A 57,671-nucleotide genomic window follows, 5' to 3' on the forward strand; every position below is an offset into this window, starting at 1 on the left:
AGAACCTGCAACAGGCGGTGGGCAAGATCGTCAAGCGCATCGTCATGACCCAGCAGACCCTGCGCGAAGGACTTTCATTCTGGGGAATGGATTTGGTTCAGAGTTCTGGGTTCACGGTTCCAGGTTCAGCTAACTCAGAACTCAAAACTCAGAACTCTGAACTAGAAGCCGCAAAGACTTTTTTTGAAAGTCTTCAGGCTTATACTTCGCCGGGCAAGCTGAAAAACTTCCGCTATAGCGCTCCCGAAGTGCTGGCCCACGAAAAGGCCGTGAAGGCGCTGGATGAACTGGACGCCCTGCGCGAGTTCATCATGGATCACAGCCCGACGGCGTCCTGGCTAGCGACGGCTGAAGCCGTCGCGGTTACTGGTTCAGGGTTACTTGTTCCAGGTTATGAAGACTGGGCACAACAAGTGAAGGATGAGCGAACCCGAATCCACAACCTGCTTTCCCAACCAGTAACCAGTAACCAGAAACTGGTAACCATCAGCTCCGAAGTCGGCGAAAAGCTCAAAAAGCTCAAGCGCGACTACATCAACCAATATATTGCGCTCCACGCGCGCGCCCGGCTGGGCGTGAACGACGACAAGCGCAAGGCTGGCCTGCTCAATGACCAGCGCCTGCAAACCCTGCTCAAGCTGGCTGGCATCGACCTGATGCCCCGGCAGCAGCTCACCGATTACCAGAACCGTCTGGCCGGGCTGAAGAGCTGCTTCGCGTTGACCGAGCAAAATCTCGACGCCTCGCCCATCTGCCCGCATTGCCAATTTCGGCCTGCGGCTGAAATTGGGGTTTCTGGTTCTGGGTTACTGGTTGCTGGTTCGCAGCAGCTTGATCAGATGGATGAGCAATTGGACAAGATCATCGAGCAGTGGACCAAGACTCTGTTGAATAACCTCGATGATCCGATGACCCAGGCGAATGTAAACGAGCTGCTGCACGAGGACGACAAGCAGATCGTTAAGGCATTCATGGATTCAAAGGAATTGCCAGACCCGGTGGATGGCAATTTTGTCCAGACCTTGAAAACCATCCTTGCCGGTTTACAGAAAGTTCCGGTCAAGAAGGCTGATTTACTGAAGATAGTCTCCGACCTTGGCCCATCCACGCCGGATGAGATCAAGCAAGCGGTCAGCGACTACGTGGACGGTCTGACCAAAGGCAAGGACCCGAGCAAAGTCCGCATCGTGTTGGAGTAACCGCCATGAGTGCATTTCAGCGATTCGAGGACATTGAAGCCTGGCAAAAGGCCCGCGAACTGACCAAGGCGATTTACGCTCTGTCAAACGACGGCCAGTTTGCCCGAGACTTCGGCCTACGCGATCAGATTCGCCGGGCCTCGGTTTCGATCATGTCAAACATCGCTGAAGGCTTCGGCAGGGGCGGCAACAAGGAATTCATCCAGTTCCTTTCAACCGCCAAAGGCTCAGCATCCGAAGTGCAAGCCCAGCTCTACGTCGCCCTCGATGCTACTCACATCAACCAAGAACAATTTCAAAGCATCTATGCCCTGGCTCAGTCCACAGGAAACATGATCGGCGGCCTGATCCGCTATCTGGCCAAGTCCGAAAACAAAGGAATCAAGTATGAAACAAGATGAAATGCCCGGACTGGATTTTGAACCAGTAACCAGCAACAAGGAACCAGTAACCTGCTTAGGCATGACCTTCGAGAACGACGAGGCCCGCCGCGCTCACTTTACCGAGGAGCTGCGCAAGAAGCTGCAGGACCCGGAGTTCCGCAAGATCGAAGGCTTTCCCATCGGCAGCGACGAGGACATCCTGAACCTAAGCGATCCGCCGTACTACACCGCCTGTCCGAACCCGTGGATTGCGGATTTCATCGCCGAGTGGGAGGCGCAGAAGCCGGAACAGCCCGAAGGCTACCACTACCACCGTGAACCCTTTGCCTCTGATGTAAGCGAGGGCAAGAACGACCCGATTTACAACGCGCACTCCTACCATACCAAGGTGCCGCACAAGGCCATCATGCGCTACATCCTCCATTACACGCAGCCGGGGGATATCGTGTTTGACGGCTTTTGCGGAACTGGCATGACGGGGGTGGCTGCGCAGATGTGTGGCGACCGCGAAGTGGTCATGTCTCTTGGGTACCAGGTGAAGCCGGACGGGACCATTTTGCAGGAAGAGACTGATGAAGATGGTAAAAAGGTTTGGCGGCCGTTTTCAAAGCTGGGTATCCGCAGAGCGATTCTCAATGATCTCTCACCGGCAGCGACATTTATCTCATACAACTACAACACGCCTGTAAATCCCACTTCTTTCGAACGAGAAGCCTATCGAATATTAAAAGAGGTCGAAAAAGCATGCGGATGGATGTATGAGACAAAGCATTCGGATGGACGAACTGGAACGATAAACTACACCGTTTGGTCCGATGTTTTTGTCTGTAATGAATGTGCTGGTGAAGTCGTTTTTTGGGACGAAGCCGTCGATGAGGAAAATGGCAAGGTTCATGACAGCTTTCCCTGTCCCCATTGTAATGCAGAGTTGACTAAGAGACGTCTCGAGCGTGCCTGGGCAAACAAGTTCGACGTTGCCATTGGAGAAACGATCAAGCAGGCCAAGCAGGTTCCTGTGAAGATCAATTACTCTGTCGCAGGTGTATCAGGTCGTTTTGAAAAAAAACCAGACGAGAGCGATCTTGCTCTAATAGCTAAAATTGAGGGTGAGGATATACCGTACTGGCATCCATCCTCGCGTATGATCGAGGGCCGCGAAACGCGACGAAATGACCCTATCGGCATTACGCATGTTCATCATTTCTACACAAAACGCAATTTGCGTGTACTCGCAACGCTCCGCCATATACTTTCCACATCGGATATGGAAAGTCAGTTGCTTTGCCTCGTGGGCGACCAACTCCCGCGAGCAAGCAAAATGCACAAAATAGCAGTCAGCCGCTTAAATACTAATCTATCCAAAACGGCTGGCGTCCTTGCCGGTACTCTTTATATACCTTCAAACCAGATTGAGTACTGCCTGATCGCAATGATCGGGTACAGGATCAAAGATGTTTCCTCATACTTGAGTAAAAGAGACAGAAAAACCAGGCAGATTGTTTTTACGTCCTCCTCAGAGAAGATGCTCATGCCAGACAATTCGCTGGATTATTTCTTCTTTGATCCCCCGTTTGGGGCGAACATCAATTATTCCGAGCTGAATTCACTCTGGGAGGTTTGGCTAAAGGTATTAACAAACAACAAGCCAGAGGCTGTTGAAAATAGCTCACAAGGAAAGAGTTTGGATGAGTACCGCCAGTTGATGGCAGGTTGTTTCGAGGAAGCATATCGCCTGTTGAAACCGGGACGGTGGTTTACCGTCGAATTCTCTAATACCAATGCATCAGTATGGAACAGCATCCAAACTGCTCTTACTGAGGTTGGTTTCATCGTAGCTAATGTGTCGGCACTCGACAAGAAGCAGGGCAGCTTCAAGGCCGTAACCACACCTACAGCCGTCAAACAGGACCTCGTTATCTCAGCCTACAAACCCAATGGCGGCTTTGAAGAACGTTTTCAGAAAGAGGCGCAAACCGAAGAAGGCGTGTGGGATTTTGTACGCACACACTTGAAGTATTTGCCGGTCACCAAGCAACAGGGAGCCTTGCTGCAGTTCGTCCCGGAACGTGATCCGCGCATCCTGTTCGACCAGATGGTGGCCTACTACGTTCGCAAGGGCTACCCCGTGCCGATCTCCAGCCAGGAGTTCCAGATCGGGCTTTCGCAGCGTTTCATCGAGCGCGACGGAATGTTTTTCCTGCCGGATCAGGTGGCCGAATACGACCGCAAGAAGATGACCTCCGGTGCCCCACAGCAGCTATCGATGTTCGTCTCCGACGAGGCCTCCGCCATCCAATGGCTCCGTCAGCTTATCAAGGAAAAGCCGCAGACCTTCTCCGACATCAACCCGCAGTTCATGCAGCAACTCGGTGGCTGGAGCAAGAACGAGGCCCAACTCGACCTGCGCGAACTGCTGAACCAGAACTTCCTTTGCTACGACGGCAAAGGCAAAATTCCATCCCAAATCGTTTCGTGGATGCGCCGCAGCTCAGAACTCCGGCCTCTTATCGAAGCCGAATTCAAAGCGCAAGGCATTGAACTTGCCGAAAACCTTGAACTAGAAACCAGTAACCAGGAACTCAGAACCCGCGCGCAAGCGCGCTGGTACGTGCCCGATCCCAACAAGGCAGGCGACCTGGAGAAACTGCGCGAGAAGGCACTGCTCAAGGAGTTCGAGGAATACAAAGAGGTCAAAAAGAAACTCAAGGTCTTCCGCCTGGAAGCTGTCCGCGCCGGTTTCAAGAAAGCCTGGCAGGAGCGTGACTACGCCGTCATCGTCGCCGTGGCCGACAAGATCCCCAACAACGTCCTTGAAGAAGATCCCAAGCTGCTCATGTGGTACGACCAGGCGATAACACGGATGGGAGGGGAATGAAATGACAGACAAGTGGAATTTCCCGGGAAGCAAATGGTGGAAGTTTGATTTCCACACACATACTCCTATCTCTGATGATTATGGCCGTGGTGATGAATCCTTCAAGAGCGTCGAGTTGGAAGAATGGCTCCAAAAAGCCATGGAATCCGGCCTCGATTGTGTGGTGGTAACCGACCACAACTCGGGGAAATGGATTGATGTATTGAAGGCCAAGAACAAAGAGCTTCGAGACCGTGACACAAAGCCCGACTGGTACAGAGAGCTGGCCATATTCCCGGGGGTTGAGATCACGGTTGCCAACAGCAGCAGCCGGGTTCATCTGCTCGCGGTTTTTGACCCGAGTTGCGACAGTCAAAAGGTGACCGGCGTTCTGGGGGCATGCGGAATCACATCTGGCTACGGTGATCCGAATATATCCACATCAACCGGCTTTGTGGATACCGTGAAACACATCATCGAAGCAGGCGGAGTTGCTCTACCGGCCCATATCGATGGTAAACAGGGATTGCTTGAAGGTATTGTCTCGTTATCGCCTGAACTCGAAAAAAGCCTGAAAGCTGTTTCGGCCGCAGAGTTTTGCGATCTTCACAAATTCGACAACGGGGAACCAACCTTAAAGAAGGCGGTTGACCGTCTTGCAAAAGTGGCTGGTTCCGATGCCCATAAACCAGACGACATCGGAAGGCATTTCAGTTGGCTCAAGATGAGCCGTCCTTCTATTGAGGGTCTGCGACTGGCATTACTCGATCATGAGTTCTGTGTAAAAAACCAATCTGAAAATCCTAATCACCTGCCTGATATCTTCCTGTCGAAGCTGATTATCAAGGCCATGCGCCACTGCGGCCGCATCAGTGGTCAACCATTCGTCACCCAGTTGCACCCGCATTTCAATTCAGTCATCGGCGGACGAGGAACCGGAAAATCCACCATCCTCGAGTCGATCCGTATCGTTTCTCGTCGTGATCAGAATCTGGCGACCGAAGCCCCCAGGGTAAAAGATGAGCTGGATAAGTTCATGAAGCTGTCGCAGAACAAAGGCGTCATGCTGAATGACACGGAAATCCTGATGGAGATTCACCGGCGTGGCAAGAATTATCAACTGCGCTGGAGATTTGACGGCCAGGGCGCGGTGTTGGAGGAAGAAGCCAACAGTGCTTGGCAAGAAATCGAAGCCGGTGATCTTAGAGAGCGGTTTCCGATTAGCATTTTCAGCCAAAAACAGATCAACGAACTCGCATCGAATCCGCGAGGGCTCTTGGAAGTCGTTGACCGTTCTCCAGAGGTGGATCGGGCGGAATGGAAATCTCGCTGGGAAAGCGTCAAGAGTCAGTTCCTTCAATTGAGGGAACGAAGAAGAGAGCTATTACGGCAACTGGCTGGCGAACAGCAAATTCGTGCAAAGCTGGGGGACGTTGAGAACGACCTAAAGCAATATGAAGAAAAAGGTCATGGGGAGGTACTGAAACAGTATCAGAAGCGCAGCCAACAAAAGAACGGCCTTCCCGACGACCAGGTTTTTGATGACCTTTCGTCTGGCATAAGAGAGCTGGCATCCAACGCCGGGCTGTCCGACTTTCCTGCACATTTATTCGACGAGCAGGATGAAACCACTACCGAGATCAAGACGATTCACGAACAAACAGCTCAAGAGCTAAAAAAGGTCGGTGAAACGCTTAGCAAGCTCGCCGATAGCGTTGATGCACTAAAGGCCCAAAGGGTAAAAGACATTTCCTCAAGCAAATGGCACCAGGCGGTACAGGCAAGCATCGCCGCGTATGAAGGGCTGGTCAAAGAGTATGAGGAAAAGAAGAGCCAATTGAGTATTTCCCTTTACGGGGAATGGGTACAACAGCGTAATCAACTGCAGCAGCAATTGAAAAAGCTGGATTCCGTCCGCAAGGAAACTGAGTCGGCGGAAAAGCAGATTGAGGAATCCCTCGCCAAGCTTCAGGAATTACGCGTCGAGTTGCTCGAAAAAAGGAGAAGTTTTCTTAACAAAGTCATAGGGGCCAGCGCTTTTGTGCGCATGGAGTTGGTTCAGTATGGTGATGTGAGTACATTGGAAGACGAATACCGCTCCTTGCTCAATCTTGAAGATGGAAAGTTTATAAGTTCGGTATGTGATCGAGAAAACAAACAGGGCCTTCTCTGGGCCTTCAATAAATGGGAAGAAGCTAAAACACCTGAATTTGATTTGCCGCAGCTCATCTCGCAGATCAAAGCCAGAACACTTGATATCGCCAGAGGGCAAGTTTCCGGTAATCATGGTGCGTTTGATAATCGCTTGAAGAAGTTACTGGAAACACAACCGGCTATTTTCGATCAGCTCGATGCATGGTGGCCCGAAGATATGCTGCGGGTCAAGTATTCCAAAGACCCGTCTTCTGGCAAATTTGATGACCTAGAAAAAGGGTCTGCCGGGCAGAAAGCAGCAGCGATTCTTGCCTTCTTACTGAGCCATGGCAACGAGCCACTGATTATCGACCAACCAGAAGATGATTTGGATAATGCGCTGATCTATGACCTTATCGTCAAACAGATCCATGAGAACAAGAATAGACGTCAGCTTATCATCGTGACTCACAATGCCAACATCGTCGTAAACGGAGACTCCGAACTAGTCCACGTCCTGAAATATGACGGGGGTCAGGTACAAATCGACCAACAAGGCGGTCTTGAAGAATCAAGCATCCGGGAGTCGATCTGCACCATTATGGAAGGTGGCCGTCAGGCGTTTGTGAAGCGTTACAATCGCATAGCGTTGGAGGTTTAGGAATGTTTGAAACCACAGACGAGCTGTTAAAGCAAATCCGGTTAGGCGAGGATTCTTCTCTTGAGTTGAAGGACCTGAGATACAAGGGGAATCAAGTTAATGACCCGCACCGCAACAGCATGGCCGATGAGCTGGCTGCGATGGCGAATACAGCAAATGGAGTTTTTGTATTAGGGGTTGATGATAAGTCGAGAACGGTTGTCGGCATCCCTGAGGACAAACTGGACGTGGTTGAGACTTGGGTGCGCGGCATATGCAACGACCTCATCACTCCTCAGCTTTTTTGCCGGATTCGAAAGATCCCAGTCGTTACCGAAGACGGTGTGGAACGGGTTATTGTCAGAGTCGACGTCCCCAAGAGTCTTTATGTCCATCAAAGCCCCAGCGGTTATTACCATAGGATCGGCAGTTCAAAACGACAGATGACACCCGATGTTTTAGCCAGACTTTTTCAACAACGAAGTCAGGCCAGGATCATCCGTTTTGATGAGCAGTCGGTCACTACTGCGCCCCGGGATTGTCTCGAAAAAGCTTTATGGGGAAAATTTAAAACGCCACTGTCTCCAGATAGTGATGATGAGTTTTTGATTAAACTCAAACTGCTAACACAGGACGATGATGGCAAGATATGTCCCAGCGTCAGCGGGATATTGATGGCTTGCAGACAACCCCAGGAATTTCTCACCAATGCATTCATTCAGGCTGTTGTATATCGGGGAACCGAGCGGAATGCAGCCTACCAGCTAGACGCGAGAGATATTGTTGGGCCTTTGGATGTTCAAATCATAGAGGCCTACAAGTTCGTTGAAAAAAACATGAAGGTTTACGCGGTCAAGGAACCCGCAAGACGAGACATTCCACAGTTCGCAATGCAAGCGGTATTTGAAGCATTGGTAAATGCTGTCGCCCATAGGGACTATTCAATTCAAGGCTCTAAGGTTCGATTACATATGTTCTCGGATCGCCTCGAAATTTTTTCTCCCGGCGCGATTCCTAATACGATGACTATTGAGAGCCTTCCTCTTCGTCAGGCAGCTCGTAACGAACTGCTCACCAGTTTGCTCGCTCGCTGTCCTATGCCGTTTGCAGACTTCCCTGGTGACCGCAGGTTTCTTATGGACAAGCGGGGCGAAGGAGTGCCCATCATCCTCTCCGAAAGCGAAAAGATATCAGGACGGCTTCCGGAATATCGCTTGATTGATGACACCGAACTTTTATTGACCATATTTGCGACACAGCCGCCTCAGGGAGAAGTCTAATTTGACAATGGAGTCACCATGGCAATACAGCACCGTTCATAACAGCGCCTGCAAGGTCATCGAAGAACAGACCTTGTGGGGGCAGACGGTGTGCCGTGTCTGGTTGCCGAACCAGGACGCGGTGGTGCGCGTGCCCCGCTCCGCCTTGCGGCCGCTGAGTGCCGACCTGCAGCCGGAGATCGAGGCCGGGCGCATTGCCTATGTGGCCGCCGCAGCCAAGGTGGCCGAGGTGCTCGAAGGTTCCACCAGCGCCACCGAGGGCCATGTATTGCTGGCTCCCATGGAGTCCAACGTCATTCCGCTGCCGCACCAGATCCACGCCTTGTCTCGGGCCATCTCCGGTGACCGCGTGCGCTACCTGCTGGCCGACGAGGTGGGTCTCGGCAAGACAATCGAGGCCGGGCTGGTCATGCGCGAACTCAAGCTGCGCGGACTGGTGCGGCGGACATTGGTCGTCTCGCCGAAGGGAATCGCTACCCAGTGGGTGGCGGAAATGCAGACCCACTTCAACGAGCAGTTCCAGCTCGTGCTGGGCGACGACATCGGCACATTGCAACGCCTGGCTCCAGGGGCGGATCACCGGAGCTCAGCCTGGTCGATGTTTGATCAGGTCATCGTCTCCCTGGATTCGGTCAAACCCATGGACAAGCGGCGCGGCTGGACCGCCGAGCGCGTCGCCGAATACAACCGCAGCCGGTTCGAGGATCTGATGACCGCCGGTTGGGATCTGGTGATCGTGGACGAAGCGCATCGGCTGGGCGGCAGTACCGACCAGGTCGCCCGCTACAAGCTCGGCAAGGGGCTAGCGGAAGCCGCGCCCTATGTGCTGCTCCTTTCGGCTACACCCCACCAGGGGAAGACCGATGCCTTCCATCGGCTGATGAACCTGCTGGATGACGATGCCTTTCCGGATATGGACAGCGTCTCCCGCGACCGGGTGGCTCCGTATGTCATCCGTACCGAGAAGCGCAAGGCCATTGATGCCGACGGCAAGCCGCTCTTCAAGCCCCGGCGGACGCAGATGGCCCCGGTGGCCTGGGAGAGCCGTCACCAACTGCAGCAGCTTCTCTACGAGGCGGTGACCGACTATGTGCGCGAGGGCTACAACCAGGCCCTGCGCGAGAAGAAGCGCCACATCGGCTTTCTGATGATCCTGATGCAGCGCCTGGTGGTTTCCAGCACCCGGGCGATCCGCACCACGCTGGAGCGTCGGCTTGCGGCACTCAAGGATGGTGAGCAACAAGCCAGCCTGCGCCTGGCGGTACTGGAAAACGGCGCGGAGGGATCGGAAAGCCCAGACGATGAAATGGCAGAGCTCTACGACATGGACGGCCAGGAGCTGCTCGATGAGCTGCTGAAATCACACGTGTCGGCTCTGCAGAGCGAAGGCAGTCATGTGGAGACCCTGCTCGATGCGGCGGTTCGCTGCGAACAGGCTGGACCGGACGCCAAGGCCGAGGCGTTGATCGAGTGGATCTACGAGCTGCAGGCCGAGGAAAACGAGCCGGACCTGAAGGTGTTGATCTTCACCGAGTTCGTACCCACCCAACAGATGCTGAAGGAGTTTCTGGAAGCCCGGGGCATCTCGGTCGTCACCCTGAACGGCTCCATGGATATGGAGGAACGCAAGCAGGCCCAGGATGCCTTCCGCAAATCGCACCGCGTGCTGGTTTCCACCGACGCGGGCGGTGAAGGTCTGAACCTGCAGTTCGCCCATGTCATCATCAACTACGACATCCCCTGGAACCCGATGCGACTGGAACAGCGCATCGGTCGTGTGGACCGTATCGGTCAGCCCAAAACCGTACAGGCGATCAATTTCGTTTTTGAAGATTCGGTCGAGTTCCGCGTGCGCGAAGTGCTGGAGCAGAAACTCTCGGTGATCTTCGAAGAGTTCGGCATCGACAAGACCGGTGACGTGCTCGACTCCGCCCAGGCCGGTGAGTTGTTCGAGGATGTGTTCGCCTCGGCCATCCTTAATCCTGACGGTATCGAGACCTCCGTCGAGCACACGGTAGCCAGGATTCGGGATGAGATTCAGCAGGTGCGCGAGTCCTCCGCCATCTATGGCATCTCCGAAGAGCCGGATGTGCAAACCGCTGAGCGTCTGCGCTCGCATCCACTGCCCCACTGGGTGGAACGGATGACGGTCGGTTACCTCAATTCCCATGGCGGTATGGCCAGTCGCAAGCGCTCTTGGTGGGATCTGAATTGGCCGGACGGTCAGGAACACCGCAAAGCCGTATTCAATGCCCGGGAAGCGGACCGTCTGACCGACGCGACCCTGCTCAATCTTGAAAACAGCCGTGTCCGTGGGCTGGCCCTGAACCTGCCGCAGATCGCGGCTGGCCAGCCATTGCCTTGCGTAAGCGTGAGCGGTCTGCCAGCCAGCATCTCCGGTCTCTGGGGACTCTTTGAGATCCGCCTTCAGGCCGGAATGCACCAGAAGACACAGCGCCTCCGCATCCCCATGGTGCGGCGTGGCTATGTCAGTGTGTTCGTGAGCGAGGAAGGCAAACTGTTTCTGCCCACGGCCCGGCATATCTGGGATGCGCTGCAGACAGCGGAAGCCCAGGTGCAGACCACCCTCGGCCAGGATGAATCCATTACCGCCCATGAGAGCTTGCAGATTGCTGCCGAACAGGCCGGACAGGAGCTGTTCGACGCCCTGCAGCAGGCGCACCTCGCCTCTGTGGCTCGTGAGGAGGAACGTGGAGTCGTCTCTTTTGTCTCGCGCCGCAAGGCCATCGAACGGGTTGGACTGCCGGAGGTACGGCAATTCAGACTGTCCCGTTGCGATGCGGACGAAGCCGAGTGGCGGCATGAACTGCAATCGGCAAGGCAGATCGTGCCGGAAATCAGGCCGCTGCTGATGCTGCGGATCATCAAGGGAGGCGCTCAATGAGTAGTTGGCGAGACGCCATCCTGAACGACTTTGTACCCAACGTCAGCAAACTGACCCTGGTCGCAGACCCGGATTGCCTGCTTACCGAGGAAAAGCTGGCCTTGGAACTTCGCGGGCGCGGCTTCGACCTGATCGAGTTCAGTGACCCAGTCGAATTCAGATACGCCTATGAGTCTAAGTACCGTTCGATCTGGGACCGGGGTGAACACACCGATCTGGTGGTGGTCCTTCGCTTGCAGGATGCGGAGCTGGAATCGTTGCCTTACGACCTGCTCCAGGCGGGCCGCAAACTTTCGTTCAATCTGGGGGATCTGTTCCCAACGCTCAGCTATCCGGTCATCGAGAAGCTCGACCGAAGCCTGCTGGACGCACTTTTTGAGGCTCAACGCAAGTCGCCGCCGGATCGCATGGGCGATAACGCCACCAAGGATTTCATCCTTCGCCATGTGTTCGGCATCGCCGCTGAGCTGATTGCCAGCGAGGTGGAACTGCTTCGCGCCTTGCTGCGCCTGCACTATGGGAAGCTACAGATTCCACTGATGCTGGCCGAGCGGCTTATCCAGGTTCTCAAGGGGCATGATGGCTTCAAGGCCTGGCCGCTCTCTGAAATTGTTCCGGACGATGAAGCCTTCTTCGCCTTTTTGCAGGAACGCTGGCCGCTCTTTCTTTCCAGGCTTGGCAGCGCCAATCAGGTACGGGAGGATTCGTCGGAATACGGCCTCAAGTATCCCGGCCCCGACCATTTGCCGTTCGACCACCAGGACATCAAGGTTTATATCGACAACCTGTTCCTGGAGGGGAAACTCACACCCGTCGAGGTCACAGATGTTGAAGTGGATGCCAGATCTTGGGTTCGAAGCGGTATCGCCACATCCGGCTTGGATGATGACGAGCTGCGGATCTCCCGCCTCTTTGGCCTTGTCGAGAAGGAGCTGCCCACTGCGGAAGCGCGTTACTCGGACTGGACCACCTTTGCATTGAAATGGGCCGAAGTGTCTTCCCTGGTTCATTGCGGCAACAGCTCCGAGCATCAGACCCGGCTCAGGGAAATCGGCGATGCATTAAACACGACCTTTGCCGGTTGGCTGGCCGACCACTATGCCAGCTTAATCAACCTGCCGCCGACCCATCCGGCTATGCTCCACCACGTGCCGCGCCGCCTGGCCAGGGATATCGAGGATTCCCGCAATAGCCGTGCCGCGCTGATCGTGGTTGATGGTCTGGCCCTGGATCAGTGGGTGACCATCCGCCAGCTTCTGCAAAAGCAGGATGCCAATCTGGTCATGCGCGAATCCGCGACCTTCGCCTGGATTCCGACGCTTACCTCAGTATCGAGACAATCGATCTTCTCGGGCAAGCCGCCGCTCTATTTCCCGTCATCCATCAACTCGACCAATAGCGAAGAAAAACTTTGGAAGCAATTTTGGGAGGGGCATGGCCTGTCCCGCTTGGATGTCGCCTACCAGCGCGGCCTAGGCGACGGCAATGCATCCAGCGTTCTCGACTCCGTAATTCATCCCGGCAAGACAAAGGTGGTGGGGCTGGTCGTGGACAAGGTCGACAAGATCATGCACGGCATGCAACTTGGCTCGGCCGGAATGCACAACCAGATCAAGCAGTGGTGCCATGCCGGATTTCTTTCCGCGCTGGTCGGCCAACTGCTGAATTACGGCTATGAGGTCTGGTTGACGGCCGATCACGGCAACATTCAATGCGAGGGCAAAGGCCGTCCATCTGAGGGTGTAATTGCCGAAACTCGCGGCGAGCGGGTTCGTGTCTATCCCACGCCGGAACTCCGCGCTCAGGTGGCTGGGGCCTTCCCGTTTGCCCACGAGTGGCAGCCGGTCGGATTGCCAGCAGATTATTTTCCCCTGGTGGCGGGTGGCCGCGACGCATTCGTGAACCCGGGAGATGCCATCGTAGGTCACGGCGGTGTAGCCATCGAAGAAGTCATCGTGCCCCTTGTGAAGTTTGAAAGGAGAACACGGTGATGGGTAAACGACATGAAGCCATCGGCATCAAGCAGGCGATCCGTTTCGAGTGGATGCAGAAAGCAGCCAATCTGCTGCTGGCGGGGCTCGACGCCAAAACCATCCGTCAAGAGCTGCATGAATTTCTCGCGGACAAAAAAGGCAACGGCTCAGAGGGCGAGCGAAGCGATCAGACCCGGACCTTTGTCGTCAACAACCTGATGAAGATCTGGGTCTCTCCTGACCCCGAGCTGATGCCATTCCGGGATGCCTCGCTGGCGTTTCTGCGGAAAAACCCGTCCATGGCCCTGGCGGTCCACTGGGGGATGATCTCGGCGGTCTATCCGTTCTGGTTCAATGTGGCCCGGCAAACCGGCCGTCTGCTGGCCTTGCAGGATCAGGTGACCCAGACGCAGATCATCAACCGCCTCAAGGAACACTATGGCGACCGGCAGACTGTGAGCCGCTACGCGAGATTTGTCATCCGTTCCTTTGTCGCCTGGGGAGCCCTGAAGGATTCTGAGGCCAAAGGCTGCTATGAGAAAGCCGCGCAGGTAGAGATTGCCGAGCCAAACCTGGCCATCCTGATGTTCGAATCCGCACTCCTGGCCACCCCGGAGGCCAAGGGCACATTGGGGCTGCTACTGAACAACCCGGCATTCTTCCCATTCCAGCTCCCCGTGATGACCGGTGACTTTGTATCCCAGCGTAGCGACCGGATCGACGTGGTTCGCTATGGGCTGGACGATGAGCTGTTGAAGTTGAAAGCATAGCGACACATGTTATGAAAAATTCCGGGACTACTACAGCTACGGCGTTTATGTGGCGAAAAATGTGTGAGCCGTGACGCCACCGGAGGGGGATTGCTTGCCCGAGATGCTCAATTCGACTCCCATTTTGGGAGCCGAACCGGCGTCCGAAAAACGGATTCGAAGTTGTTGTGGCTCGGCGTCAAGTATCCGGTTTTACTGCAAACCCGTCACCCTCGTCCGGTGCCGGGAAATCAGGGGAGAAAATCGTTTCTCTGGTCGGGTTGTTGGGAAGTGATTGTGCGAGATGACTTCGGCGTTTTTATCAAGGAGTTTTCGGAGAAGCAGAGAAAACGCAGGTCCGACAGTGACCTCGAAAGGGAAGCGGGGTTGAAACGGTACTTCCCGACCCCGGAGAATGCCCCTTCCAGTAAACGGCCCGAAACCCTTTGATACTAGGGGCTTTCCGTCAACCGAAAAATCGGAGCCGTGGTTGTAAATTTTTTCCGCTTTTAGGTTCGAGGCAGGCAGGATGAAGCGAGAACTCCAAGGCAGATATGTGACCATATCGACGGTGGGTGAGAAGGCCCAAGCATTCGTGCCTGCGCCGCTGCCGCCTCGTCCGCCCATTAACTGGACGCCGGAGCTGCGCAGCAAATTCGACCAGGCGCTGCTGGCACTCGGGAGATTGTTTGACAGCAGCAGCGCGAAATTCCATAAAACCAGCAATCTGAAAATGCGCACAGCCTCATCCCCCTAATCTGGGATATCAACTCCCCGGATCAGGGTTAAGAGCAGCCCCTTACTCCTGAATAGGCTCCTTCATCCGATAGCTTTTTCCCTCAATCACAATCGTCGTTGCGTTGGATTTTATCTTCGTTAACGCGACCCCAAGTTTTGCTTATTTCCGCCAAAAGCTGCTTAAACTGACTGGAACAATGGCCATCGACAGGGTTTGACAGGCTCACCCAGTGAGCCGCTGCCGCAACCAAGCTGCCATATCTTGTAGCTCTTCAGTTGAGACACTATGGGCCATCGGATAGCTATACCAGTCAATAGCATACCCTCGCTCACTCAAGAGCTGATAGCTGTCGCGCCCCACCTGAGCCGGAATCACCGGATCGTACTCACCGTGAGCCATCAAGAGAGGCAGCGGATCACTCGCCATCGCCGCAGCGGTAAACTGCTGCTGCAGCGGCAGATAGGTCGATAGCGCCACCACTCCACCCAAGCGCCTGCCGTAATGGAGCGCCGTATGGAGCACCACCGCCCCCCCCTGCGAAAAACCGGCTAGGATAATCCGCTCAGGCGCAATCCCCTGCTCAATTTGGGTTTCAATCCAAGCCGTTAGCGCCTCTGCGGAGGCGACAATCCCCTCCCTATCCTGCTGCGCGGTCAGATCAAAATCGTAGATATCGTACCATGCCGGCATCACCATCCCGCCATTGACAGTGACCGGCCGCGCTGGCGCGTGAGGAAAGATAAACCGTACCGCGAGATCTTCCAGCCCCAACTGCGGCACGATCGGTTCAAAATCGTGGCCATCGGCCCCCAAACCGTGGAGCCAAATGATAGTTGCCGTGGCCGTCACCGCTGGCTCAACCACGATTGCAGGAAGTAGCGCCCCCCCGCTCACCACGATAACTCCACCGCTTCACCCGCCTGTTCAGAGGCGCAGCGATTTAGCAGCAGCCGTAGCGGCTCGGCACCACTATCACAGAGCCACTGCTGTAGCTCAGCCTCAAAATCGAAGTGGTAGCCGCCCGAGCGAGCCGCAAGCCACAACTGCCGGGTCGGTAGCTGTCGGTTAATAATGATCTGCGAGCCGTTATCAAAAGTGAGGGTTAATATCCCGCTACTATTCTCATAGTCGATATCGATCTCACACTCATCTAACGCCTCTTCTATCTGCAGCAGCGTCGCATCGATCTGCTGATTAAATTCACTCTCTGTCATCTGTTAATTGCTCTTCCAATGTCGGATTAACGCCCTCGAACGATAATGGGTTCAAAACCGTTCTCCTGCAACAGTCGCTTGGCTCGATCCAGTTTGCGCCGCTCATCAAAAGGGCCAACTCGAATACGGTGCCAAGTCCCCTTTTCGGTAGAGACCTCCTCCACCTGTGGCTGAAAATTGAGCAACAGCAGATTAACCGCCGCCGCTTCGGCATCCTCTCGTTGTTTAAATGAGGCGACCTGCAACAGATAGTTGCTGACATGGCGCTTCTTATCGACCTCCCGCCGTAACTCCTGTTCGGGAATAATCACCTCCCGCTCTGGGAGTACATGGTAGAAGTCATATTGCAGCGCTTTGACAGGTTCGGGTTCAGGCTTCGGTTCGGGCGGTTTTTTCTCTGGTGCCGGCTGCGTCGGTTTCGGTTGTGGTAACGACAGCGGCGCAGAGCCCTCCCCTCGGCTCTCACTCTCTTGTGGTACGATTTGCGGCGGCTTCGCTTTGGTTACCGGTGGCGACTCGGATTGACCGCTAATATAGGTCAAAAAGGTAGCAAACCCGCCAATCAGTAACCCCCCTAACAGCCACAACCACCCCGGTAACTGCCGGCTCTGGGGTCGATTTCGGGTCGCACTCGCACTACTGACCGCCGGCGGACGACGACGCGGTGGTGGTTTGGTGGTCGCGCTCTGCTTGTTGCGCCGTGCTGCGGTCGCTTTCGCGGCATAATCTTTACGAGTGGCCACAACTATGTCTCTGCCCACACTCTCGACGCAACACTCACCCGTTTGGCTCGTCGTTTTGATCTCAAAATGGTTGCTCCTCAGGTCGAATAGGGGGTTATCGGGAGCGCTATTCTAAAGAGGTTACCTCTTAGGCTCAACTCTCGTGTTAGCGCTCACTCAACGCTCGCTGCTCCATGCGGTGTAGCGGTTTAAGTAGATAGTTGAGCAGACTCTTCTTGCCGGTCAAGATATCGACCTCCACCACCATCCCCGGAATAATCGGCAGCGATTCGTGACGATGGCGGATATAGTCGGTTGCGGTGCGTAACAGCACCCGATAGTAGGCCACCCCCTCGGCATCGACTAGACTATCGGCGCTAATGTGTTCAACTTGCGCCGACAGGCCGCCATAAATCGAAAAGTCGTAGGCGGTAAAGCGGACTATCGCCTGCTGCCCCGGATAGAGAAAGGCGATATCGGCAGGCATCACTGCCGCTTCAATTAACAGCCCATCCTCTTGGGGAACCACCTCAATCAGCGGCTGGGCCGCCTCCACCACCCCCCCAACCGTATTGATATGGATCTGCTTCACGACCCCCTGCACCGGCGAGCGTAGCGCCGTCTGTTGCAGCCGCTGCTGTAGTACCGGCATCGTCTCTTGCAGCTGCTCTAACCTTGCAGAGCTCTCGGCCAGTTCGCCTAGCACCGTGCGCTGGTAGCGCCGCTGCTGCTCCTCAATTCGTGCATCGCTCTCGCTCAGCGCCGCACTCACCCGTTTTTCGGCCACTCCCATCGCCTCCAGACTCCCTTTGAGATCGTTAACCTCTCGCTGTAGCCTCAGTAGCTCTATCTCCGACATCACCCCCTGCTTGACTAGCGGGGCGGTAATAGTGAGCTCTCGGTTAGCGAGCTGGTAGCTAGTTCGAGTCTGCTGCTGCTTAATTTTTAACTCATCGAGCTCCTCCAACCGCTGCTGTCGCTGACGCTGCAAAATCGAGAGCGACGCCTGCTGCTCCTGTAGCCGAGCGGTAAAGAGCTGCATCTCCCACGCGGCAATATCGGGCCGCTCCTCACTGACCCCCTGCGGTAGCTGTAGCACCGACTCTGCACGACTCTCGGCTCTTAATCGGGCAGTTCGCCCCAAAAGCGCTACCAACTCAACTCGACTCTCCTGATAGCTAGCACTAAAGCGCATGTCGTTAATACGCATTAATATCTGCCCGGGCTCCACCTGCTCCCCTTCGGTGACCAAAATCTCCTCGACTATGCCACTTTCGGCACTTTGGATAATCTGCACCTCTTTGGAGGGGATCACTCGACCCGCTGCGCGAGTCATCTCATCGAGCATAGCGTAGTGCGCCCAGAGCGCTAGCAGCAGCAGCAGTAGCGCCATACTCCAGAGCAGCCAGCGCCCACGAACGACCGCTCGATCATCAATATTAAAGGGGGCCACCCGAGCTCCCTTTTGTCTGTAGCTGCTGTAGCACCGCCCCTTTAGGGCCATCGGCAACCAACCGTCCCTGATCGAGCACTATCAGCCGCTCGACCAGAGATAGCATCGCCGAGCGGTGGGTAATAAGCAGCAGTCCGCGACTACGATCGGCCTCTAACTGCTGGCGCATAAATAGCTCACTTGCGCCATCAAGCTGAGCGGTCGGCTCATCGAGCAGCAGCAGCGTCGGTCTTAAGAGTAGCGCCCGCGCTAACGCCACCATCTGCCGCTGCCCCCCCGACAACCCGGCACCCTGCTCCCCTACCGGATAGTCGTAGCCGCCAGGCAGCCGCGGCACAAACTGCGCCACCCCCGCCTGCTCGGCCGCCTGTAGTAGCTGCTCATCGCTCACATAGGGGGAGCCTAGGACAATATTCTCCCGTAGTGTGCCGGCAAAGAGGCGGGCCTCTTGGCCCACATAGCCGATATAGTGGCGCAGTTCGGCCGGATGCCACTGCTGTAGATCAACCCCATCGAGCATAATCTGCCCCCGTGTCGGCGCATAGAGACCGACTAGCAGCTTACAGAGGGTACTTTTACCCGAGCCGACCGCGCCTAAGATCGCTATCCGCTCACCGGGCTGAATCGTCAACGAGAGCTGCTCAAGTACCGGCTGCTGCTGCTGTGGGTAGATAAAGCTGACCTCTCTTAGCACTAACCGCCCCTCGACCGCCGTTCGGTGTATCACTAGGCGCTCTGCCCCGCGCTCTAGCGGTAGCGCCATGAGCTGATTGAGTGCCCGAATCGCATTGGCCGCATGGTGGTAGCGGTTCATTAGGTGGGCTAGCTGACCGAGCGGCTGCACCGCTCGACCGGTTAAAATAACGCAAGCAAACAGACTCCCCATGGTCAAACTACCGGCCTGAATTAGATAGACCCCCCAAATCACCACCCCAATCGTGGTTAGCTGCTGTAGTAACTGAAAGCTATTTAACACTACCGCCGAGTAGAGTCGTACTTTTAGATGGCTAGCGGCCACCTGCTCGACCAGCGACTCCCACCGCCCCTGAATCACCCCTTCGGCCCGAATCGCCTTCAGACTCTCCAGACCATTGAGCGACTCGACTACCGTTGCCTGCTTTCGTGCCCCCTGCTCGAAGAGCACTCCGATGGCACGGCGCAACGGTCGCTGTACCGACCACGCTAGCAGCAGCAGCAGCGGCACCACCAGCAGCGGTAGCAGGGCTAGCTCCCCCCCCAGCCAGTAGATCACCCCGATAAAGAGCAGCACAAAGGGCAGATCGATCACCAGCGCCAGCGTCGCCGAGGTTAAAAACTCCCGAATCGCCTCAAATTCGCGCAAATTGCTCGCAAAGCCTCCCGCCGAACGGGGAGCGACCGCGAGTTGTAGGCCCATCATTTGGGCAAAGAGACGACTTGCGAGCACCCGATCGGCCTCCTTGCCGGCCAGATCGATAAAGTAGCCGCGCAGAGTCCGTAACAGAAAGTCAAAGCCGACCACCAGCGCCGCACCGATGGCCAATACCCATAGCGTCTCTAGCGCGTTATTCGGCACCACTCGGTCATAGACATTCATAATGAATAGCGGAATCGCTAGCGCAAACAGATTGATAAAGAGCGAGGCGAGCAGAACATCACGATAGAGCGAACGGGCCTGCCAGAGCGTGCCCCAAAACCAGTGGCCCTCGCTCTGCCGCCGCTCCTCGGCGCTGACCAGTAGGGTTCTTTCCGGTTTTAGGGTGATTAGCTGACCGGCGAAGAGCTGCTCCAGTTCAGAGAGGGGTAGCTGTCTGAGTGCAGCGGCCTCGGGATCGTAGAGCTCCACCTCGCTGCCCACGATAGCGGTTAATAGAGAGGGGCGCTGCTGTTCGATAAAGACCACTGCCGGTAGTTCAATTTGAGTTAACAGCTCCTTACCGCCGATCAGAGAGTGGGTCTCAATGCCAGCGTAGTGGGCTGCCCGCCTAAAGGTTTCGGGGGTTAATCGTCCCTGTGACAGCGGTAGCCCTGCCGTCAGTGCGGCGCGAGAGAAGGGGCGATGGAAGCGATGGCTAGCAAAGACTAGCAGCTCCAGCAGCGGATCAAAGGGTAGAGTCTGTTCGGGTTCGACCACGCTAATCTATTCAGACAACGCCGGCGGCAGTAGCTCATCGAGCTGCTGCAGCAGCCCTAGCAGCCGAAAACGGCTCTGCTGGAGCTGAAAGTCACCCCGAATCAGCGCCTGTCGAGCGGTAAAGAGCTCATTTTCGGCATCCAGTAGATCGAGCAGGCTGCGCCGCCCGACAGCGAACTGCTGCTGATAGGCGCGGCGCACTTCACGACTACTATCGACATGGCTCTGTAAAAAAGTTAACTGCGCCCGACTGCTCTGCCATAGATTATGGGTGATCGATAGGCGCTCTTCTAGATCGCGCCGCTGTTTCTCTAGCTGCTCTCGGCTCCCCTGTAGCAGCGCTTTAGCTCGGCGCTTACGGGCAAAATCACCCCCACCGGTCGCTAGCGCGTAGTTGAGCCGTACCATCGCTAGCTGATCGCCATTCACCCCTTCGGTACCGTCGATATTATTGTGCCGCGTCGCACTCAGCTCTAAATTGAGCTGCGGCAGCAGCGGTGCATCGCCTAAGGCAACATCCATTTGCGCGACAATTACCTCACTCGCGGCTCGTTGCAACGAGGGGTGGTGAGGCAGTCGCTGTTCTAGTAGCTGCGCTAGCGGCTGTTGCAGCAGCTCACTGTCGATCATCGGTAGCGGCTCCAGAGTATTCGGCAGCGTCCCGACTACCTTGCGATAACGAAATTTGGCATCCGCTAGCGCACTCTCTGTCATCAGTAGCCGAGTGCGCGACAGCGCTAGCCGTGCTTCGGTCTGCTTTAGATCGGCTTCGGTACCGGCCCCCCCCTCGACTCGGGCTCGAATCTGGCCATGAATCTTCTGGTGGACGACTAGATTCTCCTTCACCAGCTCCAGTTCGGTCTGGTGTCTTAGGACTAGAAGATAGGCCTCAATCGCCTGCATCACTACCATTAACTCGCTCTCGTGTAGCTGATAACGGCGCGATAGGACAAACGCCTGCTCTCGATCGACGGCGGCAAACATCCGTCCGCCATCATAGAGCGGTTGGCGCAGCATCAGTGATGCCTCTTGGCGGGTTAAATCGACCTTATCGCCACTCAGACGGGTCGCGGGGCTGTCACTACGCTCATGTCCGGCACCTAGCGAGAGGCTTAGGGTCGGAAAGTAGCCACTTTTAGCCGCCTGCTCCCCCTCTAGCGAGGCGCTTAAGTTGGCGCGGCTGGTCAAAATATCGGGGTGCTCGCTCAAAACCTGAGCGATAACCTCAGCGAGTGTGTCGGCACTAAGCGTCAGAGAGTTCGTCAGCAAGCCTACTGCAAGCAGTAGCCCCCTCTGTCGCCACCGTTTTAGACTAGATTTCATTAGCACAATGCCTATCCCTTAGAGCTAAGTATGGTCACTCCGTCCCATTCGACAGCGGGCGGTGTTTTAATAAATTCGTGGCAGCGTTGCAGATAGGTACGGCTCGGGCCATCGCCCTCAAACTGCTGTAACAGGCGGGCAAACTGCGCCGCTGCTGCGGTAAAATCGCGCTGGCGATAGAGATCAATCCCCTGTTGATAGCCGTCGAGTAGCTGCTGTAGTGACGGCTCTATCTCTCCTGCCACCCCCATCACTTCATACACAATAACCGGCTCTTTTTTACCCACCACCTGCACGGTATCGAGATAGCGGGTCACAATCTGCTCACCGGCTAATTGCCGCGTCTGTTCTGAGATCATGATTTTTGAGCCGAAAAATTTATTCGCCCCCTCTAAACGGGAGGCTAAATTAACCGCATCGCCCATAATGGTGTAGTCCATCCGCTGCTTCGAGCCCATATTACCGACCACCATCGGGCCACTATTCACCCCCATTCTAACCGAGAGGCTAAAGCCTCGTTCCGCTTTAATCTGCTCCGAAAAGTGCTGCATAAACTGCTGCATTCGGATGGAGGCTAGCGCGGCCTGCAGCGCATGATCCTGTCGCTCTAACGGCGCTCCCCAAAAGGCGATAATCGCATCCCCCTCAAACTTATCGATAATACCGCCATGGGCAATGATAATATCACACATTGCCGTCAGATACTCATTGAGTATATGGACTAGCTCTTCGGGGCTCATCTGCTCGGAAAACGACGAAAAAGAGGCGATATCGGAGAAAAATGCCGTCATCTCGCGCCGCTCCCCCCCTAAGGCGAGCTTATCGGGATTATTGACCAGCACCTTAATGACATCGGGGGAGAGGTAGTGGCCAAATATCCCCGAAATCAGCGCCTTCTGATTCCGCTCTTGAAGATAGAAACGGATATTAATCGCGACCATGGAGAGTAGTGCTGCCAATAAATTATAGCTTATTGAGGCAACTAGACCCCACTGGGCGTATATCCATACCGCACTAAGTAGAAACAGTACCACCACCCCCACCGTATAGAGGGTGCGCCACAGCGGTCTGGTCATGCCAATCGAGAGCAGTATCAACCCCATCAAGAGCAGCGCCACCCCCACCTCTGCCGCAAAGGGGAGCGGCTGCAAGGGGGCACCGTGCATTAATGAGTTAATCGTATTGGCGATAATCTCCATCCCATAGACCTGCCCGACTGGGGTGGTAAAGATATCGTGAGAGACCTCGGAGGTGTCGCCAACGATAACCATTTTACCCTCGATCCAGTGGCGTAGCTCAGCTAGCTCATCGGGGTAGTAGTCGCTTAGATCGAGAAACTCTAGCGCTGTCAGGCCATAGGTTTCAGAGATAAATCGACTCCCTGGGGAGAGCTGCACATAGTCGATATAGAGGTTGTGGCGCTGATCGAGCCTAACCGGTGGATACCCCTCCCCCCACACGATTTGCCGCCGTTCACTATCCCACCGCGGTTCAACGCCGCGATGCATCGATAGCGCCTGCACCGCAAACGGCCAGCCATCGGTTTCGGTCGAAATATCGGGGTAGATTGTCAGCCGCGACATACTCGATACCAGCGCACTCATCGACTGAATATTGGTATAACCGGTTCGTGCCGCCGCTTCGCTCAAGCTATCGACTGGATAGTTGATCTGTTGAAACTCCCCCCGCTCAAACTGCGCCTGCGAAACCAGTAGCACATTGCCGGCAGCGGCTAGGCTCTGGGCTAAAATAGGATCTTCATCGTAGGAGCTAGCAAAGTCGAACAGAATATCGAGCGCGATGACGCTAGCGCCAAGCTGATGCAGACTGTCAACCAAACGGGCAATATCGCTCCGTTTTAGGGGGTAGGAGCCGTAGTCGCGAAAAAAGGCCTCGTCCATCGTGACCAGCATAATCTGGTCATGTAGCTGCTGCTGCGGCTGGTTATTGGCACTGTTACGCACTATCTGCCGTACTGAGAGGGTCTGCTCCTCCATTAAGGCAAACAGCTCCCGATACTCCGCCCCTAGCGCGATCGCAAACAGCACTAGGGTGGCGATGACATCAAAACGCCACAGGGAGAGGCCTCCCTTTCTCTCCGCCATGTCGAACCGAGCCTACTGTGCGAGTTGACGGTTGTAAATTTCCGCCTCAACCATGCGTAGCTGTTTCAGTTTCAACGCATGCAGTAGCTGAATATACATCGGCCGCAGATCATTACCATCGGGGTTGTCGGCAAAATAGCGGCTGTAGTTATCCATCGCGGCCACAAAGAGCCCCTGCTCCTCTAGGAGTGAGGCTTTAAAGAAGCTATCCCCCCCTAGCTGTTGATCGATGCGGTCAAGTTCAGCCGCCACCTGCTGCCACTCGGAGTCGCCCATCCAGCGCACCGAGCCCTCCCGCTCGGGTGAGAAGATCACCTCATCCCCTTGCAGCAGTTCGACTTTATAGCCATAGTTGCCCGGCTTGATCCCCTCGATACGATAGCGCACTAGCGCCTCGCTGGTGGCTGGAATATCGAACTGCTGCTCACCGATGGTTAAGCGGTAGCGATAGTCACTGCCAACGCTCTCCCATACTAGCTCAGGATAGGCGTGGCTGAGGGTAATTTCACGCGGTACCTGCAGATCGATACGGTCGCGATGAATCACCGCCCGCCGCACGGTGGTATAGCGCTGCGCTTTAGCGAAACGCTTCTGGAGCGAGTCGAGCAGGCGGGTATCGACCCCATCGATACTCGGTAGCTCTCCCACAACCGCTTCCGCCCCCGCTGCGGTAATTTTTATCTCACTATTGGCTAGTAGTCGGCGCACCTGACCGTTCTGCTGATTGATAAACTGACCCCCGCCATCGGCCCCTGAGCGGATAAAGTGGCCGGCAAACAGCAGCTTGTTACGACGCACCTGACGCCATGTTTCGCCATCACGAGAGTGCTCAATGCTCCCCTCGACTTGGGTTAACAGCGTCACCGGTACCGCATCACCTAGCGCTAGTGCCAGAGCGCTCCAGCCTAACAGCACCACGGCGGTGGTATATTGCAATAGTTGATCTAATCTCATCTCTCTACCTCCAAAGCTCAAATTTAAGTTATCCAGCGGCGATTATAACCGAGCCATTCTGAATGATTCGTGAATCGGAACACACTCTCGCGCTATAATAGCGCCATCGAATCTAATCTTATAGCCAAAATTTAAGGATATTTTTGTGAACCACACCCCCTCTCAACCAGTTGACTCGCTTAGCTATCGAGATGCCGGCGTCAATATCGACCAAGGTAACGCCCTCGTTGAACAGATTAAACCCCACGCCCGCCGCACCAGTCGCCCTGAGGTGATGGGGGGGCTAGGCGGTTTCGGTGCGCTATTTCAGCTACCGCTAGATCGCTACCAAAAACCGGTACTGGTCGCCGGTACCGATGGTGTCGGCACCAAGCTAAAGCTGGCACGGGAGAGTCACCGCCATGAGACCATCGGTATCGACCTAGTCGCCATGTGCGTCAATGATCTGATTGTGCAGGGGGCAGAACCGCTCTTCTTTCTCGACTACTACGCAACCGGACGGCTCGATACAGCGATGGCGGTCAGTGTTGTTAAGGGGATTGCGGACGGCTGCGAACTGGCAGGTTGCGCCCTAATCGGCGGCGAAACGGCGGAGATGCCCGGCTTTTATGAGGGTAGCGACTACGATCTGGCCGGCTTTTGTGTCGGTATCGTCGAGGCCGATAAGATTATCGATGGCTCCTCGGTTCGCGCCGGCGATACCCTCATCGCTCTCCCCTCCTCCGGCCCCCACTCTAACGGCTACTCACTGATTCGCAAAATTCTGGAGCTAAGTGATACACCACTCACGACCCCTTTTGATAACACCACGCTAGGCGAGGTGCTACTCACCCCCACCCGTATCTATGTTAAACCGCTCCTACAGCTAATCGCGCAGCTAGAGGTAAAGGCAGTTGCCCATATTACCGGAGGCGGCCTGCTGGAGAATATTCCCCGCGTGCTCCCTCCGGGCCATGTCGCCACTATTGATCGCCGTAGCTGGCAGCTACCGGCAATCTTTGGCTGGTTACAGCAGCAGGGGCGAATTAACGAGACGGAGATGTTTCGTACCTTTAACTGCGGTATCGGAATGGTGATCGTCGTCGAACAGCGCCTGAGCGAGCAGGCGCTACAGCTACTACAGGCCGCAGGTGAGAGGGCGATGGTTATCGGAACGGTTGAGGCTAGCCCCCATCCAGAGCAGCCCCCCTCTGTCACCCTTGTTTAGTTTAGCAGGAGATAGCAGCGTGAGTCGGGTGGTCGTCCTTATCTCTGGCAGTGGTTCTAATTTGCAGGCGCTCATCGATCGAGCCGCCCAGGCCGATTGTGGTATTGAGCTTGTGGCGGTTATCAGTAACCGCCCCCAAGCCTATGGCCTGCAACGCGCCGCTAAGGCCGGTATCCCCACAGCGATACTCGACCACCAAGACTTTAACGAACGGGAGTTATATGATCAGGCCCTGCAACAGCTTATCGACAGCTTTTGTCCCGATCTGGTTATTCTGGCCGGATTTATGCGAATCTTAACCGCCAAGCTTGTGAACCACTACTTAGGCCGAATGGTTAACATCCACCCTTCACTGCTGCCTAAATATCGCGGCCTCAATACCCATCAGCGGGCGCTTGAGGCGGGCGATAGCGAGGCCGGCTGCACGGTTCACTTCGTCACCCCCGCGCTCGATGCAGGGCCGATTATCGCCCAAGCTCGGGTCGATATCTACCAAGAAGATACCCCACAGAGTGTTGCGGCAAGGGTACTAGCGCAGGAGCATCAGCTTTTTCCCCAAGTGGTGTGCTGGTTTGCCGCTGGGCGCTTGCAATTGGTCGATGGCGTTGCCACATTAGATGGCGAGCCCGTTTCCGCCTGAGGCCAGGCTTGCTATCAGCTTGAATGTTATACAGCCTATGCGGCTAGCTTAACCTTAACTTAATTTAGGAGTAACCATGAGCTACGAACTACCCGAACTACCTTACGCTAAAGACGCCCTACAACCCCATATCTCCGCTGAAACTCTGGAGTTTCACCACGACAAGCACCACGCCACCTATGTCACCAACCTAAATAATCTGGTTCCCGGTACCGAATTTGAGGGCAAGTCGCTAGAGGAGATTATCAAAACGGCTCCCGCCGGTGGTATCTTCAATAATGCCGCTCAAGTCTGGAACCACACCTTCTACTGGAACTGCCTGAGCCCTAATGGTGGCGGTGAGGCGACGGGAGCTGTCGCTGACGCGATTAAGCAGGCGTTTGGCTCGTTCGAGGAGTTTAAAACCAAATTCTCTACCTCCTGTGCAACTAATTTTGGCTCCGGCTGGACTTGGTTGGTAAAGAACAGTGATGGCAGTGTCGAGATTGTCAATACCAGTAATGCTGGCACGCCGCTCACTGGCGACCAGATCCCGCTACTGACCTGTGATGTGTGGGAACATGCCTACTATGTTGATTACCGAAATGCTCGGCCAAAATATGTCGAGGCCTTCTGGAGTGTGGTGAACTGGGAGTTTGTTAACGCTAACTTCGGCTAAATTCGACTCTGCGATGGACGGAGTTTAATATAAAATTCACTTGAAGTCGCTACCACTCATCGGTATCATCACCGATTCTTGGCAGAAAAGAGAGCCCCCCATGGCTCTCTTTTCCTTTTTTAAACCTGAATTATTTTAATAATAATCGGAGCTTGTTCAATCTTCTGGAAACCAGGCCATGTCACACCACCTTATGAATACCTACGCGCGGCAACCGGTCGCCTTTACTCGCGGAGAGGGGGCAACACTTTGGGATAGCCAAGGTAAGAGCTATCTCGATACCGTTGCCGGCATCGCCGTCTGCAACCTCGGCCACTGCCACCCCGATATTACGGCCACTATTCAACAGCAGGCGACTGAACTGCTCCATACCTCCAATCTGTTTGACATTCCAGCTCAGCAGCGTCTCGGTGCCAAGCTAGCGCAGTTAGCCGGCATGGAGCGGGTCTTCTTCTGTAACTCTGGTGCCGAAGCGAATGAGGCTGCCGTTAAATTAGCCCGCCTTTACGGCCATCAGCGCGGAATCGATACTCCTACGATTATCGTCATGGAGCAGAGTTTTCATGGTCGCACCATGGCAACACTGACCGCTACCGGTAATCGTAAGGTACAGGCCGGATTTGAGCCGTTAGTACACGGCTTTGTGCGAGTCCCTTTTAACGATATCGCCGCTATTGAGAAGGTTGCCGCACAGTTGAGCGATGTGGTCGCCATCTTGGTCGAGCCAATTCAGGGTGAGGGGGGGGTACAGACTCCAGCTGATACCTATCTGCCTGAGCTGCGCCGTCTTTGTGATCAGCACCAGTGGTTACTGATGCTAGATGAGATTCAGACCGGTATCGGCCGCACCGGTAAAATGTTTGCCTTTCAACATAGTGATATTGTCCCTGATGTGATGAGCCTAGCTAAGGGGCTCGGTAACGGCATTCCGATAGGTGCCTGCCTAGCCCGCGGTCAGGCCGCAGAGCTATTTAAACCGGGCCACCACGGCACCACCTTTGGCGGTAACCCCTTCTCGACCACCATCGCCGGTAAAGTCTTGGAGGTGATTGAGCGCGATGCGATACTAGAGCATAGCGCCGCAGTGGGCGCTTGGCTACTGACCCATCTGAAGCTAGCGTTAGGCGATCAACCCTTTGTACGCGATATTCGTGGCAAGGGGATGATGCTTGGTATTGAGCTTGATCGCCCCTGTGGCCAGTTGGTCGCGGCGGGGCTTGAGCGAGGTCTGATTTTAAATATCACCGCCGGTTCGGTGATTCGCCTCATTCCACCGCTGATTTTGCGCCAAGAGGAGGCCGAGAGCCTCGTCACTACCCTGTCACAGCTTATCTTTAACTTTATTAACGACAGCAGTCAATCTGAGTAGTCTTATGTCTGTACGCCACTTTCTCTCTCTACTCGATCTAAGCTCTAAAGAGCTGGTACAGCTAATTGATCGAGCCATCGAACTGAAGCGAATCCATCGTGACGGCCAACTCTATCAACCTTTGCAGGGTAGAGTGCTGGCTATGATCTTCGAAAAGGCCTCCACCCGAACCCGAGTCTCGTTTGAGGCCGGTATGGCACAGCTCGGTGGTCACGCTATTTTTCTCTCCCCTCGCGATACCCAGCTAGGACGAGGCGAACCGATAGATGATTCGGCTAGGGTCATCTCTCGTATGGTCGATATCATCATGGTTCGTACCTTTTCACAGCACTCACTACAACACTTCGCGACATACTCCCAGGTGCCGGTCATTAACGCCCTCACCGATAGCTTCCACCCCTGTCAACTGCTGGCCGATATGCAGACCTTTAAGGAGCATCGGGGCGATATTCGTGGTAAACGGGTTGCGTGGATTGGCGATGGTAACAATATGTGCCACTCCTATATCAATGCCGCCATTCAGTTCGATTTTGAGTTAGCGATAGCCTGCCCATTCGGGTATGAGCCAAATCGCGAGATTATGGAGGCGGGCGGAGATCGTATCATTTTGCTGCACGATCCACTTAAAGCCGCCGAACATGCCGCCCTAGTCACTACCGATGTCTGGGCTAGTATGGGACAGGAGGAGGAGCAGCGTCACCGTGAGCACGCCTTCGCGCCCTTTCAGGTCAATAGTGAGGTGATGGCGGTGGCTAAAAGTGATGCGCTGTTTATGCACTGCCTCCCCGCTCACCGTGAAGAGGAGGTCAGTAGTCGTGTTATCGACGGCCCCCAAAGTGTGGTATGGGATCAGGCTGAAAATCGTCTCCACGCCCAAAAGGCGCTGCTTGAGTTTCTATTGCAAGCTAAATGATCCGATCACGAGCTAGGTTTAAATCCCTAGCTCATCCATTAGGTCACTATGGGTAGTATCGGTCTCTCTAGTTGCCGTCCCTTCTGTCGGCTGATTCTGTTCTAGGAGCTGATCTGGTTCAAAATCTTCAAATTCGAAGTCGTGTAGCTTGACAAACTCGGTTTTATCCATCGCTAACTCCATATAGAAGACATTACCCCCTGCGGTATTAAACGATACCCGTCGCATCTGTGGTCGATCAAGGTTGGTGTCGATGGAGATCATGACCTCTTTGGTGATGGTTAACATCTTCGGCTGGTTCTGCTTCAGCGATACCATCATCTTTTTACCGATTGAGCCGATAAAGTCGCCTACAATTTGGTTCATTAGTTCGCCAAGGACATTGCCGACATCATCTGAGGTGTGCTGGGTCGAGATCTCATCTTGTGGCAGCCCCATATTGCGCAGGTAGGTTTGGTAGATCTCCAGTGCCGCAGCGGCGGAGAAGTTAACCACCACTAATCCGGAAAAACCGCCATCAAATAGCACAAAACAGCCGATATCGGGCCGCAAGCAGGTGCGATTTATCTTTTGAATCATCGGCGAGTAGCCAAGTCGAAGCTGTGTTGCACTCGTCAGTACCTTAACCACTGAACTGCAGAACATGGTCAACACATCTTCAGTCGTCACAACTTTGGTTTTTTGCATCGTTATCGCTCCCTGTTAGTTAAGGGAGCGATGCTACCGAAGCGGAACAGGCTTGGCAATAAGCAGCACAAAAAAGTCGCCGCCTTCTGTGGCAATTAGACGCCACCGGTGTGAACAGTTTCGTAGTAGAGCTTCTCTAACTCCGCTTTATGGTGGGTCTCCTCCAGCGCTAGAAAGCGGAATAGATCGGCCGCCGGCCCCTCTGGAACCTCATTGGCAAGCGCATGGTACTGCTCCATAGCGGCGTGCTCTCGTCCGAGCGCATACTGTAGTACCGCCTGATCATCAGGGTTGTCACCTAAATTGGGTAGGTGGATCGCATCGGAAAATTGACGGTCGCTCGCCGGACGCTGCAAGCTATCCATTAACTGCGCCTCAATCATCGGATTTTGCATCAGTTCAGTAAACATATCGTAGTGGAGCTGCTCTTCAGCGGCCAGCTCTTCGACTAGATAGCGAATATTTTTGCTCACCTTCGGGGTGAGATCGCGATAAAAATCGCGTGCTGTGCGCTCAAACTCGGTCGCTACTTGCAGAATATCTTGCAAGGTGGTCTGTGCTTTCAGCCGTTCATAGCCACTCTGGTGCCCTTCACTCATCGTTCACTCCTCGCTGTTACCATTGCCATACATTATAGGGCCAATTCTTTGGGGTTCTACCCTCTGCCAAGAGATTGAAAATGGGCCAATGGGCGCAATATCCTCTCCTGTATGGGTCAACCAACACGATCTACGGCGCTCACTATAGCACAAAGCTATTGCGCCATGATGACAACGGACTACCAAGAGGAAGGAGCAGAACTGAGATGAGTCAAAGCTTTGAACAGAAGTGTGAAGCGTGCCGAGTCGGTGCCCCACAGGTGAGCGAAGAGGAGATGCGGGAGCTGGTGCTCGCGATCCCCGACTGGGGGTTTGAGACTCGCGAGGGGGTGTTACAACTTGAGCGCCTGTACAGCTTCGACAACTTTGCCCAAGCGCTTGAGTTTACCAATAGGATAGGCGAGTTAGCGGAAGAGATCGGCCACCATCCGGCACTACTGACCGAGTGGGGCCGCGTGACGGTCACTTGGTGGAGCCATAAAATCGGAGGGCTACACAAAATGGACTTTGAGATGGCCGCGAAGAGCGACGCTATCTATTTGGCGAGAGCAAAAAACAGTTCTTGATTTTTTATTTATTTGTCATTAGAATTTTCCACCGTAGATAGGTTATCTACAAGCGCGAAAGTTTTGCGTGCCATGGTTAGAGTCGAAGTCGAATCGCAAGGTTGTTCTCTGTTCAGGATGAACGTCGAGGCAATTTTTATGGCGCAAGCTGGGTTTCGATGGCTGAAACTGCCCATGTTGCCGGTGTTGACCGGCCATCCGGTTGGGACTGCTCAACCAGGACTCCAGTTGCTCGCCCGCAAGGGTGTTATCAACGGAGAGCGAATTACCAAAAACCGCCATGAGCAACTTTGCTTAGGTTTTTAGGAACAGGCTAACTTCGTTCCATCACCGCCTGATGAATTGCCTGATGAATTGCCTGATGAATTGCCTGATGAATTGATTGAGCAACCCGATGTCCGTCTGCCACCGCATGGACGACATCGGGTCCATTGACGCAATCGCCCGCAGCCCATAACCAGTCAAGATTGGTCTTGCCATCGACATCAATAGCGATTCGACCGCGCTGCCATGCCAGAGCTTCGGTTATCGACTCACCTAGCAGTGAGAGGTCGGTGTATTGACCAATCGCCTCAACCACCGCATCGCAGGGGTGAATCGTCTCGTCGCTACTATCGTATTGCGGCGCAAAACGGCGATCTTCATCAAAAATCGAGATAACTCGCCAAGTTTTTAAACCAGTCAGGTTACCATCGCTATCTAGCTCACACCCTTGAGGGCCACGCTGATCTGAGATAACCACCCCCTCCTCCAGCGCCTCTTTGATCTCATCATCATCGGCCATAAAGTCCTGCTGCGCCTCCAGTGCGGTGACGGTGACATCGATATGACCATAGTGCTGCCGCTGCATTCGAGCTAAAGAGCGGGCGATATCCATAGCGACATTACCACCACCGATAATAACAGCGCGGTGAGGAAGCTCAAAAGAGGCTTCAGCGGTAATGCGATCTAATAGATCGACTGCACGATAGACCCGCTCATGTTCCGATTGTGGAATACGGGTCTGCCGCCCCTTCTGTAGTCCAATCGCTAGTAGGGTGGCATCAAACCCCTCTTGCAGCGACTCAATACTACGATCCACGCCAATACGGCAGTTGGTATGGAGGGTGACCCCCATCGACAATATAAGGTTAATATCGCGATCCAGTGCCTCATAGGGGAGACGATACTCAGGAATACCGTAACGGGTCATCCCCCCTGCGTGCGCTTTGGCCTCAAATACCTCGACCTGATGGCCCATACGGGCTAGATCGAACGCAGCGGTCAATCCGGCAGGACCGGCCCCAATAATGGCAACCTTTCTACCTGTGGATGGGGCCGGATCGCCGACAATCTCCCGATAACGCTCATAGGGGACTTGATCGGTAATGTGGCGTTTGAGCCAACGAATAGCGATAGGATCCCCCTCATATTGAGCCGCGCAGGTCGATTCGCACTTACGAGTACAGACCCGACCGCAGACCTGCGAGAAGGGGTTACTCTGGTAGAGCAGTTTGAGACCGAGCTCATAATCGCCCTCGCGAACTGCAGCGATATAGTCGGGAATCGCCATGTGGGTTGGGCAGGTCGCAATGCAGAGACCGCAAGCGACGCAGCGATCCGCTTCTAGTTTCGCCTGCTCAACGGTGTAGCCGGCGACGATCTCATCAAAATTACCGATACGATCGTCGGCTGATAACTCATCCATGCCGATCCGATCACGGGCGTTAAGCTGGTGGTGTTCGGGACGATGGTACCCTGCTGCAATGGTATTCCATTCGAGCTTATCGACACCGGGAATAAAACGGAACTTATCTGGATCGCGCTCGACCCACTTATATTCGTTCGACATAGTGAGCGAACCGGTCATACAGATATCGACACAGAGGGCGCACCAGCAGCAGCGACCATAGTCAATTTTAGGCCGCAACCCCGAATCACCCGCCATCGTCTCAATCTGCTCAACAGGAACCATATCGATAGCCCCATTTTGACAGATCGCCTCACAGGTACCGCAGCCGATACACTTATCGATATCGTTCTGATGAAAACCGCGATAGCGCTCTGCTGCAGGACGATTGAGTGGATCGGCGATGGAGACCGGCTCGCGAAGCAGATTCTTCCACGCGCTGAATGGGGAGAGGAGATCTCGTACACTCATAATATTGATCGCTTCATCGTCAGTCGTAGTAGGTTAATAGAACAGCGCTCTCTCATCGTTCAATCTCGGGCGGATAGGTGTGCAGAGAGACCATGAGTGCCGCCACATCGCTAATATTGGTATTGACCAACATCCGCTCTAGCAGCGCTACAGCGTGGGTATAGGATGGCCCGCGAATATTGACCCGTCTTGGATAACCCGAGCCATCCGTCACCAGATAGTAACCATACTCACCACGAGAGCACTCACCACGAATATAGGTCTCACCGCGCGGAATTTTCCAGTGCAGCACATTAGGTAGCTTGGCCATTAAAGAGCCCTCTTGCGGCATTTTGGCCAAAATTTGTCGCACCAAATCGATAGAGCGCTCGACATCTCTAAGACGCACCAGCGCACGGGTATAGATATCGGAGTCGTGACCTATCACCGGTTCAAAATCGAGCTCAGGATAGACCAAATAGGGGTGATCGACTCTCACATCCTTAGCGACACCCGCAGCACGAGCAGTCGGCCCGGTAATACCGTAGCTGTCGAGCCAAGTGGGATCGATATAGCCAACGCCGATGGTACGCTTTTTAAAGACCGCGTTTTGAAACATCACCCGCTCGACATCGGCGAGAGTACGCCTCATCTCGGCCAGCGTCTCCTCCATCCGTTGGGTAAATCCCTCTGGCAGATCATCACGCACGCCACCGGGCATAATGAACATGTGGTAGATGCGAGCACCGGTTAGCTCTTCAAAGCGATCTAGCATTAAATCGCGGACGAAGGTAGTCCACTGCCCGATCACCCCTAGCCCTAGCGCCCCAGCTTGACCACCGAGATACATCATATAGCTATTGATTCGCCCCATCTCTAGGATCAGGGTGCGAATCCAGTTAGCCTTCTCTGGCACTTCAATCCCCGCTAACTCCTCAACGGCTGCAGCATAACAGTACTCATTAAAGTCGGGTTCGGGAACGCAGACACGACAGACGATGGGAAAGCACTGAATAAATGTCCGCCGCTCCATTAGCTTCTCAAAGCCTCGATGGAGATAGCCGACATGAGTCTTGCCCTCAATCACCTCATCCCCACAGACGGTCAGTTCGACCGACATATTGCCAGTGATACCGGGATGGTTAGGGCCGTGCCACAGTTTCAGGTATTGGCCTGAGCTGAGATCAAACTCAGCGCTACCATCCTGCCGCAGTGGGGGATACTGGCTGCGATCCGGTTCAAATATTGAGCGTTGTGCCATCCTACTTCTGCTCCGGATAGAGTTGTTGCTGCATATAGTGCGCCGGATCGTGGCTCTCTCGACCTGGCCGTTCAGCGTACTGCTCTGCCGCATATTTAAGGGTATCGAAATCGCGTCGATAGGGGGGAATATCGTTCCACCCTTCGAGAATAAACTCCTCATCTAGGCGTGGACTACCCGGAAAATCGATACCAAACATCTCTTTTAGCTCCCGCTGGTAGGTCGCCGCCGTTGGCCAGAGGGTATGGATACTCTCCATAAGGGGCTGGTTACGGTCTAGCAGTACTCGAATACCGAGATCCTTCGCCTCGGCACGATTGTTAAGCAGGTAGGTGAGCTGAAACTGCCCCTGCTCAAGCCAGTCAACCGCGGTTAAGAGCACTAAGTGGGTAAAACCACACTGATCACGCAGATAGGTCAGCAGTGAGCGTAGCTGATCCGGTTCAGCGCTAACGAAAGCGAGATCGAGCCGTTGTTGGGTGAGTTGGCTCACACGGTAGTGTTGGCTCAGTTGTTTGAGTAGTTGTTGCATCAATTTAGTTACCAGTTATAGTCAGGCATATCCCAGTCGTGAATCACCTGCTTTTGGTTTGCCTTATACCAGTCAAACTTGTCGGCATACTCATTCGCCCCCTCCGCTTCGCCAGCTTTAATCACCTTTTTCAGATCCTCAAACCCCTGCAATAGCGCCTCAGGGCGAGGCATACAGCCGGTAATATAGAGATCGACTGGTAGATAGTGATCGAGCCGTTTAATGGTGTTATAGGAGTCCCAATACATACCGCCATTAATAGTGCAGGAGCCGAGACCGACGACATATTTGGGGCTCTGCATCTGTTCATAGGCGCGAATCGCCCGCTTCAAAGTTTTAGTCGAGAGATAACCGGAGATCACCAACAGATTCGCCTGTCGTGGCGTAGGTCGCCACTGTACGCCGTAGCGATAGGCATCGAAGCGAGGGGTCATCAGCGGCCGCATCTCAATCGCGCCGCAGCCAGTTCCAAAGCCTAAAATCCATAGCGATTCAGATCGCGCCCAGTTAAAGAAGCTCTCCACAATGCGGCCATACGCCGCCGGCATCACCGTAGGTGGCGCTTCACAAAAGTAGTCCCGCAGCGGCTCGACTTCAAACTCAATGCCGTCCGGCCCTTTAACAACCCTCTTTTCTAGTTCAGGTTTCATCGGCTACACCCAGAGAATGGCGGCAATGCCGAGTGGCACTGCCCAAATGAGAAACCAGCGAATCGACTGTTCCACCCGAAAGCGGGGGAAGACTACCCCGACCAGTAGCGATACGCAATAGATTAAAAATACCTTAATCGCAAACTCGCCCCACCCCGCTGCGCCACCAAAAAAGAGGTTCATATAGACCACGATTTTGGCGATAGGGAAGATAGCCCGATTGGTCTGCATGAGCGCCAAATAGGAGGAGTGGTACTCGGTAGGGGGGCCGATAGGGATCTCCTGCGGTGCTAAGACCACATCAAAAGGCGGACGCATCATTGAACCTAGAAAGGAGAGCATCGCAGCCGCAACCGCCAGTGGATTGGTGAAGAGTGTCCAGTTAAGGTACCCCCCCTGTTGGGCTGCCACAATCTCGGTAATCGAGAGGGTCTGATACTGCAACGCCACCGCAAAAACAGCCAGCGCAAAGGGGAGTTCAGACGCTGTGACCTGCGAGAGCCCCCGACTAACCCCGATAGCGGCGTTCGGGTGGCCACTCTCACCGGCACCGAGAGCCATGCCTAAAGTGCCGAAGAAGACGAAGTAGAGCGCTAGAATCAGATCGCCGGCAAAATTGAAGTTAGAGAAGTAGATCGAGCCGTAGATCGTCGGCACAAACAGCAGCAGCCCGACGCCGCCACTGAGACGAAACACCGGCCCTAGATAGAACATCACCCCGTGGGTAATCGAACTGCGCAGAGCGTAGTTTTTAACCAAATCGACATAGTTCTGCCAAATCGGAATACCGTGCCGACGACCAACACGGGCAGCAATCTTCTGCATTAGCGCCGTCAGCAGCATCCCATAGTTAACTACAATAAAGAGCGTCAACAGGGCATAGGGGATCTTCATCCACTCAAATTCAGGTACCATCGGCTAGATCCTCCCCTGAAGCAGAAATACAACCACAATAAAGGCGACTAGATGAATGGCATAGCTCTGGCCACTGCCATCATAGATCCGGCGAACAAAATCGGCCAAGGTGTGCAATAGATCGGTCACAGTCTGCCAAAAACGGGTCGCCAGTGGCAGCGTCAAGAAGCCGAGAGCCTTGCGATAGGGGGCAAAAAAGTTCCAAGCAAAGTGGGTAGTTTCGGGTCGATAGGGGCGTTCGGCGGAGAAGACGATATTAAACTGCTTCACCTTTTGTGCCCGACGATTGACAAATAGCAACCAGCTAAAGAGAGTCATAAATATCACCCCAATGATAATCATGATCGATATCGGGCTCCAGTAACCGAACGGGCTGGTAATAGTCAACCCCTCCCAACCGAGCGGTGTGTCGGCAAAGTATTGCACCAACCACTCATCGACCCGCCGCAGGGCAAGGCCGGGAACTAGCGCAAAGATCAGCAGTAGCACCACAAAGATCATCTGCGGCACCACAATCCAAAAGGGTGCCTCTTTTATTTTGCGATGCTCATCTTTAAGCTGCCCTAGGAAGATGGTGTGAATCAACCTAAACAGATAGAGGAACGCGATAGGCCCTGCAAGGAAGATAATCACGATCGGCAGACGATACTCAGCACTCATAATGGCGTTATAGAAGATCCAGCGACCGCCAAAACCGGAGAGCGGCGGTACCCCAGAGACAGCAATAATACCGATTAACACCGCAATAAAAGAGAGCGGCATGAGGGTGATCAACCCCCCCATTTGGTACATAAGCCGAGTGCCAGTCCGTTTAGCCACACCACCGATAGAGAGAAAGAGCATCGATTTATAGATGTAGTGGTTAATGACAAACATTAGCGCCATCAGCCAACCTAAGTGGTTCATCAGTGCTAAACCAAACAGCGCATACCCCATTTGACCGATTGAGGAGTAGGCGAGCAGCCGTTTTGCATCCTCCTGAAAGGCGGCCATCAGATTACCAATCAGCGCCGAGAGCGCCCCAATCCAGAGTAGCAGATGGGTCAGTTCTAAACCGTAGAGCTGCTGCTTGCCCATATTTAATAGCAGCATCATTAAACCAAACAGTCCCGCTTTGAGCAGAATCCCCGATACCATCGGTGAGACATCGGTCTCCGCTTCAGCGTGGGCACCTGGGAGCCAGATATGGAGCCCTGCGGCGGCTGTTTTGGTCATAAAACCGATAGCTAGCAGCAGAAAGACCCACGGGGCGACAGGGTCTGAGAGCGATGAGAGCGTGGTTAGCGCCATCTGTGTCTCGCCATTTCCAGCCAGTGCAAAGCCGGTCAGAATCAGAAACGCTCCCCCAAGCGAGAAGGCCAGATAGGAGAGCGCATGGGGCTCCGACTTAGCACCGCGCAGAATCAGATAGTAGGAGCCTATGGTGAGCAGCTCCCAAGCGGCAAAGAAGGTAAAACTATCCTCAGCCACAATTAACATCGCTAACCCAGCGTACATTAACATCGTCGCAGGGTAGAAGCCGAGTCGGCGACCATGGGCATGGTAGCTAGCGAGTAGAATAATCGGGCCACCAACCAAGATAATAATGGCGTAGATAAGCTGCAGCGGGTTGTACTCCTGATAACTCAGTAGAAACCACCCCACCATACCGGCAATCGCCAAACTGTTTTTAACTTTAACTGGCAGCCACTCCAGCAGCAGAAAGCTTAGGGCAAAGAGCAGCGGCAGCGCGTGCAGCAGATTGTTCTGGTTCGAGAGCTCCCCCCAAAGATAGCCAACGCCCCAGCCAGCTAGCAGCGTCGCAAACACGACCGCTAGTTTGTGCGCAGCTAAGACAACCTCCTCAGGCGGCGGCTCCCGTTTTAATACATAGCCGAACCAGCGGAACAGATAGGTCGCCTCCAGTAGCGAACCAAAGAGCATTAATCCCAGAATAAGTAGCCGATCACCGGCGGCTAACGCATGAACTAGCTCCCATTTGGCATAAAACCCGGGAAAAGGTGGCAAGCCGATAAGAAGCGCGATAAAGCTAGCAAAAGCGAAGATAAGCAGTGGATGGCGACGCAGCACGCTCCATGCGCTTAGCTCCCGCCGCTCAATGAGCCCCGATAGCCAGAACAGCCCCGCCTTAGCAATCGCCTGAGCCACCAACACCCCACCGGCAATAAATAGTAGCTGGTCCCCTAGCAGATCGCGCTGTCCGATAATCAGCAGCAGCAGCCCTAACTGGCCGATCGATGAGTATCCGAGCAACCTTCGGTCATCCTGCTGCGATAGCCCTAACAGATTGGCAGCCACAAAGGTAGTGACACCGATGGCACTCAGTAGCGGTAGCCAACTATCCCCCCCCATTAAGACCATCTTATCGACAGCAAAGAGCATCGCCGCTCCGGTCGATACCGAAAAGAGCGCCGCGAAGGCGGGGTGTGCCGACTGATAGATATCGAGCCCCCAACCGTTGGCGGGAAAAGGCTTTAACTCAATAATAATGGCGATAAACATCAAAAAGAGTGCTAACTGCATCGAGGAGTTAGCCAGCGTTGGTAGCGCGCTAATCTCGTCGATATTGAGAGTGCCGGTGGCGTGATAGGCGAAGATAAGGCCAATTAGCAGCATAATCGAGACAACTTGTGCCGCGATAAGGTACTTAAACCCTGCCGATAGCGCCTCCTCTCTTGCCGTTAACAGAATCAGCCCCGCCGTCGCGATAACCATAAGTTCGATAAAGACAAACAGATTAAAGAGATCTCGCGTGAGAATGATCCCCGCCGCCGCCATGGTAAAAATAAGCAGCACCGCCATCGCACGCCGTCCCATACGATAGAGAGTATCGCGTAGATAGATAGCGGCCATCAGCGCAAAGAGGCAGATAAGAGTGAGCATGGCCGCTTCGGCTAGGCCAATTGAGAGGGCGATCGAAAAGGGGGGCAGGTGCCCTGCAGTAAAGATCTGCACCGCAGCTCCACCAGAGTCGGCAAAATAGAGCAGCCACTGCCCCGAAATCGCCCCCATTAGCAGCAGTGCGGCTAGGGTGATCAGATAGGCGCTGTTTCGGCGATGATCCGGCAGCAGCCCCAACAGAAAGGCGGTACCGAGAGCGACTGCGATAATTAACAGTGCGTTTACCACTTCAGATCCTTAAAGTTATCGATATTTAGGGTGCCACGACTCTCGAACAGGCGATAGGCGTAAGCGAGCATGAGCGCAATAATCCCCACGCCGATCACAATCGCAGTCAATACCAGCGCCTGCGGTAGTGGGTCAATAATCAGCCTATCTGCCCCATTGAGTAGAGCCTCGCTATCGAGAATTGGCGCAGTACGGCCATGCATATACCCCACCGCAACCAGCACCATATTGACACCGGTATTGGCGATGGAGAAGGCGATAATCATCCGCAAAATATTTCGGTGCACCAGTGCGCCATAGAGCCCTAGCAGAATCAGCAAAAAGCCGGTAGTCATGGTAATGGTGGTAATCATTGCTCTGGATCTCCGGTTTCGGCGAAGTGAATCAGCATTGAGCTAAACTCCGCCCCCACTTTAAGCCCGATTAGAGAGTAGATGATCGGAATGGCACCAGCGGAGAAGAGTTGACCAAACTCGCCCAGAGGTAGAATACGGTTATCGAGAAAGCCCCCCCCGATAACCATACCGGCCACCCCGATAGAGACAAACAGCAGACCAGAAGTCGATTCGACCCTCGTAATCAGACGATGGCTAAAGTGTCGCATCGGTTCGGAGAGTAGCAGCAGCAGTAGCGCAGAGGCGAGAATAGCCCCCCCCTGAAACCCTCCACCTGGGGTCAAATGGCCATTGATAAAGACATAGACCCCCAGCAGCAGAATGAGTGGCACCAATAGATCTTTGCCGGTAAGCAACAGCTCGCCGGCATCGGGACGCGGCTGCCTCCGATTGACCGGACAGGAGCGGGAGAGCACTAGCCCCACAATCGCCGCCGTCAAGAAGAGGACCGTGACCTCCCCCAGCGTATCAAGACCGCGATAGGTAACAATAATTGAGGTCACAATATTGGCCGCCCCAGTATCACCAGCACTCGCCACTGCATAGTAGTGGCCCGTTTTATTCAGCGACTCATCGGCCTCAAAAGTTAGGTTTAGCGAGAAGAAGATTGTTCCCAAACCGATAAGTAGCAGTACTATTAACGCCTGTTTAATCATCTGCCCCATCCCGCACTCGGCCTAGTACAAAGAAGAAGAGAAAGGTGGTCAAGCCACTACCAATCGCCGCCTCTGTCATCGCCACATCGGGAGCGGCGAGCAGGAGAAACTGCACCGAAGCGAGCAGCCCCACAAGTCCAGAGGCAAGGATGGTTATCGGCAGCGAACGCCTGCCGCCGACCGCCATCACTGCCGCTATCAACATCGCGACGGCAACCATTAGCGCTATCGCCTCCACGATAAGTGTCATTGATGTGCCTCCTGCCGTTCATCCTCTTCCAGTTTATCGACCCGATTGAGGGGAGAGAGCCTGATACCGACGCGGTGCGATGATCGGGCAAGAACCTGGGATGAGAGTGGATTGGTAAAGATTAAAAACAGACCGATCAGCAGCAACTTCCACCCCCATTCGGGCTGTAAGCAGGCGATACCAAACAGACTGAGCAGCGTACCGAGTGTGGTGGCCTTAGTGCCTGCCTGAATACGGTTATAGATGTCGGGCATCCTCACCAAACCCAAACCGCCTAGCAGCAGAAACAGCGTCCCCACCATCAGTGAGACTCCGCCGACTAAACTAAGAATAGATTCCATTAAAATCCACGCTCCTGATAGCGAGCAAAGGCGATAACGCCCAAAAATGAGAGCAGGGCATAGACCAGAGCGACATCTAGGTAGATGCCACGATCACTCACCCAAGCGATAAGAACGATAAGGGTAATTGAGATAATGGTTAACACATCAAAGGCCACGACCCGATCAACGGCTGTCGGCCCCTTAACAAATCGCCACAGTGTTAACAAAAACGCCACACCGGTAAAGAGTGCCGACACGATAACCAATCCATCAACCATAAATAATCTCCAGATAGCGCTCAAATCCAGCAACAATCGTGGCGGTCGCCACCTCAATATCGTCGCTCTCGACTCTGACCCAGTGGACATAGAGCCACTCATCTTCGATCTTGACCGTCAATGTTCCCGGAGTGAGGGTAATGGAGTTAGCCAGCATTAGGCGTCCCATGCGACTTTTCAACCGAGTACGCACCTTAACAATACCCGGATTAAGCGGCAGAGCCGGATTGAGGACAATCGCCGCTAGCTTAAAATTGGCAACCGTTAGCGCCTTAAAGAAGTAGCCGTAGTAGAGGAATCCCGCCTTTACAGCCGCCGCGCTAAACCGAAACTCAGTAAAAAATGAGAGCGAATGTCTGAATAGGATGACAATCACGGCAGAGGCGATCACACCGCTCGCCACCACATCAAACTCGACCGAACCGTTGAGCATCAGCCAAAATATGAGCAGAGTCGCAAACATCACCAGCTGCCTGAGCTGTATCATTAAAGTCACCGGCCTCTTAAGTTATAAGGTTACACTAAGCTATCCAACGAGCCGCCATTGTAGCAGCCGAATATTACAGAAATATCACACGAAGCAATTTTTTTTGCCCCAGAGGGGGGGAGAGCTCGGTGCCAAACAGAAAACTGGCCGCCACTCTACAGCAACGGCCAGCTATCGACACTGATTTAAATCAAATCAAGCCAAGAACGAGCCTAAAACTCTCCGGTAGCTCCAGCGATCATCACGTCCAGCATCGCCTGATTGACCCGAATTGCGGTCTCAACGACTTGAGGTGGAAGCAGTTTGCTGTTAATTAACATATCGAGATTCAACATCATCAGCCAAGTAACCCCCTCCTGATCTTCAACCATGGAGATACGGCAGGGCATATAGCTCGCGAAGATCGGATTAGCGATAATCATCTCCCGCGCATCCATCGGATCACAAAATTGATAGATACTTAGGTGTGGCGATTCGACATCACGAGCGGCTAGCTCCTGCGACACCTGCTGCTCTCCCACCATCTTCAGGTTGAGCTCCACCGCTTTAGAGCGCATCGCATCGATAGCATCCTCAATGCTCACCCCATCTTTAAGCGGCATCTGCGCTACCGTTTGGGTGATATCTGAGATCGTTAGTTGGTCTGTAACCACCTTTTTGCTCTGCTTCGCCGCTGCCTCTTTGGCCGCCGCCATACGGGCAACCATCCGCTCATCGACCCTCGGCAGATAGGCATCAGCGCCGTTAATAATACGGCGATCATCTAGCGAAGCGGCATAGGCGGTCAAATTGATAATATCCTCGTCGCTAAAACGATCAAACAGGGTGTCATCTGGGTCATCATCGTGAATACGCAACCGAGTCTGAAACATCTTTAGGTTCTGAAACAGATACTCGGTGTGTTGTCCAGCTATCGCGGGAACACCGCGAGAGTCTTTGCCAAAGCCATCGCGGCGGTGACAGAAGCGGCACTCATCATCGTAGATCGCCTCCCCCTTTACCCTATCGCCACCAAGACTAGGTTTAATATCGAACTGAGCATCACGAGAGAGATCGATCGAAGAGAGGTAGTAGGCGACATCTTCAATATCCTGAGCAGACATTGAGCCGATACCGGAAGTCATCATCATGGTCGGATTGACTCGAACTCCCCCCTTATACTCGTTAATGGCCTTAATCAGATAGTCCTCGCTCAAACCGGCAAGGCGGGGCGAGAGGCGTCCAGGGGTTCCCTGGCCATACTGGCCATGACAGATAGCACAATTTTTGTTAATCAAATAGCCATTTTCCAAATTGGCCGCTAAGAGCGAGGTACTCATCAGCACAAGTACCATTACAATAAAGTATCGTTTCATCATTCAATATCCTGATAGTTTTGCAGTGTAAGTTTTGCGTATGCGAAAAGCGTTAAAAGCAGCCATTGTGCGAATTTTATAACAAAAGTCAACAACAACCCCAACAATCAACAAATAACCATAATATAATATAATAATATTATTATATATCACTTTTCTTAACCTCGTAACCGCGATATAAAGCTATTGCATAACCGGTCAACGCTATGTTAACTTCACACACGAATGGTTAACATCTAAACTTAAACGCAAAAGTTATTTTATTGAAGATATGAAAAAGCCAAGTATCAAGCAGTTGGCAGTGGGGGGAGTGATATTTCTGGCTGGCGTATTGTCGCTAGGCGGGGTCAACGCCTTCTTTGCCTACACCAACGGAAGCTGTCAAGTAATTTGAGACCAGTTGTTAAAAAAATAAAGCTCTAAATCTAGCCGGTGATTGCCACTGCCCTCACCGGCAAATTTCGCCTATGTTGAGTCATGACGCAACAAGGAGCGAACATGACCCTCATGGCCCTTTGCCGCAAGAGCCAAGCCCTTCAGCAAGGGGGAGCTGCAAGGCGAACTGCAACCCCTAATCTAGGAACCTCCCTCCTGCACCGCGTTACCCACAGCCCGCCCCCCTACGATAATAAGGGGGTCTCCGGGGGGCGGGCTATGGATAACGCTCTGTCATTCAGCCACCACAACCGGCTAAAGCCATCGACGATAGACCCACTAGCGGCACCGTCACTCATCTCTCCTTCGCTCTATTCAGGGTTGGATAGTTGACCTCCAGCGACCCCACCCCCTCCTCCGGTAGAGCGGGGTTAATCCATACCTCAGTAGGGGGTTGCTTAACCTTGGGCTCACCATGAATAAAGCGTTTCGGATGCTGCTGATAGGCCTGCTTCAGCGCCTGTTCACGCTGCTCGCTAACCTCCTTGTAACGACCGGTAAATACCTGCTCTGGAGTGAACCACGCAATCCCTCGATGGTGGTGGTGGAAACAGTACCAGTCAACATAGTCACTAAACCATATTCTGGCATGGTCAACTCCTGTAAATCGTTGAGGATAATCGGGTTGTTGCTTGAGTGTTTTAAATTGACTCTCGCTAAACGGATTGTCGTTACTGACTCGTGGACGGCTGTGGGAGCAGGTGATCCCCAGTTCGGCCATCAAGTCGAGATAGCCTCTGGCGGTCATCGGCACACCTCTATCCTGATGCAGTGTTAAGCCACTGAGCGCGACCCGATAGCGAGCCGCTGCGTCACTGATTAACAGCTTGGAGAGCTCACTATTCTCCTTCCTTGAGACCATCCAAGCCACAATAAAACGGCTGTAGAGATCCATCACCACATAGAGATTCAAGAAGTTACCCTGCTCTGTGGTGGGAAGCTTAGTGATATCCCATGTCCAAACCTCATTCGGGCGGGTCGCCCGTAATCGGGGGATAGCGTGTGATTTGGCCGGTTTTTGAGCTCGCCGCTCTCCCGTCTGTTGATTAGCACGAAGGATCCGATACATCGTACTGATTGAACAGTAATATTTCCCTTCATCCAGCAGGCTAGCATAGATCTCTGCCGGAGGTTGGTCATAGAATCGTTCGCTGTTCAAAAGCCCCAGAACGGCTTGCCTCTCTGCCTCACTCAGCGCATTGGCTGCGACGGGTCTTGGAAGGCTCGCTCGGGGGGAGACAACCGGAGCCTGTCGGCGGTAGTAGCCTGCACGCGAGAGCGCTAGGCTATCGCAAGCGGCTCTTATGCTCACCGAACTGGGGCACTCTTTTTCAACTAATCTCATAAGCTTATCTCTGTGTTCATCTGCTCCAATAAGCTGAAGGCTTTTTTTTGGAGCGCAATCACCCCTTCGGTCTGCTGTAACCGTTGGCTAAGACGCTGAATTTCCTTCTTTAAACGCTCTATCTCCTTATCTCGCTTGTCTAGGCTCGGTTTGCGACCACTCTGTTTCCCTTTCAGGCCAGCCTGCCCCTGTGCTTGCAGTTGTCGGCGCCATTTGGTCAGATGGGAGCTGTAGATCTGCTCTTTGCGCAGCAGCTCGCCTAGCTGACCCGGCTCCTTGCACTGCTCTGCTTCTGCTAGGATCCGAAGCTTCTCTTCCTCACTAAATTTGCGGTAGGAGCGCTTCTCTTCATCGGGGTCGGTAACCTCGTTGGAGGGTAAAACGGTAGTATCTTTGGGCATCGTGTATCTCCTCTGTTGCCCCCCTGATTCTACATTCATTTCTCATCAGGGGTGGTCTCAGGGTATCTTGACACTCAGGGCCAACGAGATGGAGTTCTGCATTAGCTGCCACACGATGCAGGTTAACTACAAAGAGTACCAACAGACATGGCACTACAAAAACCCCTCCGGCGTCCAAGCCACCTGCGCTGACTGCCATGTGCCGAAAGAGTTCTTCCCCAAGGTGAAGGCCAAAATTCTAGCGGTGAAGGATATCTACCACGAAATCATCGGCACTATCGATACGCCAGAGAAGTATGAAGCCCACCGCTGGGATATGGCTAGCCGAGTCTGGGCTAAAATGGAGGCGAGCGATTCACGCGAGTGTCGTAGCTGCCACGATTACGGCAATATGGATACCGCTGAACAGGGCAGATTAGCCCGGAAAAAGCATGATCGTGCAGCGCTAGAGGGTAAAACCTGTATAGAGTGCCATAAAGGGCTTGCTCACGAACTTCCAGTCGAGCCTGAACAGCTCGACAATGCAGCCTCGGCTGCCCCACCACAACTTTCGCTGAACACCAAAGAGAGTTTTCATTAAACCACGAGGAGAGATGATAGATGAAATTTAAACTCATCATGCATAGTCTGCTAGTTGCCGGTGCTGTCACCATGGCAACTTCGGCCACTGCGGCAACCCCAACCGCCGAAATGCTCGGCAATACCTGCGCCGGCTGCCACGGTATCGATGGCTCCAGTAACGGCCCGGCGATTCCTAGTATCGCCGGTATTGATGTTGACTATTTTATCGAGTCGATGACATTGTATCAATCTAACGAGCGCCCCTCGACCATTATGGGTCGTATCGCCAGAGGCTACACTGCACAAGAGATCGAGCTAATGGCAGAGTTTTTTAACACCAAAAAGTTAAAAACGATCGATCAGACAACCGATGCTGCTTTAGCGGCAAAAGGTGCCTCGCTGCATGATCGTTTCTGCGAAAAGTGTCACGAAGAGGGTGGCAGGATCGCTGATGGTTCGGCTATTTTAGCCGCACAGATGCTGCCCTACCTTGAGTACTCCATGACCGACTTTAATAGCGGTATGCGTGATATGCCACGCAAGATGAAGAGCAAAATGCAGGATGTCAAAGAGAAGTATGGCGACGACGGCTTTAAACAGCTTGTCCACTTCTACGCCAGCCAAAAGTAATTGAGGAGGATATCTAATGAGTCAATTTACCCGTCGTAATTTTCTAAAACTCTCCGGTGCGGCTGCGGCCGTTAGTACCTTTGCCTGCTCTACCGCTCCGGCTATCGCTAGCAACAAAAAGAGGGTAGTCGTTGTCGGGGGCGGTATTGGGGGGGCTACGGCCGCCAAATATCTGCGCCTAATGGATAGCAGCATCGAAGTTACCCTCATTGAGGCTAATAAGGATTACTACACCTGCTTTATGAGCAATGAAGTCCTCAGTGGCGAGCGCGATATTGACAATATCAAGTTTGGCTACAGTGGCCTAAAAGGGCATGGTGTGACTGTGGTCCACGCCAAAGTGACCGGAATTGATGCCGATAAACAGAGGGTGATGACCGATAGCGGCGACACATTTGCTTATGATCGCTGTATCGTCTCCCCTGGGGTCAGTTTCCGCTACGATCTAATTGAAGGCTATGACGAAACCGTCGCCGAAACGATTCCCCATGCTTGGAAAGCCGGCTCCCAAACCGTCACCCTACGCAAGCAGTTAGAGGCGATGCAGGATGGCGGCACAGTCGTGATTGCCCCTCCCCCCAACCCTTTCCGCTGCCCTCCTGGCCCCTATGAGCGGGCCTCTCAAATTGCTCACTACCTCAAAAGCCACAAGCCGAAATCGAAACTTTTGATTGTCGATCCTAAGCCGGCCTTCTCCAAAAAGGGGCTGTTTGAAGCTGGCTGGCGTAAATATTACGGCTACGGCACCTCCAATGCCATGATTGAGTGGCATAGCACCCCTAGCGGCTCTGATGACAATGTGTTGAAAGAGCTTGATGCCTCAACCAAAACCATTATGACTGGCTTCAATGAGTATAAAGCTGATGTACTCAATATCATTCCAGCTCAAACGGCTGGGATGATTGCCAAAACTGCCGGCCTGACAGATAACTCTGGCTGGTGTCCTGTCAATATGATGACATTTGAGTCAACTCTACAGAAAAATATCCATGTTATCGGTGATGCGGCGATCCAAAGTCCACTACCTAAATCGGGGTACGCTGCGAACTCCGAAGCTAAGGTCTGCGTTTCGGCCATTATTGCCCTGCTCAATGACATGCAGGTGCCACAGCCCTCCTATGTCAACACCTGCTACAGCGTGATCCACCCCGGAGACGGCATCTCGGTGGCTGCTGTCTATCGCTACAATAACGCTACCGGCAAGGTTGAATCGGTTGAAGGGTCGGGCGGCCTGACACCGGGGTACGATGATACCACCATGGAGATGCGTGCCCGTGAAGAGCAGTACGCCCACTCTTGGTTTAACAACATCACTGCCGATGTCTTTAGTTAAACCGTTCAGAGCAGCACGCTGATAAAACGGGGCACATCGCCCCGTTTTTTTTAGCCGCAATGTGCGAAAATAGCCCCGTTCAACTAACGGAGATAGAGATGAGTGCCAAAATCATTGACGGCAAGGCAGTTGCAGCCCAACTACGGTATCAACTTCAACAACAACTTTCCCATCACCGACAACAGGGCTCTGCCCCCCCCGGCCTAGCTGTCATACTCATTGGAGACGATGCGGCATCGACGCTCTATGTCGCCAATAAACGCAAAGCGTGTGCCGAAATCGGTATCCATTCGATAGCGCACGATCTACCAAATAGCACAACAGAGAGTGAACTACTGCATCTTATCGATACTTTAAATGCTGATAGCTCGATTCACGGCATATTGGTACAGTTTCCCCTCCCCTCCCACATTAATAGCGCAACGATCATCGAACGGATTAAACCGCAGAAGGATGTGGATGGTTTTCACCCCTACAATATTGGTCGGCTAGCCGTCAGAATGCCGACGCTGCGCTCCTGCACCCCCTATGGGGTCATGAAGCTACTACAGAGTATAGAGACCCCCTTTAAAGGCCAGGATGCGGTTGTCATCGGTGCCTCGAACCATGTTGGCCGACCGATGGTGCTGGAGCTGATGCTCGCTGGCGCGACGGTCACCTGTTGCCACCGTTTTAGCCGAGATAGTAGTGACCATATTCGTCGCGCCGATATCGTCATTGCTGCGGTGGGGAAAGCGGGGCTGGTTAAAGGGGCGTGGATTAAGCCGGGTTCTACCGTTATCGACATTGGCATTAACCGACTAGAGAGTGGTCAACTAGTCGGCGATGTAGAGTTTGACGCAGCCGCAGAGCGAGCAGGCTGGATTACCCCAGTCCCCGGTGGTGTCGGCCCGATGACTGTCGCTACGCTAATGGAAAATACCCTCAAAGCGGCGCTAATACAGCAGCAGGTGCAGCCATAGCCCTATCAGGCAACTAGATCGATATGCTCCGCTGCCGACTCCTTTGCAGCGGGAGCGGCGTGGCTATAACTGACTCGATCGGGGCGACCATCACCGTCGACATCAAAAATAAATCGGCTTTGGGTCAACTCTGAGCCACTGCCAAACAGTTTCAGCACAACGGGATCGTACCCCCCCTGATTGGCGGCTGCTTGGTGCTCTATGCGAATACGGACAGCCGCAGCCGAGAGCTCAACGCTATCTCGATCATGATAGCGACCCGAGCTCCCCTCAGGAGCCGACCAGAATCGAACCGCCTCCCCGCTACTATTTAAGCTCAACAGAGGCCGTGGGTGTGGGTGTGGAGCGGTTAACTCAACGGTTAGGCTGTTCATGATCAAATCCCCCAGTTATTGTGGTTTCTCTACCCCATTTAGCGGACTTAGCACCACTTTTTGAACCTCCGTCACTGAAAAATAGGTTACACTTAGCGGCTCTAGCGATTACGATTACTACCACAACCTACACCGATGTCATCACACCACTGCTCTGTCACACTCTGCCGCCGCATTACCATTCCAGACCAGCTCCGACTGGAGCGCTACCAACGCGCCCCTGAACTCGCCCCATCCCTACTCTTTTTCAGTGGGGGCTCGGCACTGCTGCCGCTCAGTCGGGTGCTGAAACGCTACAGCCACAACTCTATCCATCTGGTCACCCCGTTTGACTCTGGGGGTAGTTCGGCCACACTACGCCAAGCGTTCAATATGCCCTCTATCGGCGATCTGCGCAGCCGACTCATGGCCCTAGCCGACGATACCATTACCGGACACCCAGAGGTCTATCGCCTCTTTAACCACCGCTTTGCGACCACCGATAGCGACAAACGGCTACATCGAGAACTCAAGCGACTCATCGATGGCCGCAATCCCCTCATACATTCGATCTCCAATCCGATGCGGCGCCTAATTCGTAACCAGCTCGGCTTTTTTTATGAGGCGATGCCGGCGCAGTTTAAGCTACAAGGGGCCAGCATCGGTAATCTGATTCTAACCGGCGGTTATCTCAATAATCATCGCCACCTAGAGCCGATTATCTTCCTCTTCTCCAAGCTAGTCGCGGCACGGGGCACCGTAAAAGCGACCGTTAGCGACCACCTCCACCTCGCCGCTACGCTAGCCGATGGCAGTCGAGTTATCGGCCAGCACCAACTGACCGGCAAAGAGGCCCCTCCGCTCCGCTCACCTATTGAGACGCTATCGCTAGTTCACCCCCACCATCCGACTCAGGAGGCGAGTTGTAAAATCAGCAAACGCACCCGTAAACTGATTCAGAGTGCGGAGCTAATCTGCTACCCCCCCGGCAGCTTCTACAGCAGCCTCATCGCCAACCTCCTCCCCGAAGGGGTAGGGGCGACCCTTGCTGCTAGCCCCAGCCCCAAAATCTACATTCCTAACTTAGGTGCCGATCCTGAGCAGATCGGGCTGTCGCTTAACGATCAGGTGACGCTGCTGCTCCACTATCTGCGTCGCGGGCTACCCCACTCGATCACTAACCATCAACTGCTCAATACGGTACTTATCGACAGCGAGCGTGGCAGCTATGGCTCCCACCTCTCCACCAATTTAATGCGCAAATATGGCATTCAAATGATCGATACCCGTCTTATTAGCCGTAAAAGCGCCCCCTACTACGATCCAGAACGGCTCACTCGGGCACTACTATCGCTGGTATAGCGCCAGCGGGAGTGTTAGAGTGTCATTAAAGTGTCATTTTAGTATAGAGACAAGGGAGCCAGAACAGAGATGAGTAGAGTGGCAGTTATCGGCATTCCCGGCAGCTGGTCAACCGAAACCCTTGCCGATGCGGTCGAGGCCAGTGGTCGCGAGCGCATTGTGGTCGATATGGGGGAGGTGGTCGCCGATATGCAGCAGGGGACGCTGCTGTTTCAGGGGATTGATCTATGCCAATTGGATGGCCTGCTGGTAAAAAAAATCAGTGCTGACTACTCCCCCCACACTCTCGATCGGTTGGAGCTACTCCGACTAGCCGAAGCTGCTGGGGTGCGAGTATTTAGTCCTGCCATCGAGATATTGCGTCTAGTTGATCGCCTTAGCTGTACGACGACCCTTCGTAACGGCGCTATCCCCATGCCACCGACCACCCTCTGCGAATCGATACCGCAGGCGGTCGCGACGATTCAGCGCTACGGCGAGGCGGTACTCAAACCGCTCTACTCGACGAAAGCACGCGGGATGGTGCTGCTCCATGCCGATGAGGGCGAGACGGCTCTCACCGAGAAGTTACACCACTACCAGCGACTCCATCCGCTACTCTATATTCAACAAAAAATAGCGCTGCCGGGGAGAGATTTGGGCATGGTCTTTATGGGGGGGGAGTATCTCGGCACCTATACCCGTATTAAGCCGGAGGGTAGCTGGAACTCGACTATCCATAGTGGCGGTCGCTACGGTGCCTATGAGGCAACAGCGGAGCTGATTGAGCTGGCTCAACGCGCCCAAGCGCTCTTTAAGCTCGACTTTACTACCGTCGATATCGTCGAAACCGCCGCTGGCCCGATGGTCTTTGAGGTCTCGGCCTTTGGCGGTTTTCGTGGTCTCAAAGAGGGGTTGGGCATAGATGTCGCCGAGCGCTATGTTGACTATGTCCTACAGCAGCTAAAGAGATCATAGTTGTCGTGAAGAGTCCCTATACCAGTGCCGAATTTGCCGCCTATCTGCACCGTAGCGCCCCGCCGCTGCTCGATGAGAGGCCGCTACTATTCACGCTCCACCAGCGACCACTACTCATTCAGAGCAACGCCCCGAAACTACTCCAGCAACTACAGCGCTACTTCGGCTCCTATATCACCCTCCCCTCACCTGAACAGCAGAGTAGCGCAACGCCCCGCATCACCCTGCTAGAGGCTCCCCCCTTTAGTGGCGATCCCGCCCTGCCGTTACAGGTGTGGCCACACGAGGCGGGAAAACAGGGCCGTAAGGAGGCGTGGTTTGATCTGAGCGATGGCCGCCTCATCCATAAGGTGCGCAGCGGGGTACTGTTTCTACAACACCCACACCACCTGACAGCCTTCGGCCCCTGTCTAGCCCATGAGAGTCAAATCATTAACTTCATTTTAGTACAGTCGATGAACAGCTTGCAGCAGCAGGGGTGGCTTATTTGTCACGCTAGCGGGCTAGATCGCAACGGCGAAGGGCTAGCGATTGCCGGGGTGTCCGGTGGCGGCAAATCGACCCTCATGCTCAAACTGCTAGAGGAGGAGTCGATCCGTTTTGTCAGTAATGATCGCCTCTTTCTGCGCCGCGATAGCCACGGCATCCCTATCGCAAGAGGCATACCCAAACTACCTCGAATCAACCCGGGCACCATTATCCACAATCGACGACTCCAGCCGCTGCTCTCGGCATCGAGGCGCGAGCAGCTACGACAGCTCCCCTCTGCCGAGCTGCGCCAACTGGAGGAGAAGTACGATGTCGATATAGAGCGATTTTATGGCCAAGGGCGCATGAGAGACTCTACCACACTGCGTCGGCTACTCCTGCTTAACTGGTCGCCCCGACAGGGGGAGGCACTACGGCTACAGCCGGTTGATCTCGAACAGCGTCAAGAGCTGCTCAAAGGGATCATGAAATCTCCCGGCCCCTTTTTTCATACCACCGAGGGGCATTACCAGCAGCCTCGGGATGAGATAGCGATCGCCCCCTATCTACAACAGCTACAGGGTGTTGAGATCTATGAGGCGACAGGAACTATCGATTTTGAGAAGCTACAGCAGCTCTGTTACCAACAACTGATTTAATTGCAACCGGAGGAGTCGTATGCACCGAGAGCTACTACTGATGCGCCATGGCAAATATGATCCCTACAGCGCCCCGAGCGATCGTCTTTGTGAGTTAAAAGATAGCGGCAAGCGCGACTGTCAACGGATTGGCGTCTGGCTAGACAAATTTGATGTCCTTCCTGAGCGAACTCTCTGCTCTCCCGATCACTACAGTCAGACTTCAGCTGAGAAGACCATTAAGGCCGGTGGCGGCGATCCGAGCACGATACAGAGCGATGAGCGTCTCTACAGTAACAACCTCGACGATCTACGGGCAATGGTAATGGCTACCCCCTCTAAATGCCGACGACTGCTATTAGTTGGCCACCGTAAAAGCCTCATTCGGTTATATGACTATTTGAGTGGCGAGCCACTAAAAGCGACAACCGGCGATGGCAAACAGTTTCCTAAGGGGGGGCTCATTCGACTGAAACTGGAGCACAGCTGGAGCAAACTTAAAAACGGTTCGGCCAAACTGATTAGCACCGTTCACCCCTCCGCCCTGCCGCGCAAATTCCCCTACCCCTCCCCTCACGGTAGCGAGATGCGGATTCGACCCGCCTACTACTATACCCAGTCGGCCGTTATCCCCTACCGTTATCATAAAGGGGCGCTACAGATATTAATTGTCAGCTCCAGTAAAAATCACCACTGGGTGATCCCTAAGGGTATTAAAGAGCCCGGCATGACGCCACCGCAATCAGCAGCCCAAGAGGCGTACGAGGAGGCTGGCGTACGCGGTAAGGTCAAATCGAAGATACTAGGGAGCTACCACTACCCGAAGTGGGAGGCGGTGTGTCGCGTCGATGTCTATGCGATGGAGGTAACGGATGTCTTGGAGAAGTCGCAGTGGGAGGAGAGTCACCGTCAACGACAGTGGGTCTCCCCCAGTCAAGCAGCAGATCAGCTACGAGAGAAGGCTCTCGCCCCCATGATCAAAAAACTGGAGCCGCAACTGAAGTGAGCCTCATTGCGGCTCTGGTGCGTCATGGTGACTATCTTCAGCTTGAAGATACCCCCAGTGCCCTGCAACCGTTCCCCTTAACCGCCGATGGAGAGAGATCAGCACGAGAGGCTGGCGTGACTATCGGCCAGCTACTAGCAGAGCGCGATTGGCAGCTCCATCCCATTATCGATAGCTCACAGCTTTTGCGTAGCTGGCAGAGCGCAACGCTCATGGCTGAGGCATTAAACGCCACTCTCCCTCAGCCGCTACCGTTGCAAGTTGAGAGCTTTGCTGCCCTAGCCGAACGCTCTGTCGGCAGTGTCGCTAATCTATCGGTAGCCCAGATAGAGGCGCTGCTACAACTCGACCCCCGCTTTGATCCCCCCCCCGCGAACTGGAAGAGCGACAGCCACTACCAACTCCCATTTCAGGGGGGCGAATCGCTGCTACAGGCAGGCAGGCGGGTGGCCGATCACCTACAGCAGCGGCTCGCGCCACTACTCTCCCCCCCCTCTAGGAGTCGTCCTATGCTGAAGCTCTTTGTCGGCCACGGTGCGGCCATACGCCACGCCTGCCACCACCTCGGTATCTTGACCTTAACGCAGGTGGCCGCACGCAGTCTGTACCATGCCCATCCCCTCTGCTTCCAGATCGAGCCAGACGGCAACTGGCAAGCTGAACCGATAGTTGGTCAATGGAAGCTAAGGCAGCCACAGAGCCAAGAGCGTCCCGACTGATCCCCTAATGTCAAACTATTCGCCCCGCCCCCCCCACTATAGTGGTCTAAAGTGGCTACAAACACCCCTACCCACCACTATCGAGCCGTGGTTGGAGGGCAAGAAATGGTCGCTAAGACAGCGCTCTAGCAGCCATAAAAAGGCACAACAGCAGCTACAGCAGCAGCTCGAACGCTACCCTTGGCGCTGGCCGACCCACCCGATCCACTTTATTACCGATCTCCACGCCGATGCCGAAGCGTTATCGGCCTCTCTGGTCGCCTCGGGCCGAGTTAAACGGCTCGGCAGTCGCGCCACAGACATTAAGTTAAAAAAAGGCGTTCGTGATGACGAGTTTCTCATCGGCGGGGACTGTTTTGATAAGGGACCGAGCAATCTACAACTACTTCGTACCCTAAAAAAACTTAAATCTCAGGGGGCTAGATTGGCGATTCTGGCCGGCAATCACGATATTAGGGTGCTGTTAGGCATGCGCTATGCGACGAATCGGGAGAATCCTGGTCACGAGCATCTATTTATTCGTATGGGCACCAAGGTCATCCCACTGTTAAGCGAGCTTGAGCGCTACTATCTGCGCTATCCACACGCTCTGCGCGATACGCCATCTAATAGGCGCTGCCGCCGCGAGCTATTTCCCTCGCCCCAGTGGTTTAAACAGTTTCCCGCCTATGCCAAAGCAACGCTTACGACCAAAACCATCGCCAAGGAGCTAGAGCGAATTGAGGAGAAGATGGCCACCTTCGAACAGCAGTTACAACAGGCGGATCTCACTCTGCGTCAAGTCTATGCCGCTATCTTAATATGGCGCAAACTCTTCTGCTCTAAAAAGGGGGAGTTCCACTGGTTCTATCACACCATGCGATTAGCTGTTCGTCGCGGTTCGATGCTCTTTCTCCACGCCGGTATCGATGATCAGACCGCGCTCCATATCAAGCACCACGGTGTTAAGGCACTTAACTTACAGTTTAAGCAGCAACTCTATGGCGATAACGCCTTTGAGTTCTACTACGGCCATATCGCCAATACCATTCGTACTAAATATCGACCCGTTGATAAGCCGCTCTCGCTTCGCGGTACCGATACGCTCCATCAGAGCCATATCCACCTGCTAGTTCATGGCCATCGCAATCTGTTGCACGGCCAGCGACTGGTGCTGCGCAAAGGCATTTTACATTTAGAGTGTGATACCACCCTCGACCGTAACTCGCGCCAAAAAGAGGGGTTAACTGGGGTAGGCGCTGCGGTCACCACCATCGATCCGGCCGGTACGATTTTTGGTATTAGTAACGACTACCCGCGGATTAAACTACTACAGCCACAACAGCTACTAACATAGGAGAGAGCCATGAAGCGCAGTAAAAGTAGTACTTTTCGCCACCAATCACTGCAAGATAGCGACTCCATTGCCACTATTCTCTCAGCTCTACAGGAGGGATTTGCTAAGGGGAAGCTGGTGTTAAGTGATGAGAGTGGCGAGATAAAACTCACCCCCTCAGGGCTGCTAAATGTCAAACTTAGCGCCGATGAGGAAGAGCATCGTCACAAACTCACTCTGCGTATTAGCTGGCAGAGTCCTAGTCAATTACCAGCCAAAAAAGGGAGTTTAAAGGTCGAATGAGCTGCATAGTTGGTATGACTCGACGACTCTGGCTAGCGTCGCTGCTGCTAACCGCCCCGCTCGCCACAGCGCACGATTTCTGGATAGAGCCTACGCCCGCCTCTGTCACGGCCGGAGAGTCGGTCTCGCTGGCTCTTTGGGTCGGACAACATTTTCAGGGCACAACTCAACCCTATATCCCCGCTTGGTTTCGCCGTTTTGAACATTTCGCCCCCGACGGCAGCCGCTCACCAATCGTAGGGAGTGAGCTAGGCGATGATCCGGCTGCTCGGCTCACCCTGTCGCAGCTGGGGAGCCACTGGATTATCTACAGCAGTGAATTTAGCACCGCTAAGATGGATCGGGAAACTTTTACTGACTATGTGATGGAACGGGGACTTGAGTATGCCGTTAAGGGCGTTGATCCCTCTTCCATACTCTATCCGGTGAGTGATCGCTATCGTCGTTGTGCTAAGGCGCTGATTCGTGCCGCTAGTGATCATGATCATGGTCGTAGCCACAGCGCCATACTCAACCAGCCGCTAGGGTTAGAGCTAGAGTTGGTGTTACTAAACTATCCTCTCTCATCGGAGGATAATAGCAATACCATTGAGCTGCAACTGCTCTATCAGGATAGGCCATTAAGTGGGGTAACGGTGACGGCTCAGAGGCGTTCACTTCCTAAACAGAGACGCAAAGAGCAGAGTGATAGTCACGGTCGGATCAGTTTTACCTCAATTGAGGCCGATGATTGGCTCTTTAGTGCGGTTCATCTCTACCCTCATAGGGGCAGCAGCGGTAGCGGAAGTGATTGGGAGAGTCTTTGGGCAAGTTTGCGGCTTACTATTGCCGATTGAGGGTGGGTTAGAGCGACTGATATTTTTTAGATAAAAAAACCACCCCGAGGGGTGGTTTGTCATTATGCTAACTGAATGGCGTTAAATCTTAGAAAGAGGTACCACCCGTCACGCCTGAGGGAATATTTGAACAAATATCGGCATATGTTTGCGCGAATGTCGGTTCGGGAGCACCACTTCTTTCAGTACAGGCTATTTTCACTCGAGCCTCTTTGGCAGCTTCATCGCTTCCAGCCCCATTAACATAGGTTTTCCAATCCTCTAGGGTATATTGATCTAGCGTCTTGGCTGTCTCTGTGCTGGTAGCAGATGGAGTAGT

General features: G+C 54.0%; 55 protein-coding genes and 1 pseudogene (2 of these 56 running past the window's edge). 29 read left to right on the forward strand and 27 right to left on the reverse strand.

Going from position 1 to position 57,671, the window contains the following annotated elements; translation table 11 throughout:
* From D5085_16715 to D5085_16760, 10 genes and pseudogenes are all read left to right on the forward strand, one after another.
* A protein-coding gene (locus tag D5085_16715) for an ATP-binding protein (protein QEP44630.1) crosses the window boundary here: on the forward strand, positions 1 to 1,199 show its end. Its footprint begins 2,611 nt before the window's first position; the window shows 1,199 of its 3,810 coding nt (coding positions 2,612-3,810); its start codon lies off the left edge, out of view; its stop codon occupies positions 1,197 to 1,199.
* A gap of 5 nt (positions 1,200 to 1,204) precedes the next feature.
* The gene (locus D5085_16720) at positions 1,205 to 1,600 is read left to right on the forward strand and encodes a four helix bundle protein (GenBank protein ID QEP44631.1); all 396 of its coding nucleotides are present in this window, start codon (positions 1,205 to 1,207) and stop codon (positions 1,598 to 1,600) included.
* Complete coding sequence (locus D5085_16725) at positions 1,587 to 4,457, forward strand: DNA methylase (GenBank protein ID QEP44632.1); 2,871 nt, start codon at positions 1,587 to 1,589, stop codon at positions 4,455 to 4,457. The genes D5085_16720 and D5085_16725 overlap by 14 nt, the downstream gene beginning before the upstream one ends.
* A gap of 1 nt (position 4,458) precedes the next feature.
* On the forward strand, positions 4,459 to 7,230 hold the full coding sequence (locus D5085_16730) for a histidinol phosphatase (GenBank protein QEP44633.1): 2,772 nt from the start codon (positions 4,459 to 4,461) through the stop codon (positions 7,228 to 7,230).
* Between the two features lie 2 nt (positions 7,231 to 7,232).
* Entirely contained in the window at positions 7,233 to 8,489 is a 1,257-nt protein-coding gene (locus tag D5085_16735; GenBank protein QEP44634.1) for a transcriptional regulator, read from the forward strand.
* A 7-nt stretch (positions 8,490 to 8,496) separates the two neighbouring features.
* Positions 8,497 to 11,394: a helicase gene (locus D5085_16740; GenBank protein ID QEP44635.1), complete on the forward strand. Its 2,898-nt coding sequence runs from the start codon at positions 8,497 to 8,499 to the stop codon at positions 11,392 to 11,394.
* A complete protein-coding gene (gene pglZ / locus D5085_16745) occupies positions 11,391 to 13,385 on the forward strand; it encodes a BREX-3 system phosphatase PglZ (GenBank protein QEP44636.1) in 1,995 nt (664 codons plus the stop codon). Before D5085_16740 ends, pglZ begins: the two co-directional genes overlap by 4 nt.
* The gene (locus D5085_16750; GenBank protein QEP44637.1) at positions 13,385 to 14,137 is read left to right on the forward strand and encodes a hypothetical protein; all 753 of its coding nucleotides are present in this window, start codon (positions 13,385 to 13,387) and stop codon (positions 14,135 to 14,137) included. The genes pglZ and D5085_16750 overlap by 1 nt, the downstream gene beginning before the upstream one ends.
* Positions 14,138 to 14,200: 63 nt before the next feature.
* The gene (locus D5085_16755) at positions 14,201 to 14,566 is read left to right on the forward strand and encodes a hypothetical protein (GenBank protein QEP44638.1); all 366 of its coding nucleotides are present in this window, start codon (positions 14,201 to 14,203) and stop codon (positions 14,564 to 14,566) included.
* Positions 14,567 to 14,645: 79 nt separating this feature from the next.
* Positions 14,646 to 14,804: pseudogene (locus D5085_16760) on the forward strand (Fic family protein).
* Positions 14,805 to 15,077: 273 nt separating this feature from the next.
* On the opposite strand, the gene D5085_16765 reads toward D5085_16760, so the two are convergent.
* From D5085_16765 to D5085_16800, 8 genes are all read right to left on the reverse strand, one after another.
* A complete protein-coding gene (locus D5085_16765) occupies positions 15,078 to 15,749 on the reverse strand; it encodes a carboxylesterase (GenBank protein ID QEP44639.1) in 672 nt (223 codons plus the stop codon).
* A complete protein-coding gene (cyaY, locus tag D5085_16770; GenBank protein QEP44640.1) occupies positions 15,746 to 16,069 on the reverse strand; it encodes an iron donor protein CyaY in 324 nt (107 codons plus the stop codon). The genes D5085_16765 and cyaY overlap by 4 nt, the downstream gene beginning before the upstream one ends.
* Before the next feature lie 26 nt (positions 16,070 to 16,095).
* Positions 16,096 to 16,893 carry a hypothetical protein gene (locus tag D5085_16775; GenBank protein ID QEP44641.1) on the reverse strand — a complete coding sequence of 266 codons (798 nt, stop codon included), beginning with the start codon at positions 16,891 to 16,893 and terminating at the stop codon, positions 16,096 to 16,098.
* Between the two features lie 64 nt (positions 16,894 to 16,957).
* The gene (locus tag D5085_16780; protein ID QEP44642.1) at positions 16,958 to 18,295 is read right to left on the reverse strand and encodes an HlyD family type I secretion periplasmic adaptor subunit; all 1,338 of its coding nucleotides are present in this window, start codon (positions 18,293 to 18,295) and stop codon (positions 16,958 to 16,960) included.
* Positions 18,231 to 20,357: a type I secretion system permease/ATPase gene (locus D5085_16785; protein ID QEP44643.1), complete on the reverse strand. Its 2,127-nt coding sequence runs from the start codon at positions 20,355 to 20,357 to the stop codon at positions 18,231 to 18,233. The genes D5085_16780 and D5085_16785 overlap by 65 nt, the downstream gene beginning before the upstream one ends.
* A gap of 6 nt (positions 20,358 to 20,363) precedes the next feature.
* The gene (locus D5085_16790; GenBank protein QEP44644.1) at positions 20,364 to 21,680 is read right to left on the reverse strand and encodes a type I secretion protein TolC; all 1,317 of its coding nucleotides are present in this window, start codon (positions 21,678 to 21,680) and stop codon (positions 20,364 to 20,366) included.
* An 11-nt stretch (positions 21,681 to 21,691) separates the two neighbouring features.
* On the reverse strand, positions 21,692 to 23,785 hold the full coding sequence (locus tag D5085_16795; protein QEP44645.1) for an adenylate/guanylate cyclase domain-containing protein: 2,094 nt from the start codon (positions 23,783 to 23,785) through the stop codon (positions 21,692 to 21,694).
* Between the two features lie 12 nt (positions 23,786 to 23,797).
* Complete coding sequence (locus D5085_16800) at positions 23,798 to 24,739, reverse strand: hypothetical protein (protein QEP44646.1); 942 nt, start codon at positions 24,737 to 24,739, stop codon at positions 23,798 to 23,800.
* A gap of 145 nt (positions 24,740 to 24,884) precedes the next feature.
* Here D5085_16800 and D5085_16805 point away from each other — a divergent pair, with 145 nt between their 5' ends.
* From D5085_16805 to argF, 5 genes are all read left to right on the forward strand, one after another.
* Positions 24,885 to 25,946 (forward strand): phosphoribosylformylglycinamidine cyclo-ligase, encoded by a 1,062-nt coding sequence (locus tag D5085_16805; GenBank protein ID QEP44647.1) that lies wholly within the window; start codon positions 24,885 to 24,887, stop codon positions 25,944 to 25,946.
* 19 nt (positions 25,947 to 25,965) lie between these two features.
* Entirely contained in the window at positions 25,966 to 26,586 is a 621-nt protein-coding gene (locus D5085_16810) for a phosphoribosylglycinamide formyltransferase (GenBank protein ID QEP44648.1), read from the forward strand.
* Positions 26,587 to 26,662: 76 nt separating this feature from the next.
* Entirely contained in the window at positions 26,663 to 27,244 is a 582-nt protein-coding gene (locus tag D5085_16815; protein ID QEP44649.1) for a superoxide dismutase [Fe], read from the forward strand.
* Positions 27,245 to 27,422: 178 nt separating this feature from the next.
* A complete protein-coding gene (locus tag D5085_16820; protein QEP44650.1) occupies positions 27,423 to 28,613 on the forward strand; it encodes an aspartate aminotransferase family protein in 1,191 nt (396 codons plus the stop codon).
* Between the two features lie 4 nt (positions 28,614 to 28,617).
* Positions 28,618 to 29,526 carry an ornithine carbamoyltransferase gene (gene argF, locus D5085_16825; GenBank protein QEP44651.1) on the forward strand — a complete coding sequence of 303 codons (909 nt, stop codon included), beginning with the start codon at positions 28,618 to 28,620 and terminating at the stop codon, positions 29,524 to 29,526.
* Positions 29,527 to 29,544: 18 nt separating this feature from the next.
* On the opposite strand, the gene D5085_16830 is transcribed toward argF, so the two are convergent.
* Positions 29,545 to 30,213, reverse strand: coding sequence for a DUF3334 family protein (locus D5085_16830; GenBank protein ID QEP44652.1), 669 nt, complete (start codon positions 30,211 to 30,213; stop codon positions 29,545 to 29,547).
* A 95-nt stretch (positions 30,214 to 30,308) separates the two neighbouring features.
* Positions 30,309 to 30,812, reverse strand: a complete 504-nt coding sequence (locus tag D5085_16835; protein ID QEP44653.1) for a rubrerythrin — start codon at positions 30,810 to 30,812, stop codon at positions 30,309 to 30,311.
* A 206-nt stretch (positions 30,813 to 31,018) separates the two neighbouring features.
* On the opposite strand from D5085_16835, the gene D5085_16840 reads away from it, so the two are divergent.
* Together D5085_16840 and D5085_16845 are read left to right on the forward strand one after the other, a co-directional pair.
* Positions 31,019 to 31,378, forward strand: a complete 360-nt coding sequence (locus tag D5085_16840; protein QEP44654.1) for a 4a-hydroxytetrahydrobiopterin dehydratase — start codon at positions 31,019 to 31,021, stop codon at positions 31,376 to 31,378.
* Between the two features lie 72 nt (positions 31,379 to 31,450).
* A complete protein-coding gene (locus D5085_16845) occupies positions 31,451 to 31,684 on the forward strand; it encodes a hypothetical protein (GenBank protein ID QEP44655.1) in 234 nt (77 codons plus the stop codon).
* A 7-nt stretch (positions 31,685 to 31,691) separates the two neighbouring features.
* Here the strand turns inward: D5085_16845 and D5085_16850 are convergent, their stop codons facing one another.
* The 15 genes from D5085_16850 to D5085_16920 all read right to left on the reverse strand — a co-directional run bounded on the left by D5085_16850 (position 31,692) and on the right by D5085_16920 (position 45,948).
* Positions 31,692 to 33,518: a 4Fe-4S dicluster domain-containing protein gene (locus tag D5085_16850; protein ID QEP44656.1), complete on the reverse strand. Its 1,827-nt coding sequence runs from the start codon at positions 33,516 to 33,518 to the stop codon at positions 31,692 to 31,694.
* Positions 33,519 to 33,570: 52 nt separating this feature from the next.
* A complete protein-coding gene (locus tag D5085_16855) occupies positions 33,571 to 34,743 on the reverse strand; it encodes an NADH-quinone oxidoreductase subunit D (protein ID QEP45205.1) in 1,173 nt (390 codons plus the stop codon).
* A gap of 16 nt (positions 34,744 to 34,759) precedes the next feature.
* Positions 34,760 to 35,290, reverse strand: coding sequence for an NADH-quinone oxidoreductase subunit C (locus D5085_16860; protein QEP44657.1), 531 nt, complete (start codon positions 35,288 to 35,290; stop codon positions 34,760 to 34,762).
* 8 nt (positions 35,291 to 35,298) lie between these two features.
* The gene (locus D5085_16865; GenBank protein QEP44658.1) at positions 35,299 to 35,940 is read right to left on the reverse strand and encodes an NADH-quinone oxidoreductase subunit B; all 642 of its coding nucleotides are present in this window, start codon (positions 35,938 to 35,940) and stop codon (positions 35,299 to 35,301) included.
* Positions 35,941 to 35,943: 3 nt separating this feature from the next.
* Entirely contained in the window at positions 35,944 to 36,855 is a 912-nt protein-coding gene (locus tag D5085_16870) for an NADH-quinone oxidoreductase subunit H (protein QEP44659.1), read from the reverse strand.
* 3 nt (positions 36,856 to 36,858) lie between these two features.
* A complete protein-coding gene (locus D5085_16875) occupies positions 36,859 to 39,984 on the reverse strand; it encodes an NADH-quinone oxidoreductase subunit F (GenBank protein QEP44660.1) in 3,126 nt (1,041 codons plus the stop codon).
* Positions 39,978 to 40,337, reverse strand: a complete 360-nt coding sequence (locus tag D5085_16880; protein ID QEP44661.1) for a cation:proton antiporter — start codon at positions 40,335 to 40,337, stop codon at positions 39,978 to 39,980. Before D5085_16880 ends, D5085_16875 begins: the two co-directional genes overlap by 7 nt.
* Entirely contained in the window at positions 40,334 to 41,035 is a 702-nt protein-coding gene (locus D5085_16885) for a sodium:proton antiporter (GenBank protein QEP45206.1), read from the reverse strand. The genes D5085_16880 and D5085_16885 overlap by 4 nt, the downstream gene beginning before the upstream one ends.
* On the reverse strand, positions 41,028 to 41,285 hold the full coding sequence (locus D5085_16890; GenBank protein ID QEP44662.1) for a DUF4040 domain-containing protein: 258 nt from the start codon (positions 41,283 to 41,285) through the stop codon (positions 41,028 to 41,030). Before D5085_16890 ends, D5085_16885 begins: the two co-directional genes overlap by 8 nt.
* Positions 41,282 to 41,626, reverse strand: a complete 345-nt coding sequence (locus D5085_16895) for a monovalent cation/H(+) antiporter subunit G (GenBank protein ID QEP44663.1) — start codon at positions 41,624 to 41,626, stop codon at positions 41,282 to 41,284. Before D5085_16895 ends, D5085_16890 begins: the two co-directional genes overlap by 4 nt.
* Positions 41,626 to 41,886, reverse strand: a complete 261-nt coding sequence (locus D5085_16900; protein ID QEP44664.1) for a cation:proton antiporter — start codon at positions 41,884 to 41,886, stop codon at positions 41,626 to 41,628. The genes D5085_16895 and D5085_16900 overlap by 1 nt, the downstream gene beginning before the upstream one ends.
* On the reverse strand, positions 41,879 to 42,373 hold the full coding sequence (locus D5085_16905) for a hypothetical protein (protein ID QEP44665.1): 495 nt from the start codon (positions 42,371 to 42,373) through the stop codon (positions 41,879 to 41,881). The genes D5085_16900 and D5085_16905 overlap by 8 nt, the downstream gene beginning before the upstream one ends.
* A 212-nt stretch (positions 42,374 to 42,585) precedes the next feature.
* Positions 42,586 to 43,731, reverse strand: a complete 1,146-nt coding sequence (locus D5085_16910) for a DUF302 domain-containing protein (GenBank protein ID QEP44666.1) — start codon at positions 43,729 to 43,731, stop codon at positions 42,586 to 42,588.
* Positions 43,732 to 44,458: 727 nt separating this feature from the next.
* Positions 44,459 to 45,508 (reverse strand): IS3 family transposase, encoded by a 1,050-nt coding sequence (locus D5085_16915; protein ID QEP44667.1) that lies wholly within the window; start codon positions 45,506 to 45,508, stop codon positions 44,459 to 44,461.
* Positions 45,505 to 45,948: a hypothetical protein gene (locus tag D5085_16920; protein ID QEP44668.1), complete on the reverse strand. Its 444-nt coding sequence runs from the start codon at positions 45,946 to 45,948 to the stop codon at positions 45,505 to 45,507. The genes D5085_16915 and D5085_16920 overlap by 4 nt, the downstream gene beginning before the upstream one ends.
* A 49-nt stretch (positions 45,949 to 45,997) precedes the next feature.
* Here D5085_16920 and D5085_16925 point away from each other — a divergent pair, with 49 nt between their 5' ends.
* From D5085_16925 to folD, 4 genes are all read left to right on the forward strand, one after another.
* Positions 45,998 to 46,489 carry a butanol dehydrogenase gene (locus tag D5085_16925; GenBank protein QEP44669.1) on the forward strand — a complete coding sequence of 164 codons (492 nt, stop codon included), beginning with the start codon at positions 45,998 to 46,000 and terminating at the stop codon, positions 46,487 to 46,489.
* A 38-nt stretch (positions 46,490 to 46,527) separates the two neighbouring features.
* Positions 46,528 to 47,100, forward strand: a complete 573-nt coding sequence (locus D5085_16930; GenBank protein ID QEP45207.1) for a cytochrome c4 — start codon at positions 46,528 to 46,530, stop codon at positions 47,098 to 47,100.
* A 16-nt stretch (positions 47,101 to 47,116) separates the two neighbouring features.
* On the forward strand, positions 47,117 to 48,433 hold the full coding sequence (locus D5085_16935; protein ID QEP44670.1) for a twin-arginine translocation signal domain-containing protein: 1,317 nt from the start codon (positions 47,117 to 47,119) through the stop codon (positions 48,431 to 48,433).
* Between the two features lie 98 nt (positions 48,434 to 48,531).
* On the forward strand, positions 48,532 to 49,395 hold the full coding sequence (folD, locus tag D5085_16940) for a bifunctional methylenetetrahydrofolate dehydrogenase/methenyltetrahydrofolate cyclohydrolase FolD (protein ID QEP44671.1): 864 nt from the start codon (positions 48,532 to 48,534) through the stop codon (positions 49,393 to 49,395).
* Between the two features lie 5 nt (positions 49,396 to 49,400).
* Here the strand turns inward: folD and D5085_16945 are convergent, their stop codons facing one another.
* Positions 49,401 to 49,769 (reverse strand): hypothetical protein, encoded by a 369-nt coding sequence (locus D5085_16945; protein QEP44672.1) that lies wholly within the window; start codon positions 49,767 to 49,769, stop codon positions 49,401 to 49,403.
* Between the two features lie 135 nt (positions 49,770 to 49,904).
* Between D5085_16945 and D5085_16950 the strand changes: the two genes are divergently transcribed.
* From D5085_16950 to D5085_16985, 8 genes are all read left to right on the forward strand, one after another.
* On the forward strand, positions 49,905 to 51,110 hold the full coding sequence (locus D5085_16950) for a GAK system CofD-like protein (GenBank protein ID QEP44673.1): 1,206 nt from the start codon (positions 49,905 to 49,907) through the stop codon (positions 51,108 to 51,110).
* 69 nt (positions 51,111 to 51,179) lie between these two features.
* Positions 51,180 to 52,067: a GAK system ATP-grasp enzyme gene (locus D5085_16955; protein ID QEP44674.1), complete on the forward strand. Its 888-nt coding sequence runs from the start codon at positions 51,180 to 51,182 to the stop codon at positions 52,065 to 52,067.
* Complete coding sequence (locus D5085_16960) at positions 52,061 to 53,194, forward strand: HprK-related kinase B (GenBank protein ID QEP44675.1); 1,134 nt, start codon at positions 52,061 to 52,063, stop codon at positions 53,192 to 53,194. Before D5085_16955 ends, D5085_16960 begins: the two co-directional genes overlap by 7 nt.
* Positions 53,195 to 53,759: 565 nt before the next feature.
* Positions 53,760 to 54,179 carry an NUDIX domain-containing protein gene (locus tag D5085_16965; GenBank protein ID QEP45208.1) on the forward strand — a complete coding sequence of 140 codons (420 nt, stop codon included), beginning with the start codon at positions 53,760 to 53,762 and terminating at the stop codon, positions 54,177 to 54,179.
* Complete coding sequence (locus tag D5085_16970) at positions 54,011 to 54,898, forward strand: hypothetical protein (GenBank protein ID QEP44676.1); 888 nt, start codon at positions 54,011 to 54,013, stop codon at positions 54,896 to 54,898. The genes D5085_16965 and D5085_16970 overlap by 169 nt, the downstream gene beginning before the upstream one ends.
* 7 nt (positions 54,899 to 54,905) lie before the next feature.
* Entirely contained in the window at positions 54,906 to 56,234 is a 1,329-nt protein-coding gene (locus D5085_16975; protein ID QEP44677.1) for a metallophosphoesterase, read from the forward strand.
* Positions 56,235 to 56,243: 9 nt separating this feature from the next.
* On the forward strand, positions 56,244 to 56,516 hold the full coding sequence (locus D5085_16980; protein ID QEP44678.1) for an amphi-Trp domain-containing protein: 273 nt from the start codon (positions 56,244 to 56,246) through the stop codon (positions 56,514 to 56,516).
* Positions 56,513 to 57,352 carry a DUF4198 domain-containing protein gene (locus D5085_16985; GenBank protein QEP44679.1) on the forward strand — a complete coding sequence of 280 codons (840 nt, stop codon included), beginning with the start codon at positions 56,513 to 56,515 and terminating at the stop codon, positions 57,350 to 57,352. The genes D5085_16980 and D5085_16985 overlap by 4 nt, the downstream gene beginning before the upstream one ends.
* A gap of 88 nt (positions 57,353 to 57,440) precedes the next feature.
* Here the strand turns inward: D5085_16985 and D5085_16990 are convergent, their stop codons facing one another.
* Positions 57,441 to 57,671, reverse strand: the 3' end of a protein-coding gene (locus D5085_16990) for a hypothetical protein (GenBank protein ID QEP44680.1). The gene runs 894 nt beyond the window's last position; the window shows 231 of its 1,125 coding nt (coding positions 895-1,125); its start codon lies off the right edge, out of view; its stop codon occupies positions 57,441 to 57,443.

The organism is Ectothiorhodospiraceae bacterium BW-2 (assembly GCA_008375315.1).
In the GTDB taxonomy this organism is placed as follows: Bacteria; Pseudomonadota; Gammaproteobacteria; order Thiohalomonadales; family Thiohalomonadaceae; genus BW-2.

What these genes read in the sequence shown, in the direction of transcription:
- argF (QEP44651.1), top strand. Translation starts at nt 28,618, where the DNA reads ATGTCTGTACGCCACTTTCTCTCTCTACTCGATCTAAGCTCTAAAGAG.
- D5085_16835 (QEP44653.1), bottom strand. Translation starts at nt 30,812, where the DNA reads ATGAGTGAAGGGCACCAGAGTGGCTATGAACGGCTGAAAGCACAGACC.
- D5085_16880 (QEP44661.1), bottom strand. Translation starts at nt 40,337, where the DNA reads ATGATTACCACCATTACCATGACTACCGGCTTTTTGCTGATTCTGCTA.
- D5085_16895 (QEP44663.1), bottom strand. Translation starts at nt 41,626, where the DNA reads ATGGAATCTATTCTTAGTTTAGTCGGCGGAGTCTCACTGATGGTGGGG.
- D5085_16790 (QEP44644.1), bottom strand. Translation starts at nt 21,680, where the DNA reads ATGAAATCTAGTCTAAAACGGTGGCGACAGAGGGGGCTACTGCTTGCA.
- D5085_16930 (QEP45207.1), top strand. Translation starts at nt 46,528, where the DNA reads ATGCATAGTCTGCTAGTTGCCGGTGCTGTCACCATGGCAACTTCGGCC.
- D5085_16885 (QEP45206.1), bottom strand. Translation starts at nt 41,035, where the DNA reads ATGATTAAACAGGCGTTAATAGTACTGCTACTTATCGGTTTGGGAACA.
- D5085_16740 (QEP44635.1), top strand. Translation starts at nt 8,497, where the DNA reads ATGGAGTCACCATGGCAATACAGCACCGTTCATAACAGCGCCTGCAAG.
- D5085_16890 (QEP44662.1), bottom strand. Translation starts at nt 41,285, where the DNA reads ATGACACTTATCGTGGAGGCGATAGCGCTAATGGTTGCCGTCGCGATG.
- D5085_16850 (QEP44656.1), bottom strand. Translation starts at nt 33,518, where the DNA reads ATGAGTGTACGAGATCTCCTCTCCCCATTCAGCGCGTGGAAGAATCTG.
- D5085_16830 (QEP44652.1), bottom strand. Translation starts at nt 30,213, where the DNA reads ATGCAAAAAACCAAAGTTGTGACGACTGAAGATGTGTTGACCATGTTC.
- D5085_16735 (QEP44634.1), top strand. Translation starts at nt 7,233, where the DNA reads ATGTTTGAAACCACAGACGAGCTGTTAAAGCAAATCCGGTTAGGCGAG.
- D5085_16965 (QEP45208.1), top strand. Translation starts at nt 53,760, where the DNA reads ATGCGGATTCGACCCGCCTACTACTATACCCAGTCGGCCGTTATCCCC.
- D5085_16730 (QEP44633.1), top strand. Translation starts at nt 4,459, where the DNA reads ATGACAGACAAGTGGAATTTCCCGGGAAGCAAATGGTGGAAGTTTGAT.
- D5085_16945 (QEP44672.1), bottom strand. Translation starts at nt 49,769, where the DNA reads ATGAACAGCCTAACCGTTGAGTTAACCGCTCCACACCCACACCCACGG.
- D5085_16915 (QEP44667.1), bottom strand. Translation starts at nt 45,508, where the DNA reads ATGAGATTAGTTGAAAAAGAGTGCCCCAGTTCGGTGAGCATAAGAGCC.
- D5085_16980 (QEP44678.1), top strand. Translation starts at nt 56,244, where the DNA reads ATGAAGCGCAGTAAAAGTAGTACTTTTCGCCACCAATCACTGCAAGAT.
- D5085_16795 (QEP44645.1), bottom strand. Translation starts at nt 23,785, where the DNA reads ATGGCGGAGAGAAAGGGAGGCCTCTCCCTGTGGCGTTTTGATGTCATC.
- D5085_16920 (QEP44668.1), bottom strand. Translation starts at nt 45,948, where the DNA reads ATGAATGTAGAATCAGGGGGGCAACAGAGGAGATACACGATGCCCAAA.
- D5085_16800 (QEP44646.1), bottom strand. Translation starts at nt 24,739, where the DNA reads ATGAGATTAGATCAACTATTGCAATATACCACCGCCGTGGTGCTGTTA.
- D5085_16900 (QEP44664.1), bottom strand. Translation starts at nt 41,886, where the DNA reads ATGGTTGATGGATTGGTTATCGTGTCGGCACTCTTTACCGGTGTGGCG.
- D5085_16905 (QEP44665.1), bottom strand. Translation starts at nt 42,373, where the DNA reads ATGATACAGCTCAGGCAGCTGGTGATGTTTGCGACTCTGCTCATATTT.
- D5085_16750 (QEP44637.1), top strand. Translation starts at nt 13,385, where the DNA reads ATGGGTAAACGACATGAAGCCATCGGCATCAAGCAGGCGATCCGTTTC.
- D5085_16725 (QEP44632.1), top strand. Translation starts at nt 1,587, where the DNA reads ATGAAACAAGATGAAATGCCCGGACTGGATTTTGAACCAGTAACCAGC.
- D5085_16955 (QEP44674.1), top strand. Translation starts at nt 51,180, where the DNA reads ATGAGTAGAGTGGCAGTTATCGGCATTCCCGGCAGCTGGTCAACCGAA.
- D5085_16820 (QEP44650.1), top strand. Translation starts at nt 27,423, where the DNA reads ATGTCACACCACCTTATGAATACCTACGCGCGGCAACCGGTCGCCTTT.
- D5085_16870 (QEP44659.1), bottom strand. Translation starts at nt 36,855, where the DNA reads ATGGTACCTGAATTTGAGTGGATGAAGATCCCCTATGCCCTGTTGACG.
- D5085_16840 (QEP44654.1), top strand. Translation starts at nt 31,019, where the DNA reads ATGAGTCAAAGCTTTGAACAGAAGTGTGAAGCGTGCCGAGTCGGTGCC.
- D5085_16815 (QEP44649.1), top strand. Translation starts at nt 26,663, where the DNA reads ATGAGCTACGAACTACCCGAACTACCTTACGCTAAAGACGCCCTACAA.
- cyaY (QEP44640.1), bottom strand. Translation starts at nt 16,069, where the DNA reads ATGACAGAGAGTGAATTTAATCAGCAGATCGATGCGACGCTGCTGCAG.
- pglZ (QEP44636.1), top strand. Translation starts at nt 11,391, where the DNA reads ATGAGTAGTTGGCGAGACGCCATCCTGAACGACTTTGTACCCAACGTC.
- D5085_16925 (QEP44669.1), top strand. Translation starts at nt 45,998, where the DNA reads ATGGAGTTCTGCATTAGCTGCCACACGATGCAGGTTAACTACAAAGAG.
- D5085_16865 (QEP44658.1), bottom strand. Translation starts at nt 35,940, where the DNA reads ATGAAACCTGAACTAGAAAAGAGGGTTGTTAAAGGGCCGGACGGCATT.
- D5085_16860 (QEP44657.1), bottom strand. Translation starts at nt 35,290, where the DNA reads ATGCAACAACTACTCAAACAACTGAGCCAACACTACCGTGTGAGCCAA.
- D5085_16780 (QEP44642.1), bottom strand. Translation starts at nt 18,295, where the DNA reads ATGGCCCTAAAGGGGCGGTGCTACAGCAGCTACAGACAAAAGGGAGCT.
- D5085_16985 (QEP44679.1), top strand. Translation starts at nt 56,513, where the DNA reads ATGAGCTGCATAGTTGGTATGACTCGACGACTCTGGCTAGCGTCGCTG.
- D5085_16950 (QEP44673.1), top strand. Translation starts at nt 49,905, where the DNA reads ATGTCATCACACCACTGCTCTGTCACACTCTGCCGCCGCATTACCATT.
- D5085_16910 (QEP44666.1), bottom strand. Translation starts at nt 43,731, where the DNA reads ATGATGAAACGATACTTTATTGTAATGGTACTTGTGCTGATGAGTACC.
- D5085_16975 (QEP44677.1), top strand. Translation starts at nt 54,906, where the DNA reads ATGTCAAACTATTCGCCCCGCCCCCCCCACTATAGTGGTCTAAAGTGG.
- D5085_16720 (QEP44631.1), top strand. Translation starts at nt 1,205, where the DNA reads ATGAGTGCATTTCAGCGATTCGAGGACATTGAAGCCTGGCAAAAGGCC.
- D5085_16935 (QEP44670.1), top strand. Translation starts at nt 47,117, where the DNA reads ATGAGTCAATTTACCCGTCGTAATTTTCTAAAACTCTCCGGTGCGGCT.
- folD (QEP44671.1), top strand. Translation starts at nt 48,532, where the DNA reads ATGAGTGCCAAAATCATTGACGGCAAGGCAGTTGCAGCCCAACTACGG.
- D5085_16845 (QEP44655.1), top strand. Translation starts at nt 31,451, where the DNA reads ATGGTTAGAGTCGAAGTCGAATCGCAAGGTTGTTCTCTGTTCAGGATG.